Origin of the sequence: Paenibacillus ginsengihumi DSM 21568 (assembly GCF_000380965.1) — a bacterium.
Classification (GTDB): domain Bacteria; phylum Bacillota; class Bacilli; order Paenibacillales; family NBRC-103111; genus Paenibacillus_G; species Paenibacillus_G ginsengihumi.
Map to the genome: position 1 here is coordinate 1 of NZ_KB905579.1, position 56,225 is coordinate 56,225.

Sequence of the window (56,225 nt, forward strand, 5' to 3'; positions counted from 1 at the left end):
CAAAGAAAAGTCGAATCGATTCCACAGATTCTTTAATATGGGGGCTCCGGCGCATTCGCTGTGATTTAATGCTTTGAATCTCGGTTTCTGCAACGCTGACATTGGAAGACCACCTATAATCTAGAAGATATACCTTGGAAATAAAGGTATCCTTCGCGATTATGGGGTCGATTTCGAAAAGTCAAGGGATTTTTTCAATGCTTTTTGAACATTTTTCAACATTTATGACACGCTGAATGATTACCAGTTACTGGATTGAAGTGCATAGGTCATGTACTATATAAGAAAAAAATGTTTCCTTCGTTGCTGCCACCTGCGGCTATCCTTGAACCGGCGGAATGCAGACGGGGATAGCTTCGCGGCGGCTGCGGCGGGAATGTCAGGCAAAATCGGGTTTTGCAGATTGGCAGTAGGATAACACGCATGGGTTGTGGTATAATAGACAAGATGTGGTTTTACAGGGGGGACTAGCCGGTTCATGGGCAAAGTGTACATATGCGATCATCCGCTTATTCAGCATAAGCTGACGTTCATTAGGGATGAGAACACGACGACGAAAGATTTTCGCGAATTGGTAGATGAAGTAGCTACGCTGATGGCTTATGAAATAACGAGGGAAATTCCGCTTGAGACGGTGCAGGTGCGCACGCCCGTTACGACGGCGGAATGCCGGATCATTTCCGGGCGAATGCTCGGGTTGATTCCGATTTTGCGGGCGGGCCTCGGCATGGTCGACGGCATCTTGAAGCTGGTGCCGGCGGCGAAGGTCGGGCACATCGGCTTGTACCGCGATCCGGAGACGCTGAAGCCGGTCGAATATTACGCCAAGCTGCCGACGGATGTGCAGGAGCGGGAGCTGATCGTGATCGATCCGATGCTGGCTACGGGCGGATCGGCCAACGCGGCGATCACCGCACTGAAGCAGCGCGGCTGCCGGCAGATCAAGCTCATGTGCCTGATTGCCGCGCCGGAAGGGGTCGAAGCGGTGCAGAAGGAGCATCCCGATATCGATATTTATGTGGCGGCCGTTGACGAATGCCTGAACGATCACGGATACATCGTTCCGGGGCTCGGCGATGCAGGAGACCGTCTTTTCGGCACGAAATAATCATGGTCCAGGAATCCAGGGAGAGAGGGGAGAAGCAAGTCCGATGAGAAAAACAAAGGTGATTACGATTTTCGGGACGCGCCCGGAAGCGGTCAAGATGGCGCCGCTGGTTAAGGAGCTGGAGAAGCGGGCAGAGATCGAATCGCTCGTATGCGTGACGGCGCAGCATCGCGAAATGCTCGATCAGGTGCTGGATATATTCAAGATTCGGCCCGATTACGATCTGGACGTCATGAAGCAAGGGCAATCGCTGAGCGATGTCGCGATCCGTGTGCTGCAGGGCCTCGATCCTGTGCTCAGGGAGGCAAAGCCGGATCTGATCCTGGTGCACGGGGATACGTCGACCACCTTTTTGGCCAGCTACGCGGCCTTCATGCAGCAGATTCAGGTCGGCCACGTCGAGGCGGGGCTGCGTACCTGGAACAAGCTGTCGCCTTATCCCGAAGAGATGAACCGCCAGCTCACCGGCGTGCTCTCCGATCTGCATTTTGCGCCTACCAAGTGGTCGGCGGGCAATTTGCGCAAGGAGAACAAGCCCGAGGAGCGGATCTTTGTCACAGGCAACACCGTGACGGATGTCTTCCAATATACGGTGAAAAAGGATTTCCGTCACCCGGCGCTCGAGTGGGCTGAGGGGAAACGCCTCGTGCTGATGACCGCCCACCGCCGCGAATCGCAAGGGGAGCCGCACCGCAACATTTTCCGCGCCGTGCGCCGTCTGGCAGACGAGTTCGAGGATATCGCTATCGTATACCCGGTTCATTTGAGCCCTGCGGTGAAGGGACCGGCCTACGAAATGCTCGGCGGACACGACCGCATCAAGCTGATCGATCCGCTGGACGTTTCCGAGTTTCACAATTTTTATCCTCATACTTATATGATTTTGACCGATTCGGGAGGGCTGCAGGAAGAAGCGCCGTCCTTTGGCGTGCCGGTGCTGGTGCTGAGGGAGACGACGGAGCGGCCGGAAGGCATCGAGGCGGGAACGCTTGAGCTGGTGGGCACCGACGAGCAGCGCGTCTATGAAAGGGCGAAGGCGCTGCTGACCGACGAGGCGCTGTATGACAGGATGCACCGGTCTGCGAATCCTTACGGCGACGGGCAAGCCTCCAGACGGATCGTCGATGCGATTTTGTACCATTTTGGCCACAGGTCGGAAAGGCCGGAATCGTTCCGCTGAGAACGCGCCGTTTCCTGTCCGTGATACCGGTGCTGAGTCTGGGCCCCGGACAATCGGGAAAACAGGACAGTATACAGTTATACTGTATGGTAATGGAAACGAAAAAATCCAGTAATATCAAGGATTTTTGGCGAAACGTTCACTAAAAGTTTGATTTTATTTGAATTGACAAACCTTGCGTCGCTTCGGTAAAATATATGAGGATTGACAGGGGTTATGCGGTTATGAATAAAAGGGGCAATGGAGACAATCCATGGCGGGCCGCAGGACTTGTAGGCGTCATGGGAATCGACGTCGCGGTCTGTATGTATTTGGGCTACTTCATCGCAGACCGGCTTGCCGGGACGCGGGGGTGGCTCGTATTCGGGCTCATTGTCGGTTTGGCCGTCGGCATACTTACCTGCGTCATGCTGCTTAAGAGAATTATGGAGGATGCCGATGGATGATGTCTTGAATCGAGCCTTGCGCGTTGCCCTTTTCTTTGTAGCATCCTGTCTGCTCGTGTGGGCGCTATTCCCCGCTTGGAAGACGCTGGCGGCAGGCCTCATTCTGGGCACCTTGACCAGTGTGATGAATGCGCTTTTGCTGCGCCGCAGAGTCGACCTGATCAGCCGGGCTGTGGCCGAAGGGCAGGGAGCGAAACGGATGAGCCTAGGCCTGGGATCCCGGTTGGCGATGGTTTTGCTCGCTGTGATGGTGGCCTATCGGTTCCCTTGGCATTTCCATCTGATCGCTACACTCGCTGCATGTTTTTTGGTGCAGATGGTTTCATTAGTTATTGCTTTTATCCTTAACCTTAAGCGCTCTGACGGAAAGGGGTGAAATTACAGCATGCATATATTCCCCATCTTTGAGTTGGGAGGCTTGAAATTCGACCTTTCGTCGATCATTGCGATCTTGGTGTCTTGTGTCATTGTGTTCATTCTGGCCAGACTCGCCGTGAGAAATTTGTCGGTGGAGAATCCGTCGAAGCTGCAAAACTTCTTCGAATGGGTCATCGAATTCGTGCACAATACGATCGCAAGCACGATGCCTTTGCATCGCGCCAAGCATTTTGTCGTGCTCGGCACATCGCTGATAACGTTTATCTTCATCTCGAACCTTCTGGGCTTGCCTTTCGGTATCGTGTTCAATGCAAGCGAGGAAGTTAGGCTGTTCGGGCTGACGATCATCTCCCAGGAGACGATTGATGCTCACGGCGGCCATGCGCATGTGGCCTTCTGGAAATCGCCGACGGCGGATATCGCGGTTACGGCGGGGCTTGCGATTGTCGTGTTCCTGCTTACGCATATTCTTGGCTTGATCATGAACACGAAGCATTATTTGAAGCATTACTTCGAACCGTTCTGGTTCTTCCTTCCGCTCAACCTGCTTAAGGAAGTGGCAAAGCCGCTCACGCTGGCTCTTCGTCTGTATGCCAATATTTTCGCAGGGGAAGTTTTGATCGCGACGATCCTAATGCTGGGTTGGGTAGGAATTCCGCTCTTGGCGGTATGGCAAGGCTTCAGTATTTTCGTCGGTGCAATTCAGGCGTTCCTGTTCACTATCCTGACGATGGTGTATATCGGGCAAGCGACTGTGCACGAGGAGCATTAACCACCTTATGAACCCGATCGCCGGCACGGCCGTGCAGCGGGATGCATACACAACATCATTTACCATTCTGGGAGGAATAAAACAATGGATGTATTGGCAGCAGCAATTGCAATCGGTTTGGGTGCCATCGGCGCCGGTTTCGGTAACGGTATGATCGTAAGTAAGACAGTTGAAGGTATCGCTCGTCAGCCGGAAGCAAAATCCGCTCTGCAAACGACGATGTTTATCGGTGTAGGTATCGTCGAGGTCGTGCCGATCATCGGCGTCGTTCTCGGATTCCTGATCTTCTTCGGTGGCTAATAACTGAACATGAGCTCCACCCGTGAGGCGCGGATGACGTAAGTCTCCACGCCTTCGTTATGATTGGAACGGCTAGGGCACCGATCAGGAACCATTCGCAGAAAGGAGTGTAAGCTGTGGAGTTTGTATGGACATCGACGGTCATTGCGATTTTGGCCTTTGCATTATTATATTGGCTGTTGAGTAAGTATGCGTTCGGCCCGCTGATTGCGGTGATGGAGAAACGCAGAGAATTGATCAAAGAACAGATGAACACGGCTGAGAGCAGCCGTAAACAGGCGGAGCAGCAGCTGGAAGAGCAGAAGAAGGCGCTCCAGGCGGCCCGTCAGGAAGCTTACGAAATTATCGAGCAGGCAAGGACGACCAGCGCCAAGCAGGCCGACGATATTTTGGAGCAGGCCAAATCCGAAGCTTCGCGCATGAAAGAAGAAGCGCTCCGCGATATCGAGAACGAGAAGAACAAAGCGGTTACTGCGCTCAAGGCGCAGGTCAGCGCGATGTCCGTTATGATCGCTTCGAAGATTATCGAGAAGCAGATCGACGAGAAGTCGCAACAAGAGCTGGTTGACCAATACCTGAAAGAGGTAGGAGGCAACCGATGAGCGACGCCGTGGTAGCTAAAAGATACGCCAAAGCCTTATTCGAGATCGCCAGCGAGCAAGGCCGGATCTCCGAGGTAGAGGCGGAGCTGAAAGCCGTGGTCGAAGCGCTTAAGGCAAACCCTGATATATACAAGGTGATCAAGAACCCTACGGTCGAGGCGTCTGCCAAGAAGGACATCCTGAAGCAGTGCTTTGAGGCGGCCGTATCGGAGCCGGTGCTGAACATGCTGAATCTGCTGATCGACCGGCGCAGGGAAGAAGCGCTCGAATTCGTAGTTCTGGATTACGTGAAGATTGCGGGCGAAGCACTGGGACAAGCCGACGGAACCGTCTTTACTCCCGTCGAATTGTCCGAAGCGGAGCTCAGTTCGATCGCAGCAGCGTTCGGCGAATTGACAGGCAAACAAATCCGTGTGAAATCGGTTATCGATAAAAGCTTGCTGGGCGGCATTCAGGTTCGCATCGGCGACCGTCTGTACGACGGCAGTCTGGCGGGCAAGCTCAATCGTCTGCAAAAAATGTTGAATGAGTCTCAAGCACTGTAGATAGGGGTGAGGTCGTTGAGTATCAAACCTGAAGAAATCAGCACATTGATTAAACAACAGATCGAGAAATACAAGTCTGACATTCAAGTGGTTGACGTAGGTACGGTTATCACGGTCGGTGACGGTATCGCCCGCGCGCATGGCTTGGAGAATGTCATGGCAGGCGAGCTGCTGGAGTTCCCGAATGGCGTGCTCGGTTATGCGTTCAACCTGGAGGAAAGCAACGTCGGTATCGTTATTCTGGGACCTTACTCGGATATCCGCGAAGGTGACCAAGTGAAGCGTACGGGCCGCATCATGGAGGTGCCCGTAGGCGAAGAGCTGCTCGGCCGCGTCGTGAACCCGCTCGGCCAGCCGGTGGACGGCAAAGGCCCGATCAACACGACGCAATTCCGTGCGGTCGAATCTCCGGCTCCTGGCGTTATGGCTCGTAAATCGGTTCACGAGCCGATGCAGACCGGTATCAAGGCGATCGACGCGATGATCCCGATCGGCCGCGGACAGCGCGAGCTGATCATCGGCGACCGCCAGACCGGTAAAACGTCGATTGCGATCGATACGATCGTCAACCAGAAGGGCAACGGCGTAAAATGTATCTATGTTGCTATCGGCCAGAAGCAATCCACGGTCGTTAACGTAGTGGAAACGCTGCGTCGCCATGGTGCGCTCGATTATACGATCGTCGTCACCGCCAGCGCTTCCGAGCCGGCTCCGCTGTTGTGGCTGGCTCCATACGCCGGCTGTGCCATGGGCGAATACTTCATGTACAAAGGCGAGCATGTGCTGATCGTTTATGACGACCTGAGCAAGCAGGCGGCCGCTTACCGCGAGATGTCCTTGCTGCTTCGCCGTCCTCCGGGCCGCGAGGCTTATCCGGGTGACGTCTTCTATCTGCACTCCCGCCTGCTCGAGCGCGCGGCCAAGCTGAGCGACGCCCTCGGCGGGGGATCGATGACAGCCCTGCCGTTCATCGAGACGCAAGCTGGCGACGTATCGGCATACATCCCGACGAACGTCATCTCGATTACGGACGGTCAGATCTTCCTGGAGTCCGACCTGTTCTATTCCGGACAGCGTCCGGCGGTGAACGTCGGTATCTCCGTATCCCGGGTCGGCAGCTCCGCGCAAATCAAGGCGATGAAGAAGGTCGCCGGTACACTCAAAACCGACCTGGCGCAGTATCGCGAGCTGGCTGCATTCGCAGCGTTCGGCTCCGATCTGGACAAGGCGACCCAGTCTCGCCTGAACCGCGGCATTCGTACGCTCGAGCTGCTCAAGCAGGGCGTGAACCAGCCGATGCCTGTCGAGAAGCAGGTCGTTGCCATCTATGCGGTCGTCAGAGGCTTTGTCGACGACCTTCCGGTTCAAGACGTTCGCCGATTCGAAACCGAATTCCTCGCTTATGTCGAATCGAACCGTCCGGAAATTCTGCAAAGCATCCGTGATACGAACGACCTGACGTCCGAGAACGAAGAAGCGCTGAAAGAAGCGATCGGACAGTTCAAGAAGAGCTTCGCTCCTTCTGAATAAAGAATGAAGGCCTGAGCTTCTCGCTTTCGGGAAGCTCGGTGTTCCATTTGCAGCGGTTGTTCCATGCTTTCGCAGCAGGATGAGGGTCCCGAGTTAGGCTGCATTCCGTACATTCCGAATGACGGTAGCGAGAGAGAGGTGAACAGGCATGGCCAAAGGGATGCGCGAAATTAAGCGTCAGATCAAATCAACTCAAAGCACGAAGCAAATTACCCGGGCGATGGAAATGGTCGCGGCCGCTAACTTGAAGAGAGCGGAGCAGGCCGCCCAATCCGCCCGTCCGTATGCAGAGAAGATGAAGGAAGTTATCGCGAGCATTGCCGCAGGCACGAAGGGCGTGAAGCACCCGATGCTGCAAAGCCGCGAGATCAAGAAGACCGGGTATCTCGTCATCACCTCCGACCGCGGTTTGGCCGGCGGTTATAACGCCAACGTGCTCCGGAAGGTCATGAACGTGATCAAGGAAAAGCATCGTTCCACGGACGAGTATTCGATTTTTGTCGTCGGGCGCAAAGGCCGCGACTTCTTCAAGAAGCGCAACATTCCGATCGTTCAGGAAGTGACCGGGCTGCCCGACAAGCCGGCATTCTCGGACATCAAGAACATCGCGAATGCAGCGGTGAACAATTTCGAGAACGGATCTTATGACGAGCTGTACCTTGTTTATAACGAGTACAAAAATGCCATTTCGCAAATTCCGGTGATGAAGCGTCTTCTCCCGCTTGAAGAAGTATCCGGCGGCACTGTATCGAGTTACGAGTACGAGCCTTCTCCCGAAGGCGTCCTCGAAGCGCTCCTGCCGAGATATGCGGAAACGCTCATCTACAGCGCGGTGCTCGACGGCAAAGCCAGCGAATTCGGCGCGCGGATGACGGCAATGAACAATGCGACGAAGAACGCGACGAAGATGATCAGCACCTATACCCTGCAGTATAACCGTGCCCGTCAGGCAGCGATTACGCAGGAGATTTCGGAGATTGTCGCCGGTGCGAACGCACAGGCTTAAGATACGGATTTACTAGATGCTCTTAGGAGGGAAACCATGAAGAAAGGGCGCATTGTCAACATTACAGGGCCGGTTGTCGACATCGAGTTCGAACGCGGACACCTTCCTGAAATTATGAACGCCATCAAGATTGAAAGAAAAGCGCAAAATCCTGGCGAGCAGGATATCAATCTGACGGTGGAAACGGCGGTACACCTCGGCGACAATATGGTTCGTACGATCGCCATGTCCTCCACCGACGGCCTTGTCCGCGGCATGGAGGCAGTGGATACGGGCGCTCCGATTACGGTGCCGGTCGGCGCGGCGACGCTCGGACGCGTATTCAACGTTTTGGGCGATCCGATCGACCATGATCCGAACGTAGACCGTTCGTTAACGAGCCCGATTCACAAATCGGCGCCGCCGTTCGAAGAGTTGTCCACGCAAGCGGAAATTCTCGAAACAGGCATCAAGGTTATCGATCTGATGGCTCCGTACGCCAAGGGCGGCAAGATCGGCCTCTTCGGCGGTGCGGGCGTAGGCAAGACGGTTACGATGCAGGAGCTTATTCATAACATCGCGCAGGAGCACGGCGGTATTTCCGTATTCGCCGGCGTCGGCGAAAGAACGCGCGAAGGGAACGACCTTTATCACGAGATGTCGGATTCCGGCGTTATTTCCAAGACGGCGATGGTATTCGGCCAGATGAACGAGCCGCCGGGCGCCCGTCTCCGCGTTGCGCTGACAGGCCTCACCATGGCGGAATATTTCCGTGACGTAGAAGGTCGGGACGTGCTGCTGTTCATCGACAACATCTTCCGTTTCACGCAGGCGGGTTCCGAGGTTTCGGCGCTGCTCGGCCGGATGCCTTCCGCGGTTGGTTACCAGCCGACCCTCGCAACGGAAATGGGCCAATTGCAAGAGCGGATCACATCCACGAAGAAAGGCTCCGTTACGTCGATTCAAGCGATCTACGTTCCGGCGGACGACTATACGGACCCGGCTCCGGCAACGGCGTTCGCTCACTTGGACGCAACGACGAACCTGGAGCGGAACATCGCGGCCATGGGTATTTTCCCTGCGGTTGACCCGCTGGCTTCGTCTTCCCGGATTCTGACGCCGGAAGTATTGGGCGAAGAGCACTACAACGTCGCTCAAGGCGTCAAAAAGCTGCTGCAGCGCTACAAAGAGCTGCTTGATATCATCGCGATCCTCGGGATGGACGAATTGTCCGATGAGGATAAGCTGGTCGTACACCGCGCGCGCCGCGTTCAGCTGTTCCTGTCTCAGCCGCTGCACGTTGCCGAGGCGTTCAACGGCATTCCGGGCGTATACGTGCCGGTTAAAGAAACGGTGCGCAGCTTCAAGGAAATTCTCGAAGGCAAGCACGACGATCTTCCGGAACCGGCGTTCCACAACGTGGGGACGATCGAGGATGCGATCGAGAAGGCGAAGACGCTGTAATCCAGCAGTATAAGAAGGCCCGGCTTTCTGCGGAAAGCCCGGCTTCGATCGATACAGGGCTTTTTCCATAGGAAGCTCTCATCAAGGGGGGAATCCAAGTGAGCACATTTGTGCTGGAAGTGGTCACTCCGGAGCGCAAAGTGTACGCCGAAACGGTGAACATGATCATCGCCAAAGGTATCGAAGGAGAGCTTGGAATTCTGCCGAATCACATCCCGCTCGTTACTCCGCTCAAGATTGCACCGCTGAAGGTGAAGAAGCAAGGTCAACCCGATCAGTTGATCGCTGTGCACGGCGGCTTCATGGAAGTGCGGAAGGATAAAGTGGTTATTTTGGCGGAGAGCGCCGAATTGCCGGAGCAGATCGACGTGGAGCGTGCGAGATCGGCAAAACAGCGCGCCGAAGAACGGCTGAAGCAGGCCAAGCGGGACGACATCGATTTCAAGCGCGCCGAGCTGGCTCTGCAGCGGGCGATGAACCGGCTTGACGTTACCGGGAAATAATAACGAATCGCATATAGCGGGGGAACCGAGAGAGTGATCGGTTCCCTCGTTTTTTAGTTCGCGCTTGAGCTCATCAACCGGGCGAGAGGCGAGCTATTCGGCTGAGGGAAAAGCTCCGGGAGGACGGCGATTGACTTGTCCCGCGATCTATCCATGTATCCATGACGGCATGCGGCCATCCGGAACTAGCCTGGGCGAACTCCCTCGGACAATAAACCGCTCCAGCCGGGCGTCAGCCGAGCCCCACGCGCCGATCGGCGCCAATCCGACCATCCTTTTTAAGCATAGGCACGAAAAACTATCCTATTCCTCCCCAAATGGCCTAATGGACGCAAATAAGAGCGAAAAGGTTTCGCAGAAATGTTAGACACTGGGACTGGCAGTTTGCTATAATTGGAAGGGTGCTGCCAAATCGCATGCGGACTTCTTGCGTGAGATGTGTCCGGAATGTGAAATGAAGGCAAAACTTTTTAAAAGTGGGCCGCTTTGTCCGATAATAAACGTATACGCTTTCTGTTATGAGCAATTGTCAACGTATTGTCAAACATTTTTTTAGGTTCAATCAATACATTAATACAATCGAGCGACAGCGGCGTGCAAGCGAGAACCGGGGGTGTGCCGGCGGCCCGTCAACGGTTCCTTCATGTATATACCACTCTATACCACTCGAAGGGGGCGGTTCGTTCAGATGTACATGAACAATTACGTGGTTGTAACGATTTTTATTTTTCTGGGCGTCATGCTTCCGATTGCTGCGCTCACGATCGGGCGATGGCTTAGACCCCATAAGCCGGTCGACGAGAAGTACACCACCTATGAAAGCGGTAACGAACCGGTTGGCGAAGGGCAGGTTCGCTTTAACATCCGCTACTATCTGTTTGCGCTGATGTTTGTTATTTTTGACGTGGAGACGGTATTTCTGTATCCGTGGGCCGTCGCATACGGCCATCTGGGCCTGTTCGCCCTGGTGGAGATGTGCATCTTCGTCAGCCTGCTGGTGGTCGGTTTGATCTATGCCTGGAAGAAGAAGGTGCTGCAATGGTCCTCCATTTAGAATCCATAACACCAGAAGAACGGCAGGAGCTGGAGCGCAACGTCTTTATGACGACGCTGGAGCAGCTGAAGGCTTGGGCGCGCAGCAACTCCTTGTGGCCTTTGACCTTCGGTCTCGCCTGCTGTGCGATCGAGATGATGGGAACCGGGGCGTCGCATTACGATTTGGACCGTTTCGGAGTCATCTTCCGGACGTCCCCCCGCCAGTCCGATGTCATGATCGTTGCCGGGACGGTGACGAAGAAGATGGCGCCGCTGCTGCGCCGATTGTACGATCAAATGCCGGAGCCGAAATGGGTGATCGCCATGGGATCCTGTGCGACGGCCGGCGGCCCGTATGTGAAATCGTACGCGGTGGTCAAAGGCGTCGACCAGATCGTTCCCGTCGATGTATACATTCCCGGCTGTCCGCCGAATCCGGCGGCCTTGATCTACGGCATCAACAAACTGCAGGAAAAAATCCGCTACGAAGCGAAAACCGGTAAGCAGGTGACGAATCGATGAGCGAGGATCAGAAGAAGGAACGGCAAGAGGGGCAATCGCCGCCAGCCGAGAATAAGGAAGCGCCGGCGCAAGCGGGCGCTGAAGGTGCGGGCGCGGCGAAAGCGCCGACCGCTGCGGCGAAAGCGCCGCAGGATGGCGGCACGGCGCCCGCGGGCGAACGCGCGGCGGAGGCCGCCGCGGCGAAAGCGGCAGCCGCTGCGGGCGATGCCGATCGCAGCACGCCGGGCGCAGGCGAAGCGCCGCCGATGAGCGGCGAGCCGGCCGAAGTGCCGGGCGCGAGCGTCGCCAAGGCTGGCGGCGCGGGGGAGCCGCCGGGAGGCTACGCGGCCGCCGGCGGCGACGGCGCTGCGCCCGGCCGCAGCGCGGAGCCGGAGCGCGCCGATGCGGCGGCGAAGCCGGGCGCGGACGCAGGCCAGCCGGCAGAGGCCGCGCCGCCAGCCCGCGCCCGCGCGGCCGCGCAAGGCGCCGCAGCCGCGCAAGGCGCCGCGGCGGCGAAGCCCGCGCGGCCGGCGAAGCCCGCGGAGCCGGGCGATGCGCCGGCGGCTGAGCGAGCGGCGCCGAGCGACGCCGAGAAGGAGGCGAAGGCGAAAGCCGCCGCCGAAGCGAGAGCGGCCCGCGCAAGCGCGCGCGCAGCCGCCAAAGCCGGCGCCGACCCGGAGGCGCCGAAGGAGCCGTCGCCGAATCAGCCGCTGCTGGATCGGCTTGTCGAGCTGCTGAAGCAGAAGGTCGGGGAAGACGCGGTGGAGCAGGCGTTCATTAATGAAAGGGACGGGCATCGCCCCTGTGTTTACGTGAAGCCGGGGCGCTGGAAGGCGGCCGCTGCTCTGCTGAGAGACGATCCGGAGCTGAAGCTCAATTATTTGCGCAATGTGGCGGGAATCGATATGGAGACGCATATGGAGGTCGCTTACCATTTCATCTCGCTCGAGACGAAGCGCGAATACGGCGTCAAGGTCAAGACCGATCGCGACAACCCGTCCATTCCGTCGATTACGGAGCTGTATCCGACGGCCAACTGGAACGAAAGAGAGATATACGATCTGTTAGGCATCGACTTTCCCGGGCATCCCGATCTGCGCCGCATCATGATGGCCGACGATTGGGTCGGCCACCCGCTGCGCAAAGATTACGAACCGCTCGACCCGGAGGTGTAGGACGCTTTGATCAGAACGGAAGAACTGCTGCTGAACGTAGGGCCGCAGCACCCGAGCACGCACGGGGTGTTTCGGATTGTGGTTAAGCTGGACGGCGAGATCATCACGGAAGCCACTCCGGTGATGGGCTATCTGCATCGCGGCACGGAGAAGCTGGCCGAGAACTTAACGTATACGCAAATCATTCCTTATACCGACCGGATGGATTACGTCTCCGCCATGACGAACAATTATGTTCTCGTTCATGCCGTGGAGAAGCTGATGGGAATCGAGATTCCCGAGCGCGCCGAATTTCTTCGGCTGATCGTCATGGAGCTGCAGCGGGTGGCAAGCCACCTTGTCTGGTGGGGCACTTACCTGCTTGACATCGGGGCGATGAGCCCGTTCCTGTATGCGTTCCGCGACAGGGAGATCATCATCAACCTGTTCAACGAGCTGTGCGGCGCCCGCTTAACTTATAATTACATGCGCGTGGGCGGTGTCAAATGGGACGCCCCGGAAGGCTGGATCGAGAAGGTTCGGCAGTTCATCCCCTATATGCGGGATAAGCTGGACGAATACAACAACCTGGTCAGCGGCAACGAGATCTTTTTGGCGCGGATCAAGGGCATCGGCAAATACGACGCAGAGACGGCCATCGCCTACGGGCTAAGCGGGGCCAACCTGCGCTGTACCGGGGTTCCATGGGATTTAAGAAAAACGCAGCCGTACAGCCTGTACGACCGGTTCGAGTTCGACGTCCCGGTGACGACGAACGGGGATTGCTACGATCGCTATCTTATCCGCATAGCGGAAATTCGCGAGTCGCTGCGCATTCTCGAACAGGCCGTCGAGCAGTTCCCGGCCGAAGGCGAGATCATGGGGAAAGTGCCGAGAGTCATCCGCCCGCCGGAGGGCGAGGTATACGCCGCAATCGAATCGCCGCGCGGCGAGATCGGCTGCTATATCGTCTCCAAGGGCAAGGATAAGCCTTATCGCTTGAAATTCAGGCGTCCGTCCTTCGTCAACCTGCAAATCTTGCCGAAGCTGCTGGTCGGCGAGACGATGACGAACCTGATCACCATACTGGGCGGCGTCGATATCGTCGTCGGGGAGGTGGACTGCTGATGTTGGATTTGCTGCAGCAACAGCTGACCTGGACGAACGCGGCCATATTTTTGGCTTGGGGCGTCGTTCTGCTGCTCGTGATTCTCGGCTTTGTCACGTATGCGATCTATTTCGAACGGAAGGTTATCGGCTGGATGCAGCTTAGGATCGGTCCGAACCGGGTCGGTCCGCTCGGCCTGTTGCAGACGGTAGCCGACGTGACGAAGCTATTGATCAAAGAGGATACGATACCGAAAAAAGCGGACCGCGAGCTGTTCATTCTCGCTCCGGTCATCGCCTTCATCCCGTCGTTTGTCGTCGTCGCGGCCATTCCGTTCGCGCCGCAGCTGATGAGCGCTGACCTCAACATCGGCGTGTTGTATTATGTGGCGCTGTCGGGCATCTCGACGATCGGCATCGTGCTCGGCGGCTGGGCGTCCAACAACAAGTACGCGCTGCTGGGCGGCATGCGCTCCGCGGCGCAAATGATCAGCTACGAGATTCCGCTGGTCATCTCCGTCGTCGGCGTCGTCATGATGACGGGCAGCATGAATTTGCGGGTCATTGTGGAGCAGCAGGCCGGCGGATTTTGGCACTGGAACTTCCTGCCGCAAATCATCGGCTTTGCCGTCTTTATCGTCGCGGCCGTATCCGAGCTGAACCGGACGCCGTTCGACTTGCCGGAGGCGGAATCCGAGCTGGTCGCAGGGTATCACGTGGAGTACAGCGGCTTCCGGTTCGCCTTCTTCATGCTGGCCGAATACGTGTACGTCTTCGCCATTGCGGGATTGACCGCCTCGCTTTTCCTGGGCGGCTGGCAGGCGCCGTTCCCGTTCCTGAGCTTCATCCCGGGTATCGTCTGGTTCCTGCTGAAATTTTCGTTCGTCGTCTTCTTCTTGTTCTGGCTGCGCGCGACGATGCCGCGGATTCGCGTCGACCAGCTGATGGGACTCGGCTGGAAGGTGCTTTTGCCGCTGGCGCTGGCCAACATTTTCGTGACGGCGATTTATCTGGGCATCACAGGGTAAGCAGGATGTCAGAAGGAAAGGGTGAAACAAGCGAATGAAAGGGATCATCAAGGGTATGGGCGTCACGCTGAAAAGCATGACCAAGAAGAAGATCACTTACGCGTATCCCGATGTGCCGCTCGAGATGCCGGACCGCTTTCGCGGCATTCAGCACTTCGATCCCGAAAAATGCATCGTGTGCAACCAATGCGCGCGCATTTGCCCGACGGAGTGCATCAACTTGGTTGGCAAGCCGAATCCGGACCCGGAGAAAAAGGGGAAGGTTATCGATACGTACGACATCAATTTTGAAATATGCATCTTGTGCGATCTGTGCACCGAGGTGTGTCCGACGGAAGCGATCGTCATGACGAACAACTTCGAATTGAGCACCTACAGCCGTGACGACCTGTTCAAAAACTTGCAGTGGCTGAACGACAACAACACGAATATCCGCAAGGATACCAATTCGGCGCTGTCGAAAGGCGGGGCGAAGTGATGCTGGGAAATATCGTCGCTTTTCTGTCCAGCGGAGCCAATATCGCATTCTTCGTCTGCGCGCTGCTGGCCATCGGCGGGGCGGTCTTCATGATCAGCTTCACGAAGGTCGTGCATATGCTGTTGGCCATGGCCCTGACCTTCCTCAGCCTGGCCGGCCTGTACGTCCTGCTGGAGGCGGAATTCGTCGCCGTGGTGCAAGTGCTGATCTATGCCGGAGCGGTGTCGATCGTGATGATCTTCGGCATCATGATGACGAGGCACCGGGGGGATGAGGTTGAGCCGAAGCGGCCCCTGCACAGCTGGCTGCTCGGCATCGGCTGCCTCGCTTTGTTCGGGATCATCTTCTATGCGATTCAGCAGACCGCCCTGCCGACCGGGGAGTTTCAGGCGGCCGGAGACAACACGATGGAAATCGGCAAACAGCTGTTCACGCTGCATGTCATTCCGTTCGAGCTGATGTCGGTGCTGCTGACGGTGGCTTTCATCGGAGCCATTATCGTAGCCAAAAGAGAGGAGGACTGAGGGCATGAGCGGATTGGCAACGCCCTATTTGACGCTGGCGGCCATACTGTTCTGCATCGGGCTATATGGCGCGCTGTCCAAAAAAAATGCGGTCATCGTGCTCTTGTCCGTCGAACTGATGCTCAATGCGGTGAATTTGAACCTGGTGGCCTTCTCCAAGCTGGGGGTTCATCCGGGGCTGACCGGGCAAATCTTCTCCTTGTTTACGATTACGGTAGCGGCGGCAGAGGTTGCGGTAGGCATCGCGATCCTGATCGCGTATTACCGCAGCAGGGGAACGACGAATGTCAACGAGATGGATTCGATGAAGCGATAGGGGGATGGTCCAAACATGGTATCGGCTTACTCGCAATATGCCTGGCTCATCCCGTTGTTCCCGCTGCTGTCGTTCCTGATCTTAACGGCGGTAGGGCGGCAGCTGAGGGATGCGGGTGCCTATATCAGCATCGTGAGCGTATTCGTTTCGTTCGTCCTTTCGCTTCTTGTATTTTGGGAGCGGCTGGGCGGACAGGTCGAGGACTACACCTGGAATAACCTGCAGTGGCTCAGGCTGGGCGACGTCACGCTCACGATGGGCTTCGAAGTGACCAATCTCAATGCGCTCATGCTGGTGATCGTGACATTGGTCAGCCTGCTCGTCAATATTTACTCCAGCGGTTATATGCACGGCGACGAGCGGATTAACGTATTTTTTGCTTACATATCGCTGTTCACTTTCTCCATGCTCGGGCTCGTCATTTCGGCCAACTTGCTTGAGCTGTACATTTTCTGGGAACTGGTCGGCGTCTGTTCGTTCCTGCTCGTGGGCTTCTGGTATTTCAAGCCGGAGGCGCGGGCGGCGGCCAGGAAAGCATTTATTGTGACGCGCATCGGGGATGTCGGCTTGTTCATCGCCATCCTGCTGCTTTTCTGGTTTATGCCAAACCATGCGCTCGATTTCAGCTCGATTCATAACGCCTTCAGCGGCGGCGAAATGCCCGCAGGGCTGACCACGCTGATCGCCATCCTGATCTTCGTCGGCGCCATCGGCAAGTCCGGGCAATTCCCGCTGCATACATGGCTGCCCGACGCGATGGAAGGCCCGACGCCGATCAGCGCATTGATCCATGCCGCGACGATGGTTGCCGCCGGCGTTTATCTGGTGGCCCGCACCTTCGATATTTTTGCCGCTTCGCCTGCGGCGCTCGGGGTGGTCGCCTTCATCGGCGCTTTCACGGCGATCTTCGCGGCGACGATCGGCACGGCTCAAAACGATATCAAGCGCGTGCTGGCTTACTCTACGGTCAGCCAACTCGGATATATGATGATGGCACTCGGCATCGGCACCGCCGCCGCCATGACCGCCGGCATCTTTCATCTGTTCACGCATGCGTTCTTCAAAGCGCTGCTGTTCCTTGGGGCGGGCAGCGTCATTCATGCCGTACATACGCAGAACATTCATGAAATGGGCGGTCTCGGCGGCAGGATGAAAATAACGGCGTGGACGTTCGGCATCGGGGCGCTGGCTTTGTCCGGCATCTTCCCTCTGTCGGGGTTCTGGTCCAAGGATGCGATCTTGAGCGAAGCTTACCGGCATAATCAGGCGCTGTTCTGGATCGGCCTGATCGCCGCCTTCTTCACTGCGTTCTATATGTCGCGGCTGTTCTTCCTGGTATTTGCCGGCAAGCCGCGGAGTTCGGCAGAGGCGCACGAATCGCCCATGTCGATGACGCTGCCGCTCATCGTGCTTGCGGTGCTGGCGGTTGCGGCAGGCTTCGCCTTCACGCCGTTCAATCCGTGGCTCGGCGAATGGCTGGTCGGCCATACGGAGGGAGAGCATGCGAATTGGCTCGTCATCGTGCTGTCCAATCTCGTCGGACTGCTCGGGATCGGGCTTGGCTACCTGGTCTATGTCAAGCGCACCGTGCCGGCGGACGCCATTTCGTCCAGAGCCCCCTGGCTGTACCGGCTGCTGGAGCGGAAATTTTACATCGATGAATTGTACCAGACCGTCATTGTACGCCCGCTGCAGGGCCTTGGCCATCTCCTGACGCTGTTTGACGTATATGTCGTGGACGGAGCGGTGCGGCTTGCCAGCTATGCGGCGACGGGCCTCGGCCGGGCCGGGTCCAGGCTCCAGAACGGTCAAGTGCAGACCTATGGGCTGGCAACGCTGCTGGGGCTTGTTATCCTCGTGCTGGCGCTGGCGGGAAGGAGGTTCATCAATTTTGGATAATGTGCCGATTTTATCGCTTATCGCCTTGTCGCCGCTTCTGGGCGTGCTGATCATCCTGTGTCTTCCCGCGGCGCGGGGGAACTGGATTCGCACGACAGCTGTAGCGGTCACGCTCATTCCGCTGGCGCTGTCCGCCTGGCTGTACTACCGGTTCAACGATCAGCTGCCGGGGTCGCAGTTCACCGAGCAGCTGCCGTGGATCACGATTCCGCTTAACAAAGAAACGCTCGGGCAAGGGCAGGTTACGTCATTTTTCATCCAGTTTCAATACAAGCTGGCGGTTGACGGCCTATCGCTGCCGCTCGTCTTTCTGACGGCGCTGGTCGCCACGATGGCTGCCCTGGCCTCGGTCTATATCAAGAAGCGGTGGAAAACGTACTATCTTCTGTTCTTGCTGCTGGAGACCGGCATGCTCGGCGTGTTCATGGCGCAGGATCTGTTCCTGTTCTTCGTCTTCTTCGAGGTAACCTTGATCCCGATGTTCTTCCTGGTCGGTATCTGGGGGTATATGGAGCGGGAGCGCGCCGCGAGCAAGTTCCTGATCTATAACGGTCTCGGGTCGGCCATTATGCTGATCGCATTCCTGATTCTCGTCAGCACGGCGGGCTTCAGCGAGACGCAAGGGCAGAACGGAATATCGCTTATGTATACCGGCGACCTGAACGTTATCATAGACAATCTGTTTCATAATCCGCAGTCGTATGTGAGCCGGGGCGATCTGGAGGGGAACTTTTTCTTCTTGTCCGGGACGCTGCAGTGGGCGCTATTCATCATGCTGCTGGTGGCCTTTGGCATCAAGCTGCCCATCTTCCCGTTCCACACCTGGATGCTGAAGGTGCATACGGAGGCGCCGCCGTCCATCGTCATGATCCACTCCGGCATCCTGCTCAAAATGGGCGCATACGGGCTGATTCGCTTCGGCATTCTGCTGTTTCCGCAACAGGCGGTCGCTTGGTCGACGGTGCTGGCGCTTCTTGGCGTCGTGAATATTTTGTATGGGGCTGTGCTCGCCTTTGTGCAAAGGGAGTTCCGGCTCGTGCTCGCGTATTCCAGCATCAGCCATATGGGCATCGTGCTGCTCGGGATTGCGGCGTTCAATACGGTCGGGCTGGAAGGCGCCGTGTTCCAACTGGTATCGCACGGCTTGATCTCCGCGCTCATGTTCCTGCTCGTCGGAGCGATATACGAACGGACCCAGACGACGAGAGTGGACGAACTGGGGGGCATGGCGAAGTCGGTGCCGTTCATCTCCGGCATGCTGCTGGTCGCTGGGATGGCCTCGCTCGGCCTGCCGGGATTGTCCGGCTTCGTCAGCGAGTTTCTCGCCTTCCTCGGGCTGTTCGAGACGAAGCCGATCGTGACTGCGGCCGGAGCGCTGGGCATCATTTTAGCCGCGGTATACGTCCTGCGCGGGGTGCTGTCCATTACGTACGGGCCGCCGGCGAAGGGAATCAAGGAAATGCGGGATGCGAGACTGGTCGAGGCGATTCCGATGATTGCGCTCGTCGCTTTCATAGTCGTGCTGGGCATTTATCCTGCCGTACTGAGCGAGTCGTTGCATCATACGGTCAGCGGCTTTGACCAATTTATTCGAAGCTTTGCGAAGATAGGGGGTTAGACCGGTGGAACCGTTACGTCTTGGGCTTGGTGATTTGGGACTGCTGGCCCCGGAGCTGACTCTGGTCATTGCCGCTGTCGCGCTGTCCTTGATCGATCTGTTGATGCCGCGGCAAGCTAGCCGTTCGTGGCTCGGCTGGCTGTCGCTGGTCAGCATCGCCTTATCGGCGGCATTCGTGATTGCGGCGTTGAATCCGGCTGAACCGAAGCAGTTGCTGCAGTTCAGCTACCGGGTCGACGATTTCGCCAATATCCTTAAGCTGGTGTTGCTGACCGGAGCGGGGCTTATTACATTCATGAGCATCGGCACGATTCGGGAAGAGGAGACACCGCATGTCGGGGAATATTATTATCTGCTTCTGCCCGCGACGCTCGGCGGCATGATCATGGCATCCTCCGGCGATCTGATTACGCTGTTCGTCGGCTTGGAGCTGCTTGGCATCACTTCCTATATTTTGGCGGCGATGCGCAAGAAGCGTATCCAATCTAGCGAAGGGGCCTTCAAATATGTCGTGCTGGGCGGCGTTTCGTCGGCGATTCTGCTATACGGAATGTCGTTCCTGTACGGGATGACGGGATCGACCTCGATCCCTGTGATCAACCAGCAGCTGGGCCAAAATGCGGACACGATGCTGCCGTTTCTGTACCTGAGCTTTTTCCTGATGCTTGCGGGCTTTAGCTTCAAGATCGCGGCGACTCCGTTCCATATGTGGGCGCCTGACGTGTACCAAGGCGCACCGACGCCGGTGACGGCCTTCCTGGCGACCGTCTCGAAGGCGGCGGCGTTCGCGGCGATGTTCCGCGTGATGTACGGCGTATTCGGCGTCGGCCAGCTGATGGGCACCACCTTTCACGCCGACGTGCTCACGGCGATGATGGTCGTTGCCGCCGCGGCGATGATCGTCGGAAATACGGTCGCCTTGAAACAAACCCACACGAAGCGTCTGTTGGCCTATTCGGGCATCGCCAATTCCGGCTACTTGCTTGTGCCGATTGCGATACAATTCGGCTTCGTGCATTACGGCAATTTTTCGGAGTTCGTCTTTTATCTGATCGCCTACATGTTCATGAACATCGGCATGTTTGCGGTGCTGATGATCATTGAGCGGTCTACCGGCGACGAGGAGCTGAGCGGCTTTGCCGGACTGTACTACCGCGCGCCGTGGACGGCCGCTGCGGCGGTGCTGCTTATCCTGTCGCTGGCCGGCCTGCCGATCTCCGGAGGCTTCTTCGGAAAAGTGTATATTTTGCTCGGCACGATGCAGACGCAGCATTATTGGCTCGGGGCGGTGCTGATCGTGACCAGCGTCATTTCGTTTTACTATTATTTCGGGCTGATCCGCCAAATGTTCATGCGCAGCGATTTCGAGTCGCGGCCGGTGAAGGTCGCGCTGCCGCTCGGCATCGCGGTGTGGATCTGCGCCGGGGCGAGCTTCGTGCTCGGTCTCGTGCCGCACTGGGTGCTGGCCTGGATTGAAAGCATATTTACGCTCACCCAGGATTTGTTCATGTTCAGCTAATCAGCCAAGGCGGCGGGAGCTCGGCATGCGCGATCGCGATTCGTGCGTGCCGGGCTTTTCGCATTGCGTATCTGCGAGGCTGAGGCCGGTTTACCGGTTTCATAGACGGTATTATTACAATTTCACGAACAATCTACTTCATGGGAAGGGAGGGCGCGGATTCCAGTTGCGCATGTTCCGGTCCAACCTATAGAATGAGAGAAGATGTTAATTCACAAGCGAGGCGCAGGGGCTATGAAACTTCCAGGGACAACATATAGCAAAAGGATGGACAGCATGCTGGCGGCGCTGGCGGGCTTGCTTCTGCTGATAGCGTTTGCGGCGCCTGTTTATGCTGCGGTAGCCAATGACCCGTTTGCGGAAAAACAAGATTATCTTCGTACAATCCACGCCCAGGAGGCATGGGATATCGCCCGCGAGAATCGGGATATGATTATCGCTATCGTCGATACGGGTGTCGATCTGGATCATCCCGACCTGGAGCCGAATCTCGTTGCCGGCAAAAATCTGATTCAGGAAGGGGCGCCGCCGGAGGACGATAACGGCCACGGCACGAATGTCGCCGGAGTCATCGCCGCGGTCGGCAATAATGACCGGGGGGTCGCGGGGATTCTCTGGAAGGCCAAAATGATGCCGATCAAAGCGTTGGAAGCAGACGGCACGGGCGGCGAGCAGAAGCTCGGCGAAGGCATCCGCTATGCGATCGACAACGGTGCCAAGATCGTCGTATTGTCGCTGGGCTTGAACAAATATTCCGATTATATGCAGGAGATTGTCGATTACGCCGAAGCGAACGATGTGCTGCTTGTTGCCGCGACCGGCAACGACGGGAACAGCGTCCAGTATCCGGCCGCCTATCCGACCGTCCTCGGGGTCGGCGGCTTGTCTCGCGCGGGGGAAGCCGATCCGCGCTCCAATTCCGGCCCGGAGGTCGACGTGGTCGCTCCGTGGAACGTATTTACGACGGCCATGGGAGGCGACTACGAATACAAGGACGGCACGTCCATGGCGGCGCCTCAGGTAGCGGCTGTCGCCGCTCTGATCTGGAGCCAGAACCCTCAGCTGAAAGCGGGTGAAGTTCGCCAATTGATTCGCCAGTCGGCGCAACGTTTGGGCGAGGAGATTTGGAATCCGGCTACCGGCTTCGGTCTGCTGCAGGCGGACCGGGCCCTGAAGGAAACGTTTGTGCGGGATATGTATGAACCGAATGACCGCAAGGATTTGGCCAAAGCGCTGTCGATCAGCCAGAGGGTGAACGCCACGCTCGCGGGAAGTGCGGATACGGATTGGTTTTATATCGATGCGCCGTATGACGGCACCATTCGCGTCAAGCTGGATGCCTCTCCTGATGGGAGGTTCTCCTTGCAGCATACGGATGCCGCAGGTACGCTGACCAGCCACATCGTCGCCGGCGGACAAAGCGTAGCGCTTGCGGCGACGAAGGGGCGCGGCTACGTCCAGCTCAGGCTGGCCAACCACAACGTGCAGCGCGAAGTTCCTTACACGCTAACGACGTCCTTCAATATTTATGCCGACCCGTTCGAAAATAACGACAAGCAGTATAAAGCGTTCGTGCTGCCGTCCCGATCCGGGACGTATGTCGGAACATTCCATCAAAGCAATGACGCCGATTGGTTCGAATTTCCCGTCCCTCAATCGGGGTCGCTGCGGATTCGGCTCAGCGTGGATACGGCCCGGATCGATCCGGTGCTGACGATTCAAAAACAAGGGGGCAAAGCGATTGTCGTCGATTCGGTCGGCGATGGCAAGACGGAGACCTATTATTTGCCGGAAGTGTTCCCGGGAAGTTATTTTATCAAGGTCAGCAATGTGAAGGAATATGCGAACCCGATCGTCGGGGAATATACGCTGCAGATCGAATATGATGCCCGCCTGACCGATCCGAACGAGCCGAACGACCATTCGTATCAGGCGACGACGATGACGCTCGACACGTCGTACGAAGGGCTGATCGATCCGGCGGGAGATATCGATTGGTTCCAGTTCAGCCTCGAGGAAGAGAGTTTGGCGGAGGTACAGCTTAGCAATATTCCTTCACCGGTCCGGATGAACATGCAGCTGCTCAATCGAAGCATGGAGCCGATCGCTGCCGCGAAGAACGCTTCGGGCACAAGCTCGCAAAAGCTGTCCAACCGGCTGAGCCCCGGCACGTACTATATTCGTCTCGATGCCGATCGGGCGTTCGACAACCGGATGTACCAATTGAAGGTTAAGGCCAGGCCGCTTGTCGGCGGATATGCGGATATCAAGGGGCACTGGGCGGAGAAGGCGATCCTCGAACTGGGAGAGAGCAAGGTGCTTGAAGGATACGGCGATTATACGTTCCGGCCGGATCGCCCCATTACCCGGGCCGAGACGACGGCTGTGCTGTCGCGGGCATTCGGGCTGACGAACGAACGAGGAATCAGCTACCGGGACATTTCGGCCGGGCATTGGGCATATTCCTTTATCGCCAGAGCTTCGCATGCAGGAATTATTGATGGTTACCCGGACGGCACCTTTGCTCCGGATCAACCGGTGACCCGGATGGAGATGACCGCCATGCTGGCCCGCAGCCTGAATATGTCGGGCAAGAGCCGGGGGGCCGTGCCTTTTAACGATGTGGACAATGACTATTGGGGTACGCCGCTGCTCAAGCAGATGAAGGCGGAAGGCTGGATCGGGGGGTACCCGGACGGTTCGTACCGGCCGGATCAGCAGGCGACCCGAGCCGAATTGGTCGTGCTGCTCAGCAACATTCTTCGAAAGCGGTAATGCGGCTGACCGTCCGCCCATCGAAAGTGTTCCGTTCGCATTCGGATGAGGCGGATCCCGCCGTTTCCTTGAGCATGCTGCAGAAATGGCGAGCCGGGCGAATCAAGCTATTGCCGAAAACGGGGGGAAACGACCGAAATGGATTATTATGATCAAATGCAAAGCACTATGGGCTTAAACGGCTTGCTGAATATTGTCGTCTCATTGATATGCATCGGCTTCTCCTGGTGGGTGCTGCAGTCGCTCCGCCTGGAGGCCGCGCTCAAAAATCCAAGGAGCGCGCAGGCGAAGCTGCTGCAGGTTTTTTTGTCCGTTGCCCTCGGGTATCAGATTGCCAGGTTTATTATCGATTATTTCCAATGGTCCTCCTGGCTGCCGGGGATGTTTTAAGAAGAAACTCGAATAATGGCGGGGAATTTTGTCAACAATGGATAGTACAACCGCCGTTAAGGCAGCATATACTTCGAATAGTATATCTCGAACCGGCGGAACGATTGACGATTGTAAAGCCCCATGTTCAATGTTAAACTAGTAAAGTTACAGGACGAGAAAAGCGCGGAGGGGGACCATGATGAGCAAAATAATCGTCCGCGGCGGCAAACGACTATCCGGCAGAGTCAGGATTCACGGCGCCAAAAATGCCGTTTTGCCGATTATTGCAGCATCCCTTCTTGGAGCCGAGGGAACCAGCGTCATCCACGACGCTCCTCCGTTGGATGATGTGCTGGTGATGAATCAGGTATTGCAAAGTCTTGGTGTTGAGGTCGAATATAAAAACGAGACGGTGCGGGTGACGGCAGAGCGCATATCCACCTGCGAGGCGTCTTACGATTTGGTCCGCAAAATGAGGGCATCTTTTCTTGTAATGGGACCTTTACTGGCCCGGATGGGACATGCTCGCATTTCCTTGCCAGGCGGATGTGCGATCGGAACGAGGCCGATCGACCAGCATCTCAAAGGCTTCGAAGCGATGGGCGCGGAGATCGAGCTTGGGCAAGGTTATATCGAGGCCAAGGTTCGCGGAAAGCTTAAAGGCGCCAAAATCTACTTGGACGTGGCCAGTGTCGGAGCGACGGAAAATATCATGATGGCTGCGGCGCTGGCGGACGGAACGACGCTGATCGAGAACGCCGCCAAGGAACCGGAAATCGTCGATTTGGCCAACTATCTCAATGCGATGGGCGCGAAAATCCGCGGTGCGGGGACGGGACTGATCCGCATCGATGGCGTGGAGCGATTGAGCGGGGCCGTACATACTGTTATACCGGACCGCATTGAAGCGGGTACATACATGATTGCGGCGGCAATTACTCGGAGCGATTTGTATGTGGAAGGCGCTATCGCCGATCACTTAAGGCCGGTCATCTCCAAAATGCAGGAGATGGGCGTTCAGTTCGAGGAAGACGAGAACGGCCTGCGCGTGTATAGCGATAGCCCGCTCAAGGCGGTGGACGTGAAGACGCTGCCTTATCCGGGGTTTCCGACCGATATGCAGTCGCAAATGATGGCGCTATTGCTGCAGGCGGATGGAACCAGCGTCGTTACCGAGACGGTGTTTGAAAACCGCTTCATGCATGTGGAGCAATTCCTCAACATGAACGCGCAGATTAAAGTGGACGGGCGAACGGCGATCATCAGCGGCGGGAGCCGTCTTCGCGGCGCTAACGTGTGCGCGACCGATCTGCGGGCGGGAGCGGCCCTCATTCTGGCGGCTTTGGCCGCCGAAGGCGAGACCGTGATTACCGGCGTGCATCACATTGACCGCGGCTATGTCGGCATCGCCGACAAGCTTCAACTGCTCGGCGCGGATATTCGGCGCATTACGCCGGAGGTTGTGGAAGAGCAGGAGGAAGAAGCTCCGATGACATTGTTTGCCGTACAGCCAAGTCTGGCGTAACAGCCAAGTTATACGATCCGAAAGCTATCGTACCAGAGCGGACTTCTGGCACGATAGCTTTTTTTGGCATGAACGGGCAAAGCTCCGGCGGCTGCACCGCCCCTTGCCTGGGGAGCCTTCCATCGGTTCTATTCTATATGTCTAGCTCATAAGATAATGGTAGCTGCCGAACAGGCGGCCGGCGGAAGACCGCCCGCGGGAATAGGCTCCAGTTCCGAGGCTTTAATGAAGCGCCTGAACAGAAACGATGGAGGAACGCTGCATGAGGTATCGTTTGCCTTCGAAGCACAAGCCCTGGATCCGTTGGCTCGCCGTATGGTTTGCGAGCTTTGCCGCTGTCGTTGTGCTGGCGCCGATCCTGCTGGTTCAGACGAAGCCGGACTCTCCGGTTCCCGGCTATTCCGAAATGCCCTCGCCCCAAGGCGCGGAACGAAGCACCCCGCAGCAACGGATCGTGCCGGTGTATCTCGCTCAAGTGAAGCGGGTAGAAGAGGTGCCGTTGGAAGATTATGTGCGCGGGGTCGTCGCCGCGGAGATGCCGATCGAGTTTGAGCTGGAAGCGCTGAAGGCGCAGGCAATAGCTGCCCGCACGTATATTATCCGCCGCTCGCTGAACCCGGACGCAGGAGGTCAAGCGGCATCGAACGCCTGGGTGACGGATACGGTGGCGCACCAGGCGTATGTCACCGACAGCGAACTGAAGAATCGTTGGCCCGCCGCATCGTTCGAGCGCAATATGGACAAGCTGCGGCGTGTCGTCCGTGAAACAGAGGGGCTTATTCTGACGTACGAGGATCAGCCCATCGAAGCCGTTTTTTTCTCGACCAGCAACGGATATACGGAGAACTCGGAGGACTATTGGGGCACGTATTATCCGTATTTGCGCAGCGTTCCCAGCCCTTGGGATGCCGGATTGTCGCCGCGCTTTACGGAAAAGGTCGTCTTCTCCAACCGGGAGCTGCAGCGCCGGCTTGGACTCAGCGGCATCGTGCCGGTATCGTCCGGGGCATCCAAGGGGCTCAAGGTGCTGGGGTTTACGGCCAGCGGCCGGGTCAAGAGCGTTTCGGTTGGAGGAAAAACGTTCAGCGGCCGGGAGTTCCGCGAGAAGTTGGGACTGAATTCGGCTCATTTTCAATGGGAATGGCAGGGCGACGAGCTGCATATTACGACGACGGGCTACGGTCACGGAGTCGGCATGAGCCAATACGGAGCCAACGGAATGGCCAAGGAAGGGAGCAAGGCTGAGGACATCGTCAAGCATTATTACACCGGGGTGAAGATTTCGAAGTTATGACTCTACGGCTTGCAAAAAATCCCTAAAAAGTAGGTTTGCCCGCGTATAAATCTCGTTAACCTGGTAACAATGGTTAGCGAGGTGATAACAAATGGAAGAGCAAAAAAGAGATTTGCAGAAGGAACAGCAAGCTCCTCAATCGAACGAAGGAGCGAAAAATCCGCCGCAAAGCACATCGTTCACCTGGAAGAGACTCCTGGGCAAAAAATGGGTATTCCCGGCGATGTACATGGCAGCAGCGGCAATCATCTTAACGTTAATGTGGGTGTATCAGGATTATGGCACATCGACGAAAGATGATCTCGCCGTAAACAGCCAGGCAGTAACGGACAACGTGAGCGGTCCCGAGTCCTTGCCGACGAACGCCGCGCCGGAGAAGATGCAGTGGCCGTTTGCCGACAAGAACGAGCTGGATGTCGTCCTGCAGTATTTTGACAAAAACGCATCGAATGAAGCCAGACAAGCGGCGTTGGTCGAATACGGCGACGAGTTCACGCCTCACATGGGCATGGATTTCTCCCGCCCGGACAATGAGCCGTTCGATGTGTTGGCCGTGATGAGCGGCAAAGTAACGGCAGTCGAGAAGAACCATCCGCTGGTCGGCAATCTGGTGGAAATCACCCACAGCAACGGCCTGGTATCGGTCTATCAAAGCTTGGGCGAAGTCCATGTGGCCAAGGATGACGAGGTCAAGCAGGGCGATGTAATCGCCAAGGCCGGACGCAACGAGCTGGAGAAGGAGCAGGGCGTTCACCTTCACTTCGAGCTGCGTCAAGGACAAGACGGCCCCGCCGTCAACCCCGAACAGTATTTGGGGCAGGAGTAATATAAACATACAGATATAATTAGTCTAAATCTAGGCAGAGTCGAGGCATATGCTGAAGCTTCTGCCTTTTTTGTTGCTTTTCCTCCTTTTTAGGCAGCTCGTCCCGTGAAAATAAATCGTCCGTTTGGGCTTGTCAGGCTTGGTTACAGCGAATATAAGCAAAGCCCCCTCATATAATGTACCAAACTAACTCGAGTAGGGAGGCGAGGGGAGTGCACGATTACATCAAGGAGCGAACCATCAAGATCGGCCGCTGCCTGGTCGAGACCAAGCATACGGTTCGCACCATAGCTAAGGAATTCGGAGTTTCCAAAAGTACGGTGCACAAGGATCTGACGGAACGTCTGCCGGAAATCAACCCGGAGCTTGCGAATCAGGTAAAGCATATTTTGGAATATCACAAATCGATTCGTCACCTGCGCGGAGGAGAAGCGACGAAGATCAAGTACCGCAAGACACGGAATCCTAAACCGCAGGAGAAGCTGGTTACCGTAAAATAATTCAGCTTAGGACGAAATGACGAACGGATAGCGCTTTCCCGCTTATCGTACCGTGCGGCTGCCGGATGGAACGCCCGCGGTACGATCACCCCGCCGACCGAAACGGATGGACGAAACGATTCTTGTCGAATATATAGCAGAAAAAAGAGGAATTTTTATTTTTATGGCGAAATGTTTATAGCGATGGATATAATGGAAATAATCCGCTTCTAGCATAGCAGCCATGGACGGTAGGTTTAGGGAGGATGTATTCGAGATGTTGAGCAAGGACATTGGCATCGATCTCGGGACAGCGAACGTCCTTATCCATGTGAAGGGCCGCGGCGTTGTCTTGGATGAGCCGTCCGTCGTCGCGATTGAGAGCGAAACGAAGAAGGTGCTTGCGGTTGGCGAAGAGGCTCGCCGCATGGTGGGCCGAACCCCCGGCAATATCATTGCCATTCGCCCGTTGAGGGAAGGGGTTATCGCCGACTTCGATATTACCGAAATGATGTTGAAGTATTTCATAAACAAAGTGGGCGGGAAGAAGTGGTACAACCACCCGCGCGTGCTCATCTGCGCTCCGACGAACATTACCTCCGTCGAGCAAAAAGCGATTCGCGAAGCGGCGGAACGCTGCGGCGCCCGCGATGTCTACCTCCAGGAAGAGCCGAAGGCGGCGGCGATCGGCGCCGGTATGGATATTTTTCAGCCGAGCGGCAACATGGTCGTCGATATCGGCGGGGGGACGACCGATGTGGCGGTATTGTCGATGGGCGATATCGTAACTTCATCCTCCATCAAGATTGCGGGGGACAAGTTCGACTCCGCTATCATGAAGTATATCAAAAGCAAATATAAGCTGCTGATCGGCGAACGGACAAGCGAAAATATCAAAATTCAGATCGCAACGGTGTTTGACGACCGGAATGAGACGATGGATATTCGCGGGCGGGATATGGTCACCGGCCTGCCGCTCACGATTACGATTCACTCCCGCGAAATTCAGGAGGCGCTCGCCGAGCCGGTATCGGCGATCGTAGCCGCCGCCAAGAGTGTGCTCGAGCGGACTCCTCCGGAGCTGGCGGCCGATATTATCGATCGCGGCGTCATTTTGACGGGAGGCGGAGCGCTGCTGCACGGCATCGACCAGCTGTTGGCCGAAGAGCTCAAGGTTCCCGTCTTGATCGCGGAGGATCCGATGAGCTGCGTCGTCCGCGGGACAGGTATTATGTTGGACAACCTGGATAAAGTATCGAAGATCAAAATCTAGCCGGAATGGGAGGATAACCATGCTGAGAGGGCTGTACACGGCTGCATCCGGGATGATTGCCCAGCAGCGAAGGCACGATGTCGTCACGAACAATATTGCCAACATCAATACGCCGGGCTTCAAGCAGGGCAACGCAATCAACCGCTCGTTCCCCGAGATGCTCATCGCTCGTACGCGAGGGGGCGAACACGATCCCTTGTCCGTGCCGATCGGAGGGATCCATACCGGCGTGATGGCGGAGGAGAACGTGTCGCTGCATGCCCGCGGCGACATTGTGGAGACGAACAATCCGTTTGATTTTGCCATCCTCTCCGACATGGAGGTGCCTGGAGCCGTATTCGACGCATCCGGCCATTACGTGGGCGAGGACGGCCAGCGCATCGCTCGGCCGCAAGCGTTCTTTACGGTGCTCAATGCTCAGGGAGAGCAGCGATATTCGTTGAACGGCAAGTTTTCTGTCAACGCGCAAGGTCAGATGATCGATTCGGAAGGCAATCCGGTGCTTGGCCGGGACGGGCAGCCGATCGTTCTGCTTGAGCCGGGGACGGACCTGCCGATTGTCAATTTCCGCATTACGAATACGGGGCTATTTGTGGACGCTGACGGCGAACCGATCATTGGCGCCAGCGGCGAGCCGGTAAACCTGCTGCTTACCCGAATCGAGAATCCGAATCAATTGGTGCGCGAAGGCAACGGGCTGTATCGTCTGAATGACGGCGGGCAGGCCCGTCCGGTTGAAGCGGAAGACCGGGTGGAGGTTAGGCAGGGCTTTATGGAGCGCTCCAATGTCGATGCGGCGCAATCGATGGTCGATATGATGTCGGCGCTTCGCGCTTATGAGGCCAACCAGAAGGTCATTCAGTTCTACGACCGCAGCATGGACAAGGCGGTTAACGAAGTCGGCCGCGTCTGATTCGTATAGCTGCCGGTTTGACGTGGAAGTTAAAGCCAGGAGGATTCGTTCATGAACCATTCGATGATCAACGCGGCGGTTTCGATACAGGCGCTGCAGCAGAAGCTGGACCTCGTCTCCAATAATATCGCCAATACGAATACAACCGGCTATAAAAGGAAGGAAGCATCCTTTCAGGACGTGCTCACCAGCGTCAGGCAGCAGCCGCAGGGCTTCGCCCGGGAAGGCCGCATGACTCCGCTCGGATACAATTACGGTTGGGGCGCCAAGCTTGTGCAGGCTGAGCTGAACATGGCTCAAGGCACGCTGAAAGAGACGAATAATCCGCTTGATTTGGCCATTCACGGGGCAGGCCTGTTCGAGATTGCAGCCGTGATGCTCAACGAGAATGACGAGCCTGTTCAGCAGATCCGTTGGACTCGCGACGGCTCTTTCAAACTGGGAGTAGACCCGGAAGATCCGGAAAGTATGTTTTTGCTCACGAAGGACGGGCATTTCGTCCTCAACGACGGTTCCGAGCCGATGCGCATTCCGGCGAATCACCGAATACAGGTTCGGGAAGACGGGATGATTATGGCATACGACGATGCCGACGAGTTCGCGGAACCGGTCGAAGTCGGGCAGCTTAAGCTGGTTCGCGCCGTGCGGCCGCAATTGCTGGAGCAGCTGGGCGACAATTTATATACGCTTCCGGCCGACATTACTCCTGAAATTCGCGAAACTATTCTTCAGACGGTCAATGAGGATAACAACGCCATCGATCCCATTACGGTGCAGCAGGGCTATCTGGAGCAATCCAACGTCGTTCTGGCGGACGAGCTGACCGAGCTGTCCATGGTTCAGCGCGCCTATCAATTGAATTCCCGAGCGCTTGCTTCGGCGGACCAAATGCTGGGACTCGCCAACAGCTTGCGGGGCTAAGCGGAGCGATGAAGATTGTTAAGGAAGCCGAAGAGGTGAGCGGGATGGGCAGACAGCAGGGAAAGAAGCCGTCACCGAAAGGCGGCGCCGGTTGGAAGAGGATCGTTCGCGGCACATTCCGTTGGACGTGGTTTCCGTTCTCTTGTTTGCTGGCGCTGGCTCTGGGGCTGACGATCGGATACGTCCAATTCGGGAATGCCAGTGCGGGAGACTTGCTGCGGCTTGATACGTGGCGGCATCTGCTGGATTTGGTGTTCGCGGAATCATAAGCTGTTTTGCATGTAGAACAGAAGGACTCCCGGACAGGGAGTTTTATTTTTTTCCTTATAAAGGTATAATGTATGGATGAAACCCGCTCCTGGCAAGAACCGTTCCATGAGGTACGCTATAAGGGGGAAAAGACATGTGGAATGTGCCCAACATGCTGACCATGTGCCGATTTTTGCTAATTCCCGTGTACTGGTTCGTGTTCGCAGCCGGCTATATCAAAAGCGCTTTCTGCATCCTGCTGCTGGCAGGCTTGACGGATGTGCTGGACGGACATATCGCCAGAAAGCGGGGGCAGATGACTTCCCTCGGCAGCATGTTGGATCCGCTCGCAGATAAAATGATGATGATCACCGTCATCGTATCGCTCGTTATCTCTCGTCTGATTTCGTGGGAAGCGGCGGCGGCGATGTTTTTAAGGGATGCGGGGATGATCGTAGGTTCGGCGTTCTTTCATTTTCGCGGGAAAAAGACCGTACCGGCCAATGTGCTCGGGAAGCTCACGACCGTTCTTTATTATATCGCCGTGTGGATGCTTGTTTTTCAAATGCCTTATGCTCAGCATTATTTATGGTTCGTCATTACGGTTTCCTTTGTGGCCTCGGCCATATACATCTTGCAGTTTGCCCACTTGAACAGCAAGCAGATCGACTCGTGAAGGGAAAAGAGCTTATGCCCCAACCGGCATTGTTTTGGCGGCTGAGCCATAAGCTCCCTTATCTCAACCCTTCACTACTGCAGATCGTGAAGGGACATTCGTTATTGTAAGTTGATGGCTTCGTTTTTATACCATCCGGGAGGAGACAATTCTATGCTAAACGCTAGGCAGATTCAAGAGATCATTCCCCACCGCTATCCTTTCCTGCTGGTCGACCGCATTGAGGAGGTCGAAGCGGGCGTTCGCGCCAAAGGGATCAAGAATGTTACGATAAACGAGCCTTTTTTTGCCGGACATTTTCCGCAGTATCCCGTTATGCCGGGCGTCTTGATCATTGAAGCGCTGGCCCAGGTAGGCGCTGTGGCCATGCTGCAATCGGAAGCGCTCAGAGGCAAGCTCGCTTTGTTCGCCGGCATCGACAATGCCCGATTTAGGGGGCAAGTCTTCCCGGGGGATACGCTGACTTTAGAGGTTGAAATCACTCGTCTGAAGGGCATGATCGGGAAAGGACAGGCAACGGCCAAGATCGGGGACCGGGTCGTCGCGGAAGGAGAATTGATGTTCGCGATCACCGATCCGGATAAGTGAAAAGTTGATCCTTGCCGGCTATCCGCTGACGCGGAGCTTTTCCCCATTCAGGATCGTATATACGTATATTATAGACACAAAATGCAGGAGAAGGAGAGAGATGAGACGATGAATCGCGTGCAAGAGCATTACGAGCTGTGGTTAAACGATACGTCAGTCGATGAGGCGACGAAGGCCGAGCTTCGTTCCATTGCCGATCAGCCGAAAGAGATCGAAGACCGGTTTTACCGCGATTTGGAATTCGGAACCGGAGGCTTGCGCGGAGTCATCGGGGCCGGCACCAACCGGATGAACGTCTATACGGTCAGCCGGGCTACGCAGGGGTTGGCGCAATATTTGCTGAAGCTGGGCAAGCCGCAGGAGACGTTGTCGGTGGTCATCGCTTACGACTCCCGGAACCAGTCGCCGGAATTTGCGCTGGAGACGGCGAAAGTATTGGCTGGCAACGGGATCAAGGCTTACGTGTTCGAGACGCTGCGCCCGACACCCGAGCTGTCGTTTGCCGTCCGCTATTTGCAGGCCGACGCGGGGATCGTCATCACGGCCAGCCATAATCCTCCGGAATACAACGGCTACAAAGTGTACAACGCGACGGGCGGCCAGCTGGTCCCGGACGAAGCGGAGCGGGTTATCGGCGAAATTCGCGGGGTGCAGCGCTTTGCCGATGTCAAGAAGCTGTCCCGGGAAGAAGCCGAAGCGAAAGGGCTTCTAGAGTGGATCGGCGACAACGTGGACAAAGCTTACATTGAAGCCGTCACCGCTGTCAGCTTAAACCAAGAACTCGTCACCCGCATGAGCAGCGAAATGCGGATTGTGTATACTCCACTGCACGGAGCGGGCAATCTTCCGGTCAGAGCGGCTCTTGCCACGATCGGTTTCAGCCAGGTGAAGACCGTAGCGGCGCAGGAGAAGCCGGATGCCAATTTCTCTACCGTCAAGTCGCCCAATCCCGAAGAGAAGGACGCGTTCGCCCTGGCCATTCAGGAGGCGAAGGCGTGGGATGCCGATATAATTATCGGGACCGACCCGGACTGCGACCGGATGGGAGCTGTCGTGAAGGATGCGAGCGGCGAATATTTCGTCCTGACAGGGAACCAATCCGGTGCGATTATGGTCGATTATTTGCTGAACGGCCTCAAGGAGCGCGGACAGCTTCCGAACGACGGCGTCGTGGTCAAGACGATCGTGACCAGCGAGATGGGGGCCGTCATTGCTCAGCACTACGGTGCGCGGGTCGTCAATACCCTCACAGGCTTTAAATATATCGGCGAGAAAATGACGCAGTACGAGCGAGAAGGAGGAGGCTCCTTCCTGTTCGGCTACGAGGAGAGCTACGGTTACCTGGCGGGAACGTATGCCCGCGATAAGGACGCCGTCGTCGCCGCGATGCTCATTTGCGAAGCCGCCGCTTATTACAAGAGCCAGGGCAAGACGCTGTATGACGTGCTGCAGGAGCTGTATGAACGGCACGGCTACTTCCTGGAAAAGCTGGAATCCCGTACGATGAAAGGCAAGGACGGCCTGGAGAAAATTCAGTCGATCATGACGGCCTGGAGAAACGAGCCTCCTGCCGACCTGAATGGTCTTCGCGTTACGAAGGTCGAAGACTTCTCGCAAGGCTTGTACGGCTTGCCGAAGGAAAATGTGCTGAAATATACGCTGGAGGACGAATCCTGGTTCTGCTTGCGCCCTTCGGGTACCGAGCCGAAAATCAAAGTATACTTTGCCGTCCGCGCCCGTACCGGTCAAGAAGCTGCCGCAGCTCTCACCCGACTCGTCGAGACCGTCATGTCCCGGGTCGATCAATTTTAACGAAGCCTGGGAGTGACTTTATATCGTGTGGAACCGTTACTTGCGTTGGAATCAACGATCCATCAAATGGCTGTGGGGGCTGGTCATACTCGGTGTGCTGGCCTCCCTGCCCATTGCTTTCGAGCGGTACCAAATGGAAAGCGAGACTGCCCGCAAGGTGGAATTTGTTTTCGACTACCGCGATTTGATAGAAATTTCGGATACGCAGACCGATCCTCGGCAGTTTATATTGGATCACCTTAAGAAAATCAAAGACAACGGCGTGCGCTCCTTGGCCGTCTATGAATCGACGCTGAACGAGCTGAAGCAAAGCCGGCGCATCGAATTGTACACGAGCCATGAAGCGACAGCCTTGACGCAGGTTCCCGTTTCTCCGAACGAAAACTATACGTATCTGCTGTTTGCCGATGCAAGCACGGAGTCCAGGCTGCGGCCGCTGATTGAACAGACGTTCACTTCTTTGAATGTGAGCACCAGGCCATGGACGTACAAAAATCAGCCTGGCATGATCATCGAGATGGCCATGGACGAAGCGCTCATGAAGACGATGGATCCGGACCCGATCGCGATGCAGGAGTTAAAGGAGCTGGGCTTCCATCTCGTCGTCCGCATGTCCAACCGCCGTCCTTTCGACGAAGCGCAAATGGACCGCCTTCTCGGAGAATTCAAGCGGCTTGGCATCAAGCGGTTTATCATCGACGGCGAAACGGTGCCTGGCTTTGTCAGCGACAGCGAGCCGGAAAATATCGACAAGATGGCCGAGCTGATGAAAAAACACGGCATCGGGCTGGCGGCGATCGAGCTGCAGCGGGCGCCTCAGCGCGGCTTCAACCGGCTGGCGCAAAAAATCGATTATAATGTCGTGAGGTTGCATTCCTTCACGGAGGCAGACGGCCAGAAGCTGACCGAAAACCTGACCGAGGAAGAGCTGAAAGGGCGCATTCAAGGTGTGACGGACCGCCTGGTGCTGGCGGTGAAGGACCGCAATATCCGGATGGTTTTCTTGAACGCGCGGGCCGTGAAAAACACGGATAAAGCGATGATTCTCCATCCGCTCGATTCGATCTACGACGCGTTGAACGGGCCGGACGGTGCGCTGAACCGCATCCAGCATGCCGGCTATACGCTTGGCATTGCCGAGCGCTTCTACGATCTTTATTCCGGCTGGCAGCCGATCGCCAAAGGGTTCATTTGGCTCGGAGCCGTTGCTTTGATTGCGCTCGCGGTCGGATTCTTTGTTCCCGAATCGGTACTGGCGCTGTTTTTGCTCGGTATGGTCGGTTCCGCCGGGTTATATGCGATGAACGCGCATTTATTCGCGCAGGCGCTCGCCTTAGGCGCCGGTACCTGCGCGCCGACGATTGCGGTGATGATGGCGGTGCGAGTGGCAAGGCGGCGGAAGGAGGAGCAACGAGGCGGGTCCAATCTGTTTTTTGCGATCCTCCTGCTGCTGCGCGCAACGGTCGTCTCGGCTACCGGCATTTGCTTTATCGTCGGCCTGCTCAATCAAATTCAGTATTCGCTTGTGCTGGATCAGTTCCGGGGGGTCAGCGTGCTGCATTTGGCGCCGATCGTGCTGGTTGCTCTGTTCTGGCTTCTGTTCAGCGATCGGACGAACTATGCGGGCATCATCGGCAAAACGCGGCAGCTGCTCGCGATGAACATCAGCGTGCTGTGGGTCGTCGTCGCCGCTGTGCTGGCGGCAGTCGGCTACTATTATTTGTCCCGGACCGGCAACGAGGGCCAAGTTTCCGGTATCGAGCGAGTATTTCGGGCGTATTTGGAAAATACGATGGGAGTAAGGCCAAGAACCAAGGAGTTTTTGCTGGCGCATCCTTTGTTCCTGCTAGGAGCCTACCTCTGCGTGAAGTACCGCAGCGCCGTGCTGCTCATTCTGGCCGGCGTGATCGGGCAGGCGTCGATTGTCGATACGTTCGCCCATCTTCATACGCCTTTGGTCATTTCGTCGATCCGGGTTATGTACGGGCTGCTTCTGGGAACCGCGATCGGCCTCGTCCTGATCATTGCCTGGGAAATAGTCGATAGGAGCTGGCGACGATGGGTTCTCAAGTAAAGCGCATCGTCCTGTCCGGCTACTACGGCTTTCGCAACAGCGGCGACGAGGCGGTCCTGCAGTCCATACTCCTGGCTCTTAAGGAGCAGGGGGAGCGGCAGGGCGTCGAGTTCGTGCCGGTCGTCTTATCCGCCAATCCCGAGGAAACGAGCCGCACTTACGGGGTTGAAGCCGCTCACCGCATGCGGCCGGCCGAATTATGGAGGGCGATCAGCACCTCCGACGGTTTGATCAGTGGCGGCGGCAGCCTGCTTCAGGACGAGACGAGCGCGAAGACGATCCCTTACTATTTGGCTGTCATCAAGCTGGCCCAATGGATGGGCAAGCCGGTATTCATTTATTCGCAAGGAATCGGGCCGGTGCATCGCAAAATATTTTACCGCTGGATTCGTGCGGCATTTAACCGCTGTCCCTTGATCTCGGTTCGAGACCAAGAGTCGTCCGAACTGCTGCAGCGAATGGGGATCAGCGGGGCGAAGGTGCATGTCGTGCCCGATCCGGTCATGGGTCTTCCGCTGCGGAGCGGACAACCGTCGCAAAAGACCCCGGAAGCGCCGAACACTGTAGTAGGCGTTTCCGTCCGTTATTGGAACGAGGACCGCTCCGAGCTCAACGCCGTCGCCGACGGGCTGAAGGCGCTGCTGGAGCAGACGGACGCCAGCATCCGCTTCCTTCCGTTCCATCTGCCTTCCGATGAAGCGGCTTCAATGTATGTGAAGGAACGGCTGGGGGAAAGCTACAATCACCGGATTTCTGTTGCTGCCGGCGTCGTTCATCCGCAGGACATGCTGGCCGAGGTTGCTGCCTGCCGCATGCTGATCGGCATGCGCCTGCATTCCTTGATCTATGCTGCGGGACAGCTCGTGCCCATGGTCGGGGTGTCTTACGATCCGAAGATTGACCAGTTCCTGAACCGGCTTGGCATGAAGGCGTGCTTCCGCACAGCGTCGCCCGATGCCGCGGCGCTGGCCGCCGAGGCGCTGCGGCTGTACGATAAAGCGCCGGCTTGGCGAGACGAGAAGAGGTCTGTCATCGACCGTCTTAGAAGCGAAGCTCAGGCGCCGGCCGAGCGGATCGCGGCTTACTATGGCAAAGGACGGGATAGTTAGTGAACGAAAACGCAAGCAGCCTGCAGAAAGCACCGGTCGTCACGATTTTCGGGGTACCTGTTGCGAAATGGAATATGAGGCAAACGGTCGATTATTTATGCCGGGTTGTCGAGGATGGCACTGTACCTCATCAAGTCATTACGGCCAATCCGATCATGGTTATGGCGGCGCTCAGGGATCCGCAGTACATGCGCATGATGAAGGAAGCGGAGCTCATTGTACCTGACGGCGCCGGCGTTGTCTGGGCTTCAGGGTATGTGGGAAATCCGGTCGCCGAGCGCGTGCCGGGCATCGATCTGCTTCATGAGCTGATGCGCGAGGGAGAAGCGCGCGGCTGGCGGGTGTACATGGTCGGCGCCACTGACGAAGTCATCCAGGCGGCAGCCGATAAGCTCCGGCAGTCCTACCCGGGGATTGCGCTGGCCGGAGTCCGGAACGGTTATTTCGGCGATCAGGAAGACGCCGCCGTGATCGAGGAGATCCGCGCCGCGCGGCCGCATATTTTGCTCGTTGGGCGGTCGGCCGACAAGCAGGAGCCCTGGATCGGGAAATACAAGGCTCAGCTTGGCGTGCCGGTCATGATGGGAGTCGGCGGCAGCTTCGACGTGCTGGCCGGGAAACTGAAGCGGGCTCCAGTCCTGCTGCAGAAGCTTCGTCTGGAATGGTTTTATCGATTGCTGCAGGAGCCATGGCGGTACAAAAGAATGCTTGAGCTGCCGAAATTCGCCTTGAAAGTGATCCGTGAAAAAGAAAATGTACAGAAACCTTGACTATTACTATGAAAATTTCCGGATTCTCCTGTAAATCGCTTAAAATCGATGATGGTATTTCGATGGGCGACAGAGTATAATGTGAGTGTTTGGGTTTTCATAGAACAAAGGGGCTGGAACATACTATATGAGTCTACTTTACGGAATCGGCTTTGCTACAGCCATGCTAATTGCGCTTTTGCTCACGCCGCTCGTGAAGCGATTTGCTCATCTCGTCGGGGCGGTGGATGCGCCGAATCATCGCAAAGTACATACCCGCATTATGCCTCGTCTCGGTGGCCTGGCGATTTACGCTGCCTTTATTGCCGCTTATTTCGTTATTTCGCCGGCGCTTGATTCGCTGCAATCCGATGTCGTCTTCGGCCTTATCGTTGGCGGGTCCATTATTGTGCTGGTCGGCGCGTTAGACGACCGGTTCGACTTGTCGCCCAAGATCAAGCTGCTCGGGCAAATTATTGCCGCCGGAGTGGTCGTTCACGCGGGCGTTGTCATTGATTTTATCAGCGTGCCGTTCGGCGACTTGTCGATTTCGCTGACGTGGCTGTCGATCCCGCTCACGATCTTCTGGATCGTCGGCGTAACCAATGCGATTAACCTGATTGACGGATTGGACGGTTTGTCTGCCGGCGTCTCGGCGATTGCCATAGCCACCATGCTTGTGCTCGCCTTGATGATGGGCAATATCACCGTCGTTCTGCTCAGTGTCATTTTGCTTGGAAGCATCGTTGGATTTTTATTCTATAATTTTCATCCGGCCAAAATTTTCATGGGCGACTCCGGCGCGCTGTTTCTCGGCTTTAGCCTGGCTACGCTGTCCATTCTCGGCTTCAAGCAGGCGACGGTCGTATCGCTGCTTATTCCGATTATGATTCTTGGCGTGCCGCTGTCGGATACCTTTTTCGCGATCTTGCGCCGTTGGGTGAATCATTTGCCGATCTCTGCCGCAGACAAAAGCCATCTGCACCATTGCTTGCTGCAGCTTGGCTTCAGCCACCGGACGACCGTTCTCATTATATATGGCATCGCCTTAGTTTTCGGTTCTTCCGCTGTGCTTCTGTCGATTTTGTCTGAACGCGAAATTTTATGGGCAGCCGTCATTCTTATCATTTTACTCGTATGTACTCTCGTGATCGGCGCAGAGGCAATCGGCATCATCAGCCAGACGCGAAAGCCGGTCATCCGCTTCCTGAACAAAGTCAGAGACAAGACGCTGCAACTTGGCACACGCTCGCGCGTGTCGAAATAACGGTGCGGTTCGACCCCATCCCAGGTCCTTGACGGACTTGGGATTTTTTTATTGCCGAGTATAAACAATCATGTCGATCTTTCCGATAAAAAAGCATATGTGACTAAAAAACGGGCTGATGGTCACGGGAAGGTCTGTCGAAACGATGGGCCTATCCGTCCGGATCAGTTCCAAAGCAACAAATTCGCATAGGGAGGTAGTCCACTTGAAACGAATGTTTCGCCAATGGGTCAGTTTGGCGCTGATCGCCGCGCTGCTCGTGAGCTTGTTCCCGCCGAAGACGGCATTGGCGGCCAGCTTTGCGATCGAGGGATTCCAGTATACCGGCGACACTCCTCCGGGAGATGATGTGCCGGTCGATCAAATTACAACGAATCCGTTGTCGTTTACCGCATTGATCTCGGATGATTTCACGGATGCGGACCTGCGTTCGATGTATGTTCAAGTATACAACCATACGACAGGGCGCCTGCAGGACACGGATGCTTCGAACAATCCTGTGCGCAATCCGGACAATCCGAACCAGCTGTTGTTCAACAATATTCATTTGACGAGCGGTCTGAACAAGATCACCGTCAAAATGGGAAACAGCATGACGTTTCCTTCGGTCTGGGTGCGCTTCGTGGCTTCCACGAACATCTCTAACTTGAAGATCAACAACGAACCGTTGGAGGACGTAAGCTACCCATTCAATGGCACAGGCATGCTGCCGAAGCAGCAATCGAGCCAAGTGACGATCACCGGTAATGCAGCCAATGCCAACTATATCCGTTCGATGCTGCTCGGCAATCAGTATAATGCGGGCAACTATGTGAATGGACGCTTTACCTTCTTCGCCAATACAGGCCGGAGCAACGATATGACGTTTGTTCCCGGCGATAACGAAGTAACCTTTGTTTCGCACAATAATACGAACCGGACAGAGCTGACCAAGCATTTTGTCTATGATAACGGCAAAGCGTTCGCGTTCAATGCGAAGGTAGGCGTGCTTGGAGATACCAATGGCCAGGTGATGTATAGGGCGGATAAGCCGACGATTACCGCAGCGGACAAAAATATCACATTGACCGGCTATCTGAAATCGTCCAAATCGAACAACGGTACTACGCTGGATTATAGCTATGCCGATTTTACCGTGTCGGGAACGGGGCAGACGGTTCGTTATTCCTTTGCGGATAATGATTTCGTGTACAACCAAAGCGGCACCGTTACGTCCCCGGCATATCTTCACGGCGGCGGAACGGCGAATAACAGTCAAGTCAGCAAGTATGACTCGCCTGACAACCGTTATACCGTCCATGAGGTGAAGGTCGATCTGCCGATTAACGGCGGGGCGCGCGCTCAATCGATCGAAGTGAAGTTCATTCCTTCGGATGATTCGAGGGAACCGGAAATTTCCCGTTTTTCGTTTAACTATGTCAACACGAATGAGCCGTATATCCAGAAGGTAGAACGCGTCGTTACGACCGGTACCGGGGAAATTTTGATTCCGCTGAATGAGCGGGGAGCGACTCAAATTAATGAGATGCCAGCGCTGCTTCAAGTGACTGCTCCGAACGCTACCCACATTCGCGTGAAGGTGAACGGCACGGTGAAGGCCGATTATGCGGCTGGCAGCCGCATCGAGCTCTCCGGTTTGCCTGATGGCGATACCGATCTTGAGCTGATTCCGATCAGAGGAACGGATGTTTATCCCGGTACGATCTTCAAGCTGCTCATCTCGGGCTCGCCTTATTTGGTCGCCAACAACATTTACGATAATATGCAGGTGTGCGGTACGTATAACTGCGGAACCAATACGCTTCCGCAAGTTATTACCGGTTCGGTCTTCAATGTGCCGAGCGACTTCAATGCAAGCTTCGTCAGCTGGACCGTCAACGGCAAAGTGCCGGACGATCCTACGGTACTGAGCTTTACCGGCAAAAATTTCGAGCTTGATCCGGCTGCAGTCAGAGTCGACGGCAAGCAGGTATTCAATGAAGAAGGCCAGAAAACGTTAAGCTTTACGCTGCGAGTTGGCAGCATTGTGACGAAAACGGACTATGATATTTTCGTGTTCAAAACGAATCTGCCGGTTATTTCCGACTTTTCGTTAAGCTACCCTTCGAGAGATCCGAATTATAACAAAGTATCGGATACGGAATATGTAACGACTTCCAACCGGATTACGCTCAAAGGCTCGGTTGTGAATGCAAGCTCGGCGAACATCAAGCTGTATTACCAGGCACCCGGCGAAAGCACGGTGCGTGAGTTGTCGCCGTCCTTCTCGGGTTCCGATCCGGTGACGTTCACGCATGATTTTGATTTGCAGAATTACGGAGACTATATTTTCGAGCTTCGCGCTTCAGCGGGCGGCTCTACCGTCGTCAAGACGATCAAAGTCACCAAGGAAGAGCAGGCTTACCGGATTATTCGTCCGGCCGTCATCAAAAACACCAATGGCATCGATCAGGCGAATATTAACAAAAACTTCGAGAACGTCCAAATTGTCGCGGATCGCGCCAGCTATATTTTATACAACAAGGTGCAGTATACGGCGATCGGCAAAACGTCGGACAATCAGGATTTGTTCGAAATTCCGGTTACCGATCTGAAAACCGGCAATAACCGGGTGAAATTTACGATTGTTCGCGGCGATACGGAACTGGATGCCGAGATCATACTCAATAACGTGAATAACCCGATCGAAGGCGCGCAATTCAAGACTCCTTTCAAGAACAAGATGACCGCGTTCAATAAGGAAGTCGAGCTTTCCTTCCCTAAGGATACGAAGCTCATGCGCAACGATCGCGAAAACCAGAATCAGTATGTCTCGGATACGCGTTCGATCCTGTTCGGGATCGCAACCAATACGGATGGCATTGTCGATAAGAACGAAGAGGACGTCCGCTATGGAGGCCAACAGGAGCTGCTGGAGCCGACGGGACGCTTCCGTCCGGCCAGCAAGCGTTACTGGATCGATGCGGGGACGATCGCCGATATCAACAAATCTCCGAGCCATCCGGATTTTGAGAAGGAAATGAGGGATGCGTTGTTCGGTTCCGGCCGGCTGCCTTATGAACCGCCGAAATACGGCAACGCCGGGGGCGGAGAGTTCTTTACGCGCCAGCTCAAGGACATGGTGGTTCCGACCAAGCGGGGCAAGCTGACGCTGAAATATGATGACAGCATTCGCGCCGAGGCGTGGAAGTATTTGACCGTGTTCCACTACAGCATTTTCCCTGACAGCACGGGGGACCCGAATCGTCCGGGCGAGAGCGAGTGGCGCATTCTGGGCGGAGTAGTTAACACGAAGAACCACACGATTGAAGTGCCGTTCTATTCCTTTGGATATTATCAGGTTATGTACATGGACAACAGCTTCAACGACTTTGCTAACCATCCGCAGGAGAATGCGCTGAACATCGTGTATTCCAAAGGGATAATGCACAAGATGGACTCCGAAACGACGCTGTTTAGAGTGAATAATCCGGTGACGCGCGGGGAGTTCGTGTCTATGCTCGTTCGCATTTTCGACATTCCGCTTGAGAACGAGGACACCTTCGTCAACGACCCGGATAACCGCAACTATAACGGATCGTTCCTGGATGTCCAGCGCGGCGAAGAATTGTATAACAATAACGGTCTCTATGATTTTCAGCATATTGAGGCCGCTGCCAGGGTCGGCATCATTCGTGGCGAAGTAAACAGCTACTTCAATCATGATTCGCCGATCAAGCGGCAGGATGCCGCTGTAATGATCGCCCGTGCGGCGGAGCTCAAGACGAGCAGCGATCTGAGCAAGAGCACGGCTGCTCTGACGAAGCAGTTTACGGACGGCGCGAGCATCGACGATTACGCCAAGCCGGCGGTAGAAGCGGCTACCAAGGCAGGGTATATCAACGGCAAGCAGAACGTTCTGCTGCAGGGTCAGAAGAAAGCAACGTATCGCTTCGAGCCGCATGGCACGCTCAACCGGGCGGAAGCAGCGGAGATTGCACTGGCTTTGATGCAAAAGCTTGGAAAAGCGCAGAAATAACGGAAACCAGGCTGCCGGTTCGCTGGATCGGCAGCCTTTCCGCAACATGGCTCAATTGGTAAATAATTATAGATGACGATGGTAATGGAATCGATGTATACTTACCTTCGTGAGCAAATCGATACATCATTTGTTGATAGACGCCGATGACGGAAGAATCCAAATGTTCAAGATAGCAATGCGCACACCCCTGAGTTGATGTCCTCGAAAAAAACATACAAAAAGTTTTTTTCCTAGAGCGCAACTTTTTGAAGAACGCTGCGTTTAATACAGTGACAACAACGCAGTGAAGATGATAGCCGGGCAAAGAGCGGCGAGGATGGATAAATTTCTCAAATAAACTCTTTACCAGACTCAAGTGCCGGTGTATAATGTTAAATGGCATGCAAGTCTCTATCATCTAGTACTTAAGGTTTACTAGTTTCTGCAATTCTATCGTTGCAGACATTTTATAAAATTACCGCTCAACTCTGGGAAGGGGGTGAATCGGCTAATGAGGGAATCGAGCTTTTTTGATCCTAAACAAAACTCTCAACAACCGAAAGATATTCGAGGAGGAGAAAAAAAGGTTATGAAGAAAAGTTTATCTGCCATTCTGTCCCTTGCTATGGCATTCTCGATGTTTTCTTCCGTAGTATCGGCGGCAGAAGATAAGAAAACTTCTGATGACTTCAGCGATCTGAAAGATCTGACTGCTGAACAGAAAAAGATTTTCGATGAAATGATCGGCGCTGGCATTTTCGACGGCGTTGCAGACGGAGTATTCGGTCTGAAAGACAAAATGAACCGCGCTCAATTCGCAAAAGTTGCGGCTCTGATTTTCGACCTGGATGTTGATACTTCCCTGAAGACGTCCTCCTTCTCCGATGTGAAAGCAGACGATCCTGCGAACGGCTACGCTCTGCCGTACATCGAAGCGCTTGTGAAAGCAGGCATCACGGACGGCTACGCTCCTGGCGAATTCAATCCGGCTGGCGAAGTAACGAAAGAGCAGCTCGCTGCATTCTTGCTCCGCGGTCTTGGCCTTGATTCCCAAGCGAAAGCAACTCCGGGCGTAAGCGACAAAACGGTTTCCGACTGGGCTAAAGGCTACGTAGCGCTGGCTATCCAAAAAGGTATCCTGAGCTCCGGCGAAAACGGTGAGTTCGGCGGTACTTCCGCAGCGACTCGCGACCTGCTCGTTCTGTCTTCTTACGAAGCGAAGAAGCAATACGTTCCTCCGGTTGGCAAAGCTGTAGCTGTTCTTGGCGTTGAAGCTACGGACGCTAGCGAGCTGACGGTGAACTTCTCCGCTCCGGTATCCGGCGAAGTGAAAGCTAGCAACTTCGAAGTGAAGAGAGACGGCACGATCGTTGACATCGACAGCGTGAAGCTGAGCGACGACAAGAAGAAAGCGATCATCACGCTGAAGAGCAAGCTTGTTGACGCTAAGTATTCCGTAACGGTTAGCGATATTGAGAAGCTGGACAGCTCGAAAACTTCTGCAGAAGTGCAAGCTGAAGCAGAGAAAATTACGAAAATCGAGTTCTTGACGGCTAGCGACACGATCGCTCAAGCCAAGAAAGTGCCGATTGAATTCCAAGCGATCAACCAATACGGCAAAAAATCCAGCAAAACAAGCAACGACTTTGAAATTCGTATCTCCGACAGAGATATTGAAGATACGTACAAACCGAAAGCGAACGAGTCGGCATTTACGATCGATACCTTCATTCCGGATGAAGATTCGAGCAGCAAAAATGAAAGAAACCTTCTTCGTGCTGGTGATCGCTTTACGATCAACATTTACAGCGACGAGTTCCGTGTTCAAGCGACGAAGATCTTCACCATTGGTGATGAAGCTCGCGTAACAAAAATTGAGTTTGGCGATCTCGTAGACAAAAACGGCAAGAAAATCGATTACATTAAAGCTGAAGAGGGCGACAAAGCATACATTAAATACAATGCTTACGACCAATACGGTTTCAAAGTAATCACGGCTGAACAACTTAACGACAGTGTGAACATCAGCACGACGAACCGTGTTGTTGAAGCCCAAAACGATGAAGGCGACCGCAAAGCTCCTTTCGTTCCTGATGTAGATGGCGATGAAGCAGATGATCTTCAATTGGTTTATGTCGAGTCTGATGAAGAAAGACAAGTCGACACTACGGTTACTGTAACAGCATTTGCTGGCGGAAGCACCGTATCCAAAGACATTAAAGTTGCTGCTATCAAGCAACCGGCATCGATCGAATTTGCGTCGTTCACTGGCACGATTGCTGATGGTGACAAAGAAAAAGCGCTCAAACTGATCGTTAAAGACAGCAACGGCGACGAGCTGACTGCACAAGAAATTAAGGATGCGGCTAGCAAGTTCAGAGTTTACTCGACAGGCGCTATCGATATCCCGAGAGACAGCACCGACATTGAAAACGGTATTGCATTGACTGGCGAAGATGTCGGCAAGCTGATCATTGAAGGCCGTGGTACGGGTGCATCTAGCGTCGAAATCTCCCTTAGAGAGAAGCCGGAAGTAAAAGCTAAGATTAACCTGAGCGTTTCCAAGCAACGTTACCCGGATTCGGTGAAGATCTCCAGCGAACTCGCAAGCACGGTTTTGGTTGGCGGTTACGACGAGTTCAAAGTCAAAACTTACGACCAATACGGCGAAGTGTACGAATGGAACTACTCCGAAGACGATTACGAAGTTAAGATGTCCTTGGAGGCTATTGGATCGGCTCAAGCTGCTACCATTTCCCAAGGCGACACCACTGTGCTTTCTGTAGATTCCAGCAAGCGTACGGCTGAGAAAGTGTCTTTGTTCAAAACTTCCGGAGAGTATCAGGAGTCTTCCGACTATAAGTATGAATACTTCGATAAAACTCTGAAGTTTAACGGGTCTGCAGAAGGTATCTATCGTGTGAAATTCGAACTGTTGAAAGACGGTAAGACTACTGGTCAAACCTTGACTAAGAACGTTGAAGTCGTCAACGGTACGGATACGGGCAGCAAAGATCTGACTTACAGCATTACTCTGAATAAGTCCACGGAAGATAACAAAATTCTGGCATTCAGAGAGCTGTACAAAGATGGCGGTAGCGTAGGTGTGCTGGATGCTACTTATGCTGATGACCCCGCAAAAATTCAAGAGACTTATAAAGTTCTCACGAAGGAAATCAAGGTTAAAGCTAAGGACAAATCCGGTAACGACGTTGCAGTTGATGGATTTGCACTTGTACAAGACGTATCCTCTGACAACAATGCTGTTGCAACAGCAGTGAAGAGCGGTGACAAATACTATGTTGTCGGTCAAAACGAAGGTACTGCTAACCTCCTTGTAACTTTCCGTACTCCGGATGGTCAAAGATCGGCTAGCGTACAAGTGAAAACTGTTGCTGAAACTCCGAAAGTTGAAACTATTACTCTCAGCAAAACGTCCAAAGGTATCGCGTTTAGCGAGCTGAATGGCAAATTTGTATGGGATGATAAACTTGCTGACGAAATGAAGATCATCGATCAATTCGGTGGCGAGTATAAGAACGATGGCGACAGCGAAACGCTGAGAGACACTGGTGCTGATGCACTTGGACTTAAGTTCTATATCGGCGATGCTAAGTGGAATGGTTCGTCAACTGGCTTGAACGTTTCGGTTGACTCCGAAGGCCGTATCACCACTACTGGCGATAAAGGTAACCTGAAGAGCTTCAAGATTTACGTTCAAGCTCCGAACGGCAAAACCGCTTCGATCGACGTTGTCCTTAACTAATTTATCTTTCTTTAAAAAAGGGCCCCCAGGGGCCCTTTTTTATCAAATAAGAAAAGAAAACCTTGAGAAGGAGCATATCCATGAAAAAAGTTATATGTTCCATCTTCGTGCTTGCACTTGCAGGCAGCATTACCGTCAGTGCGGCAAGTAATAGCGATCAAACGTATAAAGGTTATTCCGTCATTCATGTTCAAGCCAATCAGAAAGCGATTCAATCGGACGTGCCCGGAATCAACATGGACGGGACGTCGATGGTGCCCCTGCGCGTCATCGCCGAAGCATTGGGCGCTGAGGTAGAATGGAACGGGGAAACGTCCACCGTACTCATATCAACAACTCAAGCTCCGCCCGCACAGCCTGCCCAACAAAAGCCGGACCCTTCCCAGGAACGAATCGAGCACATTTATCAATCGTTACATAATGAGTTGGAAGACATCGATCACCTGATCGAGCAAACGCAAATGGCCAAAGATTTATATATGGATCTTCAGGAAACAAGGCAATTGGATAACATCGAAAATATAAAGCTGAAAAAAGTGCAGTCGCAATATAAAGAAATTCACAGCAAAATCATCGATCTGCAGGACAAATATCCCGAGCAATCCAAGTCAGTCGAGCAATTTTTTGCTGATTTGAAGCAGCTGGACATCGTTATTGCCGATTATCAGACCGCTTTGGATCAGCTTATTCGATATACGGATGAATCTTCAGAACGTGCATACTTAAGGAATTATTATATGTATCTCATGCAAGCTTCAGATAAATTATATGAATTAAAAACCGATATTACGGGAAGAACCAATACTATACTTGAGAGGTTTGACTCATGAAACATAAGCTAACTGTCGCCCTCGCTGCGGTTGCAATAAGCTCCGGTCTCATCGTGGCATACGCAGATGCCCCGCAATCTAACGTTATGCCGGGCTCTGTCGATGATCCGATCATTACGAAAAGTTACTTTGATCAGCACATTTCTGAGAAAATAGCTGAAGAGCTGTCCAAGCTACAGGGAGGAGCGCCGGCTGCCACTCCAGATCAGTCTTCGCATCCAGAGAAGCCTTCCTCTTCGTCCTCAGCTTCCGAGCTGATTGTTATTCAGCTTGAAAATGGGCAAACCTTATATGGCGAAGCAGGTACTGAAATCATTGTCCGAAGCGGCCAAACCGTCGCCGTCAGCAAAGATGACGGACTGGCGGACGTAACGTCGGGTAAAGATATCGCTGCGGGAGGCAAAATTGAGCTTAACCATCTGCTTATCGTCCCCCGCGACGGCCGCGGCATCAAGCCCGATGCCAAAAACAAACAGGAGATCTTTGTTATGGTCAGGGGAAATTATAAAGTAGTCGACGCAGACGGGACTACAGTCGCACCATAAATTTTAACCGAATATCCAGCAGTTTATACGTCTGAATCTTGCCTGAGCGGCAAACAATATGGCTACATCGACACGCCAAGGAGGATTTGGACATGCCGAAAAAAAGCAATAAGAAAGTCGTTCCGGGAAGTGAGCAAGCGCTGAATGCCATGAAATACGAAATTGCGGCAGAGCTTGGTCTGCCTGTCGGCCAAGCTTACGGGAACAGCAATGTTGAATTTGCCGCGGAGCTTGGCGCCATGCCTGCCGGTTCGGTGAAAGAGGATTACTGGGGACATATCGCCTCCCGCGATGCCGGGGCAGTAGGGGGACATATTACCGCGCGGCTCATTCGAAAAGCCGAGGAAATGATGTTAAACCTGTAGGCGACAGCCAATTTAAAAGGGCAATCATCAATCATCATTGACAGTCATCGACAAATCCAGTAATATGAACAAAAGAAGGTAGCGATCAAACCTTTTCCAAGTGGAAAAGGTTGATTTTTTGTATGTGTACTTAATTGCCGACTTTGAAATACTAGTTATAGGAGGTCGTTATTATGTCCAATCATTCAAGGCGCCGATTGTTTACTTCCGAATCGGTTACGGAAGGCCATCCGGATAAAATTTGTGACCAAATTTCCGATGCGGTATTGGATGCATTTTTGCAAAACGATCCGAATGCCCGCGTTGCTTGCGAAGTATCGGTAGCGACCGGTCTCGTGCTCGTTATCGGCGAAATTTCCAGCCGTTCGGAATATGTCGATATTCAAGCGATTGCGCGCCAAACGATTAAAGATATCGGGTATACCCGTGCAAAATACGGTTTCGATTACCAAACTTGCGCCGTCCTTGTATCGCTTAACGAACAATCTCCGGATATCGCTCAAGGGGTTAACCAAGCTTTGGAAGCGAGAGAAGGCCAAATGACGGAAGAGGAGATCGAAGCCATCGGCGCGGGCGACCAAGGTCTTATGTTTGGTTTTGCTACCAACGAAACGCCGGAGCTCATGCCGCTTCCGATCTCGATGGCTCACCAGCTTGCGCGCCGCCTGACCGAAGTGCGGAAGAACGGCACACTGCCGTATTTGCGTCCTGACGGCAAGACACAGGTGACGGTGGAATACGACGGCGATACGCCTGTTCGTGTCGATGCCATCGTCGTATCGACGCAGCACAGCGAGGACGTATCGCAAGAGCAAATTCATGCAGACATCAAGGAACACGTCATCAAGCCGATCGTTCCGGCCAAATTTTTGGACGACAAGACGAACTTCTTCATTAACCCGACAGGCCGTTTCGTCATCGGCGGACCTCACGGCGATGCCGGCTTGACGGGACGCAAAATCATCGTCGATACGTACGGCGGCTATGCGCGTCATGGCGGCGGGGCATTCTCCGGCAAAGACCCGACCAAGGTAGACCGTTCGGCAGCCTACGCGGCCCGTTATGTCGCCAAGAACATCGTCGCGGCAGGCCTGGCGGACAAATGCGAGGTGCAGCTTGCCTATGCGATTGGCGTCGCTCGTCCGGTGTCGATTTCCGTCGACACGTTCGGTACCGGCAAAGTGAGCGAAGATCGGCTCGTTGAGTTGATCCGCAAGCATTTCGACCTTCGTCCTGCCGGTATCATCAAATCGCTCGATTTGCGCCGTCCGATTTACAAGCAGACGGCTGCCTACGGCCATTTCGGCCGCAACGATCTGGACGTTCCGTGGGAGCGTACGGACAAGGCGGAAGTGCTGAAAGCCGAGGCTTTGGGCTAATGCCCGTTCTCATCTAATATCCAATTCGCCAAAATTTGACGACTTTCCCGCTTAAGGGAGGGTCGTCTATTTTTTTGTCATATATTGCGGTGTCGTTTATTTTTCCTCTATGAATATCGTAACTTTTCTACATGTTTTTGAGTCTAAATACTAGGGAGAGTGGAAATCGAGAGGAGAGAACGACAGCGTGTTTTTTGCGAAAAAATGGAGAAAATGGTCGGCTGCGGCGTTAACGGGCATGCTGCTAGTAACCCAGTGGGCTGCTGCGGCCGCAGCGACGCAGGCGCCTGCGGAGCCTACCCTGCAGCTTGTCAGCGAGGAGCCGTTGACTGCGGGGGCCGTCTTGAAGAAGTACGTCTGGCAGTCGACACGAAACGGCAAAGCGTATAAGACGAACGGCAACGTCATCGAGGTCGACTTGACGAATCCGTATGTGAAGCTAGATGTCATGACAGGTACAGAGAACCAGTTTACGCGCAGGCAGACCGTTCTGGGAATGGCGACAGAGACGAAAGCCGTTGCCGGGGTAAACGGGGACTTTTACAATACGAAGGCGGAAGGCGTACCGATGGGGCCGCAAATTTCCGACGGCAAGCTGATGGCGACGCCGCCTTACTTGCCGGGCTTCTATTCGTTTGCCCTCGATAAAGATAATAAGCCCATCGTGGATTTATTTACGTTTACCGGTACGGTACAGGCAGCGGACGGGGCTACTTTTCCGCTCGGCGGCATCAATAAAACCTATTATTGGTCCGAGCCCGATCTGGTGCACAGCCATATCGATTCGATCTTTATGTATACGAACGCCTGGGGCCAGGTTGACCGCTCCAACGACGGCGTTACCGTCCCTACGGAAGTGCTGGTGCAGAACAATGTCATTACCCAAATCGCGGACAATGGCATTATTAAAATGATAGCGCCTGAGGACGGATACATATTGCGGGCGGCCGGCACAGGAGCCGACTTCGTCCGCCAGCATCTGAAGGTGGGCGATCCGCTGGTCGTCGATTATAAGGTGCTGCCTCAGGACCCGAGCAAGACGTACGATGTCGACAGCTTCAAAATGATGATCGGCGGCCATACGATTTTGGTCGATGGAGGCCAGCCGGCAGCATTTTCCCGTGAAGTTGCCAGCCTTTGCTGTACGAGAGCCCGGACGGCGATCGGGTATAACCAGGATCAGACCAAGGTCTATCTCATTACCGTCGATCATGCCGGAGACAGCAAGGGTCTCACGATGACCGAGCTGCAGCAGTTCATGATCAAGGTCGGCGTATGGAAGGGATTGAACCTGGACGGAGGCGGCTCGACGCAGATGGTGGCCCGTCCGCTAGGCGAATTTACCCCGCAGCTGATCAACAAGCCGGAGAACGGCTCGCAGCGCAGAGTCGTCAATGGCGTCGGTGTCTACTCGACCGCGCCGCAAGGCGAAGTGAAGGCGCTGTTCATTCAGGCGCCGAGCGTGCTGTTCCTGAACGAGCAATCGCCGCTGACCGTCAAGGGATACGACGTTTTTTACAATCCGATCGAGATGGACAAGGTGAACGCCCAGTGGTCTGTCGCCGACGGGATGGGAACGTTCAAGGACAATATTTTCACACCGACGAAGGCAGGCAAAGCGCGCATTACGGCGGTTTCCGGGCAAGGAACGCATTCGACGGACGTGGAGGTAATCGGCGGCAAAGATCTGGAGTCGCTGCGCATCGAGGCCGACTCGTTGGCGCTGGTCGAGGGTCAATCGTACACATTGCCGGTAACGGCGACGACCATATCGGGCAAAACGCGGCAGGTGCCGCCTGAGGTGCTGCAGTGGGAGGTTCTCGGCATCGAGGGTGAAGTGAAGGACGGCGTTCTTACCGTAAATCAACTGAACGGAACGACACCGGCGCAAATTATCGCCCGCTATGACGGCTTCAGCACAATGACGGCGATTCCGGTGGCGGTGGATAAAGTGTTTTACGATCTGGACAACACCGCAGTGATGACCATGACCGACAAGAAGCCGGACGATGTGCAGGTTTCGGTCAGCATCGTTCCAGCCGAAGACGGGAACAAATATTTGGAAATGAAATACGACTTCACGGAAAGCATTAACCGTTCGGAGACGGTACCGGCAGAAGCGGACGATACCGGCAACAAATGGGCGTTCGCTACATTGGATACGAATGTGTTGGTTGAAGGCGAGCCGCAGTTTATGAAGCTCAGGATCAAGGGAGACGAGAGCTTGAACTGGCTTCGCGCCGAAATCAAAGACAACGCCGGAACGGTGCATCGGGTCGATCTTGCGCGCAATATTAACTGGAGCGGCTGGAAGTCGTTCACCGTCGATTTGTCGGAATATAAGATCCAATATCCGATTCGTCTGCAAAGCATCTACGTCGTTAACGAGAAGATCAAGCGGGACGAGCTGAGTCCGTCCGGCACCATCGGCATCGACGACATCATCTTTACTTACAAAGGCACGTTGGAGCAGACGTCCCGGAATTCCGTCGAGCTGACCATCAATAAGAAGAACGTGAAAGTAAACGGCAAAACGATGACGCTTGAGCAGGCCCCGGTCATCACGGAAGGCAATACGCTGATTCCGATCCGTTTTGTCACGGATGCGCTTGGCGGAGAAGTGCGGTGGGACGATGCGGAGCGAAAAGTCACCGTCGTTCGCGGCGACAAAATGATCGAACTGTGGATTGGGAGCAAAGAGCTCAATGTGAATGGGACAAGAGTCACCGCGGAGGTACCTCCGGTCATAATGCAGGACTTGACGATGGTTCCTTTAAGGATATTATCCGAGAATTTGGGATGGAAAGTAACATGGGATGAAAAAAACCAGAAAATTACACTTCAATAAATAGGCCTATATACTCTCACAAACTCTCATAATTGTGGTACTATATTGCTAGAAATGTTGAAAATTTGAGAATTTGTAGAGGGAGCCCGTTCGGATGGAAGTGGATGCCTTAGATCGCGTCATAAAAAATGCTATTGACGTCATGGAGAGCAGCAAGTATCAAATATTTGAGATCTGCGAAAGCGTCCGGTCCGAGCGGGAGGCTCTCTATCATGAGCTTCAACAGGTGATTGAAGAGACCACGAAGACCATTGACCAAGTGGACCAATACGAAGTGGAATACCGCAAATCCCGGATTCGTCTGACGGAAGTCAGCCGTGATTTCAAGCGGTATAACGAAGAGGACATTCGACTGGCCTATGAAGCCGCGACGCAGATGCAGACGCAGCTGGCGATGTACCGGGAGAAGGAAATACATCTCAAGCACCGCCGCGACGATCTGCAGAAGAGGCTGAAAAATGTCGATAGACAATTGGAACGAGCCGAAACGCTGGTGTCCCAGTTAAATGTGGTGCTCGAGTACTTGTCGGGCGATTTGAACCAGGTGACCCGGCTGCTGGAGTCTGCCAAAAATCGACAGCTTATGGGGCTGAAGATCATCTTGGCGCAGGAAGAGGAGCGCAAGCGGATTGCCCGCGAGATTCATGACGGTCTGGCCCAGACGATGGCCAATGTCGTGCTGCGGACCGAAATTGCTGAACGGATGCTTACGAAGCAGCAAGCCATCAGCGCCGTCAAGGAAGAGCTGTCCGATCTCAAGAGTCAGGTGCGCGACGGCATTGAAGAGGTTCGCAAAATTATTTTCAACCTTCGTCCGATGGCTCTTGACGATCTGGGGCTCGTCCCCACCTTGCGCAAGTTTGTGCAGGATTATGAAGAGAAGACGAAAATTCTCACCAAGTTCGAAATGGTCGGCAAAGAATTCAGGCTGCCCTCCGGCATGGAGGCGGCGGTATATCGGCTTGTCCAAGAAGCGTTCTCCAATGTGATGAAGCATGCGCAAGCGACGCATGTCGTGCTTGAACTCACTTTTCAGAAATCCATGGTCAAAATTACCGTAACCGATAACGGTACAGGCTTTTTGAAGGAACGAATCGATCGGAAAATCGAGAGCGGAAGCCACTTCGGTCTGGTTGGTATGAGGGAGCGTGTAGAGCTGTTGGAAGGAAGAATGGACATTCAGTCAACGATCGGCGTCGGCACGAAGCTATCGATGGTCATCCCAATCAAATCGGAGACTAAGGAGGACTGAATAATGGAAATGATTAGCACTGCGAAACGAACCATCAAGCTGGTATTGGCAGATGACCATCAATTATTTCGCGAAGGAGTCAAACGGATATTAAATATGGAGAACGATCTGGAGGTGGTCGGCGAATGCGGCGACGGCATTCAAGTGCTGGAGCTGTGCAATACGCTGCATCCGGACATCGTTCTGATGGATATTAATATGCCGGTTGAGAACGGCGTCGTCGCAACGGAGAAGCTGAAAGAAATATTTCCCGATATCAAGGTCGTCATCCTCTCTATCCATGATGACGAGAGCTATGTCTTCGAGACGCTGCGCAAAGGGGCTTCCGGGTACTTGCTGAAGGATATGGAGGCTGAGTCGCTGATCAATGCGATCCGTTCTGTCGTGGCCGGACATGCTTATATTCATCCGAAGGTGACAGGCAAGCTGATCAATCAGCTTCGGCGGATGACCTATTTGGACGAGGCGGGAGTAGCTGGGGGAGGCACGGTTTCCAAGGAAGCCGGCGTGAAATATGTGCATATGGACAACAGCCCGCTGACCCGCCGCGAAGCCGAGGTGCTGAGGCTGATGGCCGAGGGCAAGAGCAACAAGATGATCGGAGAGTTTCTGTATATTAGCGAGAAAACGGTGAAAAACCACGTCAGCAGCATCCTTCAAAAAATGGAGGTCGACGACCGGACGCAGGCGGTCATTATTGCCATCAAAAACGGCTGGGTTACGCTGTAGAGGCGGCAGCGCCTTCCCGCGCGGATGCCGGTCGGACCGGCATTTTCCGCGTGAGTCGCCGCGGGCAGGAGCCCGGTAACCATTACCTCTTCCCGAGCATATATTGCTCGTAGAGGAGGGAGACGCAATGATGATAGGCTTGCTTTATATACTCGGCATTTATGCCGCGGGACTGGCGATCATTCATTGGCTGCACGGCCGCTGGAGCAAGGAAGAGGGCGTGCGCAGACCTCATTACATTCTCATAACCCGCAACAATCAACTGCAGATTGAATGGTATATTCGCTCTTTGTTTTTCTTTTCCCGGGTCAAGGGGCGCAACATGATCGTCACCATTGTAGATGAAGGCTCGACAGACGATACGTTGGATATCGTCATGCGGCTGGCGAAAGTGTACGCGCTGAATGTTGTTTCCGAAGCGCAATGGAGCGCCGAAGCTCTTGAGACCTTGTTAGGGGATGAGAACGCTATTGTCGTCCGTCTTAACTATAACGAGGCTTTGGAAACCGCATTCAAATCTTTATAGACGCCTATGACGAGCGATTCCTGTCGCCATCGGTCGTCACCTTCGGTGTTGAAATTTTGTCGGCGTATACCGCCAAATTTTCAAGATAGAC

General features: G+C 54.7%; 50 protein-coding genes. All 50 read left to right on the top strand.

From position 1 onward, the window contains the following. Positions 1–478 precede the first annotated feature (478 nt). On the top strand, positions 479–1,108 hold the full coding sequence (gene upp, locus F591_RS0116000) for a uracil phosphoribosyltransferase (protein WP_019535632.1): 630 nt from the start codon (positions 479–481) through the stop codon (positions 1,106–1,108). Between the two features lie 43 nt (positions 1,109–1,151). After that, positions 1,152–2,288, top strand: a complete 1,137-nt coding sequence (gene wecB, locus F591_RS0116005; protein WP_019535633.1) for a non-hydrolyzing UDP-N-acetylglucosamine 2-epimerase — start codon at positions 1,152–1,154, stop codon at positions 2,286–2,288. 224 nt (positions 2,289–2,512) lie between these two features. Next, a complete protein-coding gene (locus F591_RS0116010; protein ID WP_019535634.1) occupies positions 2,513–2,734 on the top strand; it encodes a hypothetical protein in 222 nt (73 codons plus the stop codon). Next, positions 2,727–3,110, top strand: a complete 384-nt coding sequence (locus F591_RS0116015; RefSeq protein ID WP_019535635.1) for an ATP synthase subunit I — start codon at positions 2,727–2,729, stop codon at positions 3,108–3,110. Before F591_RS0116010 ends, F591_RS0116015 begins: the two co-directional genes overlap by 8 nt. Before the next feature lie 9 nt (positions 3,111–3,119). After that, positions 3,120–3,884 carry a F0F1 ATP synthase subunit A gene (gene atpB, locus F591_RS0116020; RefSeq protein ID WP_019535636.1) on the top strand — a complete coding sequence of 255 codons (765 nt, stop codon included), beginning with the start codon at positions 3,120–3,122 and terminating at the stop codon, positions 3,882–3,884. An 84-nt stretch (positions 3,885–3,968) separates the two neighbouring features. After that, positions 3,969–4,184, top strand: coding sequence for a F0F1 ATP synthase subunit C (gene atpE, locus F591_RS0116025; RefSeq protein WP_019535637.1), 216 nt, complete (start codon positions 3,969–3,971; stop codon positions 4,182–4,184). A gap of 116 nt (positions 4,185–4,300) precedes the next feature. Continuing rightward, positions 4,301–4,786 carry a F0F1 ATP synthase subunit B gene (gene atpF, locus F591_RS0116030; RefSeq protein WP_019535638.1) on the top strand — a complete coding sequence of 162 codons (486 nt, stop codon included), beginning with the start codon at positions 4,301–4,303 and terminating at the stop codon, positions 4,784–4,786. Continuing rightward, complete coding sequence (locus F591_RS0116035) at positions 4,783–5,331, top strand: F0F1 ATP synthase subunit delta (protein WP_019535639.1); 549 nt, start codon at positions 4,783–4,785, stop codon at positions 5,329–5,331. Before atpF ends, F591_RS0116035 begins: the two co-directional genes overlap by 4 nt. Positions 5,332–5,346: 15 nt before the next feature. Beyond that, the gene (atpA, locus tag F591_RS0116040; protein WP_019535640.1) at positions 5,347–6,861 is read left to right on the top strand and encodes a F0F1 ATP synthase subunit alpha; all 1,515 of its coding nucleotides are present in this window, start codon (positions 5,347–5,349) and stop codon (positions 6,859–6,861) included. A gap of 148 nt (positions 6,862–7,009) precedes the next feature. Continuing rightward, positions 7,010–7,867: an ATP synthase F1 subunit gamma gene (gene atpG, locus F591_RS0116045; RefSeq protein ID WP_019535641.1), complete on the top strand. Its 858-nt coding sequence runs from the start codon at positions 7,010–7,012 to the stop codon at positions 7,865–7,867. A 36-nt stretch (positions 7,868–7,903) separates the two neighbouring features. Next, positions 7,904–9,310 (top strand): F0F1 ATP synthase subunit beta, encoded by a 1,407-nt coding sequence (atpD, locus tag F591_RS0116050; RefSeq protein ID WP_019535642.1) that lies wholly within the window; start codon positions 7,904–7,906, stop codon positions 9,308–9,310. Positions 9,311–9,408: 98 nt separating this feature from the next. Then, positions 9,409–9,813: a F0F1 ATP synthase subunit epsilon gene (locus F591_RS0116055; RefSeq protein WP_019535643.1), complete on the top strand. Its 405-nt coding sequence runs from the start codon at positions 9,409–9,411 to the stop codon at positions 9,811–9,813. Between the two features lie 688 nt (positions 9,814–10,501). Continuing rightward, positions 10,502–10,867, top strand: a complete 366-nt coding sequence (locus tag F591_RS0116060; protein WP_019535644.1) for an NADH-quinone oxidoreductase subunit A — start codon at positions 10,502–10,504, stop codon at positions 10,865–10,867. Further along, positions 10,852–11,370: a NuoB/complex I 20 kDa subunit family protein gene (locus tag F591_RS0116065; protein ID WP_019535645.1), complete on the top strand. Its 519-nt coding sequence runs from the start codon at positions 10,852–10,854 to the stop codon at positions 11,368–11,370. Before F591_RS0116060 ends, F591_RS0116065 begins: the two co-directional genes overlap by 16 nt. After that, on the top strand, positions 11,367–12,524 hold the full coding sequence (locus tag F591_RS0116070; RefSeq protein ID WP_019535646.1) for an NADH-quinone oxidoreductase subunit C: 1,158 nt from the start codon (positions 11,367–11,369) through the stop codon (positions 12,522–12,524). Before F591_RS0116065 ends, F591_RS0116070 begins: the two co-directional genes overlap by 4 nt. Positions 12,525–12,530: 6 nt before the next feature. Beyond that, a complete protein-coding gene (locus F591_RS0116075) occupies positions 12,531–13,631 on the top strand; it encodes an NADH-quinone oxidoreductase subunit D (RefSeq protein WP_019535647.1) in 1,101 nt (366 codons plus the stop codon). Then, positions 13,631–14,638, top strand: a complete 1,008-nt coding sequence (gene nuoH, locus F591_RS0116080; protein ID WP_019535648.1) for an NADH-quinone oxidoreductase subunit NuoH — start codon at positions 13,631–13,633, stop codon at positions 14,636–14,638. Before F591_RS0116075 ends, nuoH begins: the two co-directional genes overlap by 1 nt. Before the next feature lie 34 nt (positions 14,639–14,672). Further along, the gene (gene nuoI, locus F591_RS0116085) at positions 14,673–15,116 is read left to right on the top strand and encodes an NADH-quinone oxidoreductase subunit NuoI (RefSeq protein ID WP_019535649.1); all 444 of its coding nucleotides are present in this window, start codon (positions 14,673–14,675) and stop codon (positions 15,114–15,116) included. Next, a complete protein-coding gene (locus tag F591_RS0116090; RefSeq protein ID WP_019535650.1) occupies positions 15,116–15,640 on the top strand; it encodes an NADH-quinone oxidoreductase subunit J in 525 nt (174 codons plus the stop codon). The genes nuoI and F591_RS0116090 overlap by 1 nt, the downstream gene beginning before the upstream one ends. Before the next feature lie 4 nt (positions 15,641–15,644). Further along, on the top strand, positions 15,645–15,956 hold the full coding sequence (gene nuoK / locus F591_RS0116095; protein WP_019535651.1) for an NADH-quinone oxidoreductase subunit NuoK: 312 nt from the start codon (positions 15,645–15,647) through the stop codon (positions 15,954–15,956). Positions 15,957–15,971: 15 nt separating this feature from the next. Further along, a complete protein-coding gene (gene nuoL, locus F591_RS0116100; RefSeq protein ID WP_019535652.1) occupies positions 15,972–17,855 on the top strand; it encodes an NADH-quinone oxidoreductase subunit L in 1,884 nt (627 codons plus the stop codon). Then, on the top strand, positions 17,845–19,473 hold the full coding sequence (locus tag F591_RS0116105; protein WP_026326666.1) for a complex I subunit 4 family protein: 1,629 nt from the start codon (positions 17,845–17,847) through the stop codon (positions 19,471–19,473). The genes nuoL and F591_RS0116105 overlap by 11 nt, the downstream gene beginning before the upstream one ends. Before the next feature lie 4 nt (positions 19,474–19,477). After that, positions 19,478–20,992 carry an NADH-quinone oxidoreductase subunit N gene (locus F591_RS0116110; protein WP_026326667.1) on the top strand — a complete coding sequence of 505 codons (1,515 nt, stop codon included), beginning with the start codon at positions 19,478–19,480 and terminating at the stop codon, positions 20,990–20,992. A 276-nt stretch (positions 20,993–21,268) separates the two neighbouring features. Continuing rightward, the gene (locus F591_RS0116115) at positions 21,269–23,767 is read left to right on the top strand and encodes a S8 family serine peptidase (RefSeq protein WP_019535655.1); all 2,499 of its coding nucleotides are present in this window, start codon (positions 21,269–21,271) and stop codon (positions 23,765–23,767) included. A gap of 138 nt (positions 23,768–23,905) precedes the next feature. Continuing rightward, positions 23,906–24,157, top strand: coding sequence for a DUF1146 family protein (locus F591_RS0116120; protein WP_019535656.1), 252 nt, complete (start codon positions 23,906–23,908; stop codon positions 24,155–24,157). Positions 24,158–24,338: 181 nt separating this feature from the next. After that, entirely contained in the window at positions 24,339–25,664 is a 1,326-nt protein-coding gene (gene murA / locus F591_RS0116125; RefSeq protein WP_019535657.1) for a UDP-N-acetylglucosamine 1-carboxyvinyltransferase, read from the top strand. A 262-nt stretch (positions 25,665–25,926) separates the two neighbouring features. Then, positions 25,927–26,958 carry a stage II sporulation protein D gene (spoIID, locus tag F591_RS0116130; RefSeq protein WP_019535658.1) on the top strand — a complete coding sequence of 344 codons (1,032 nt, stop codon included), beginning with the start codon at positions 25,927–25,929 and terminating at the stop codon, positions 26,956–26,958. Positions 26,959–27,049: 91 nt separating this feature from the next. Continuing rightward, positions 27,050–27,784, top strand: coding sequence for a M23 family metallopeptidase (locus F591_RS0116135; protein WP_019535659.1), 735 nt, complete (start codon positions 27,050–27,052; stop codon positions 27,782–27,784). Between the two features lie 212 nt (positions 27,785–27,996). Next, positions 27,997–28,284, top strand: a complete 288-nt coding sequence (spoIIID, locus tag F591_RS0116140) for a sporulation transcriptional regulator SpoIIID (protein ID WP_019535660.1) — start codon at positions 27,997–27,999, stop codon at positions 28,282–28,284. Positions 28,285–28,540: 256 nt separating this feature from the next. Further along, positions 28,541–29,536 (top strand): rod shape-determining protein, encoded by a 996-nt coding sequence (gene mreB, locus F591_RS0116145; protein ID WP_019535661.1) that lies wholly within the window; start codon positions 28,541–28,543, stop codon positions 29,534–29,536. 19 nt (positions 29,537–29,555) lie between these two features. Beyond that, entirely contained in the window at positions 29,556–30,449 is an 894-nt protein-coding gene (locus F591_RS0116150; RefSeq protein WP_019535662.1) for a flagellar hook-basal body protein, read from the top strand. A gap of 51 nt (positions 30,450–30,500) precedes the next feature. After that, positions 30,501–31,370, top strand: a complete 870-nt coding sequence (locus F591_RS0116155) for a flagellar hook-basal body protein (protein ID WP_019535663.1) — start codon at positions 30,501–30,503, stop codon at positions 31,368–31,370. 8 nt (positions 31,371–31,378) lie between these two features. Beyond that, the gene (locus F591_RS0116160) at positions 31,379–31,639 is read left to right on the top strand and encodes a DNA-directed RNA polymerase subunit beta (protein WP_019535664.1); all 261 of its coding nucleotides are present in this window, start codon (positions 31,379–31,381) and stop codon (positions 31,637–31,639) included. A gap of 134 nt (positions 31,640–31,773) precedes the next feature. Next, the gene (locus tag F591_RS0116165) at positions 31,774–32,295 is read left to right on the top strand and encodes a CDP-alcohol phosphatidyltransferase family protein (RefSeq protein WP_019535665.1); all 522 of its coding nucleotides are present in this window, start codon (positions 31,774–31,776) and stop codon (positions 32,293–32,295) included. A 153-nt stretch (positions 32,296–32,448) separates the two neighbouring features. Continuing rightward, complete coding sequence (gene fabZ, locus F591_RS0116170) at positions 32,449–32,883, top strand: 3-hydroxyacyl-ACP dehydratase FabZ (RefSeq protein ID WP_019535666.1); 435 nt, start codon at positions 32,449–32,451, stop codon at positions 32,881–32,883. A 108-nt stretch (positions 32,884–32,991) separates the two neighbouring features. Beyond that, entirely contained in the window at positions 32,992–34,695 is a 1,704-nt protein-coding gene (locus F591_RS0116175; RefSeq protein WP_019535667.1) for a phospho-sugar mutase, read from the top strand. Positions 34,696–34,720: 25 nt separating this feature from the next. Further along, on the top strand, positions 34,721–36,769 hold the full coding sequence (locus tag F591_RS0116180) for a DUF5693 family protein (RefSeq protein ID WP_019535668.1): 2,049 nt from the start codon (positions 34,721–34,723) through the stop codon (positions 36,767–36,769). Then, the gene (gene csaB, locus F591_RS0116185) at positions 36,754–37,878 is read left to right on the top strand and encodes a polysaccharide pyruvyl transferase CsaB (RefSeq protein WP_019535669.1); all 1,125 of its coding nucleotides are present in this window, start codon (positions 36,754–36,756) and stop codon (positions 37,876–37,878) included. Before F591_RS0116180 ends, csaB begins: the two co-directional genes overlap by 16 nt. Before the next feature lie 74 nt (positions 37,879–37,952). Next, positions 37,953–38,648 carry a WecB/TagA/CpsF family glycosyltransferase gene (locus tag F591_RS0116190; protein ID WP_083935506.1) on the top strand — a complete coding sequence of 232 codons (696 nt, stop codon included), beginning with the start codon at positions 37,953–37,955 and terminating at the stop codon, positions 38,646–38,648. 127 nt (positions 38,649–38,775) lie between these two features. After that, positions 38,776–39,894, top strand: coding sequence for a glycosyltransferase family 4 protein (locus F591_RS0116195; RefSeq protein ID WP_019535671.1), 1,119 nt, complete (start codon positions 38,776–38,778; stop codon positions 39,892–39,894). 214 nt (positions 39,895–40,108) lie between these two features. Continuing rightward, positions 40,109–43,912 carry an S-layer homology domain-containing protein gene (locus F591_RS0116200; protein ID WP_019535672.1) on the top strand — a complete coding sequence of 1,268 codons (3,804 nt, stop codon included), beginning with the start codon at positions 40,109–40,111 and terminating at the stop codon, positions 43,910–43,912. A 493-nt stretch (positions 43,913–44,405) separates the two neighbouring features. Beyond that, positions 44,406–47,660 (top strand): S-layer homology domain-containing protein, encoded by a 3,255-nt coding sequence (locus tag F591_RS29635; RefSeq protein WP_083935505.1) that lies wholly within the window; start codon positions 44,406–44,408, stop codon positions 47,658–47,660. A gap of 80 nt (positions 47,661–47,740) precedes the next feature. Further along, the gene (locus F591_RS29640) at positions 47,741–48,490 is read left to right on the top strand and encodes a stalk domain-containing protein (protein ID WP_019535674.1); all 750 of its coding nucleotides are present in this window, start codon (positions 47,741–47,743) and stop codon (positions 48,488–48,490) included. Then, the gene (locus F591_RS0116215; RefSeq protein ID WP_019535675.1) at positions 48,487–49,035 is read left to right on the top strand and encodes a hypothetical protein; all 549 of its coding nucleotides are present in this window, start codon (positions 48,487–48,489) and stop codon (positions 49,033–49,035) included. The genes F591_RS29640 and F591_RS0116215 overlap by 4 nt, the downstream gene beginning before the upstream one ends. A gap of 92 nt (positions 49,036–49,127) precedes the next feature. Continuing rightward, the gene (locus tag F591_RS0116220) at positions 49,128–49,400 is read left to right on the top strand and encodes an alpha/beta-type small acid-soluble spore protein (RefSeq protein ID WP_019535676.1); all 273 of its coding nucleotides are present in this window, start codon (positions 49,128–49,130) and stop codon (positions 49,398–49,400) included. Between the two features lie 173 nt (positions 49,401–49,573). Then, positions 49,574–50,779 carry a methionine adenosyltransferase gene (metK, locus tag F591_RS0116225; protein ID WP_019535677.1) on the top strand — a complete coding sequence of 402 codons (1,206 nt, stop codon included), beginning with the start codon at positions 49,574–49,576 and terminating at the stop codon, positions 50,777–50,779. Positions 50,780–50,966: 187 nt separating this feature from the next. Further along, positions 50,967–53,627, top strand: coding sequence for a stalk domain-containing protein (locus F591_RS0116230; protein ID WP_019535678.1), 2,661 nt, complete (start codon positions 50,967–50,969; stop codon positions 53,625–53,627). Positions 53,628–53,721: 94 nt separating this feature from the next. Beyond that, on the top strand, positions 53,722–54,879 hold the full coding sequence (locus tag F591_RS0116235; RefSeq protein WP_019535679.1) for a sensor histidine kinase: 1,158 nt from the start codon (positions 53,722–53,724) through the stop codon (positions 54,877–54,879). A 3-nt stretch (positions 54,880–54,882) separates the two neighbouring features. Further along, complete coding sequence (locus F591_RS0116240) at positions 54,883–55,608, top strand: response regulator (protein WP_019535680.1); 726 nt, start codon at positions 54,883–54,885, stop codon at positions 55,606–55,608. Between the two features lie 127 nt (positions 55,609–55,735). Then, positions 55,736–56,134, top strand: a complete 399-nt coding sequence (locus F591_RS0116245) for a hypothetical protein (RefSeq protein WP_019535681.1) — start codon at positions 55,736–55,738, stop codon at positions 56,132–56,134. Positions 56,135–56,225: the final 91 nt, after the last annotated feature.

Coding starts and splice junctions, on each gene's coding strand:
- upp (WP_019535632.1), top strand. CDS start 479: ATGGGCAAAGTGTACATATGCGATCATCCGCTTATTCAGCATAAGCTG.
- wecB (WP_019535633.1), top strand. CDS start 1,152: ATGAGAAAAACAAAGGTGATTACGATTTTCGGGACGCGCCCGGAAGCG.
- F591_RS0116010 (WP_019535634.1), top strand. CDS start 2,513: ATGAATAAAAGGGGCAATGGAGACAATCCATGGCGGGCCGCAGGACTT.
- F591_RS0116015 (WP_019535635.1), top strand. CDS start 2,727: ATGGATGATGTCTTGAATCGAGCCTTGCGCGTTGCCCTTTTCTTTGTA.
- atpB (WP_019535636.1), top strand. CDS start 3,120: ATGCATATATTCCCCATCTTTGAGTTGGGAGGCTTGAAATTCGACCTT.
- atpE (WP_019535637.1), top strand. CDS start 3,969: ATGGATGTATTGGCAGCAGCAATTGCAATCGGTTTGGGTGCCATCGGC.
- F591_RS0116035 (WP_019535639.1), top strand. CDS start 4,783: ATGAGCGACGCCGTGGTAGCTAAAAGATACGCCAAAGCCTTATTCGAG.
- atpG (WP_019535641.1), top strand. CDS start 7,010: ATGGCCAAAGGGATGCGCGAAATTAAGCGTCAGATCAAATCAACTCAA.
- atpD (WP_019535642.1), top strand. CDS start 7,904: ATGAAGAAAGGGCGCATTGTCAACATTACAGGGCCGGTTGTCGACATC.
- F591_RS0116060 (WP_019535644.1), top strand. CDS start 10,502: ATGTACATGAACAATTACGTGGTTGTAACGATTTTTATTTTTCTGGGC.
- F591_RS0116065 (WP_019535645.1), top strand. CDS start 10,852: ATGGTCCTCCATTTAGAATCCATAACACCAGAAGAACGGCAGGAGCTG.
- F591_RS0116070 (WP_019535646.1), top strand. CDS start 11,367: ATGAGCGAGGATCAGAAGAAGGAACGGCAAGAGGGGCAATCGCCGCCA.
- nuoH (WP_019535648.1), top strand. CDS start 13,631: ATGTTGGATTTGCTGCAGCAACAGCTGACCTGGACGAACGCGGCCATA.
- nuoI (WP_019535649.1), top strand. CDS start 14,673: ATGAAAGGGATCATCAAGGGTATGGGCGTCACGCTGAAAAGCATGACC.
- F591_RS0116090 (WP_019535650.1), top strand. CDS start 15,116: ATGCTGGGAAATATCGTCGCTTTTCTGTCCAGCGGAGCCAATATCGCA.
- nuoK (WP_019535651.1), top strand. CDS start 15,645: ATGAGCGGATTGGCAACGCCCTATTTGACGCTGGCGGCCATACTGTTC.
- nuoL (WP_019535652.1), top strand. CDS start 15,972: ATGGTATCGGCTTACTCGCAATATGCCTGGCTCATCCCGTTGTTCCCG.
- F591_RS0116115 (WP_019535655.1), top strand. CDS start 21,269: ATGCTGGCGGCGCTGGCGGGCTTGCTTCTGCTGATAGCGTTTGCGGCG.
- F591_RS0116120 (WP_019535656.1), top strand. CDS start 23,906: ATGGATTATTATGATCAAATGCAAAGCACTATGGGCTTAAACGGCTTG.
- murA (WP_019535657.1), top strand. CDS start 24,339: ATGAGCAAAATAATCGTCCGCGGCGGCAAACGACTATCCGGCAGAGTC.
- spoIID (WP_019535658.1), top strand. CDS start 25,927: ATGAGGTATCGTTTGCCTTCGAAGCACAAGCCCTGGATCCGTTGGCTC.
- F591_RS0116135 (WP_019535659.1), top strand. CDS start 27,050: ATGGAAGAGCAAAAAAGAGATTTGCAGAAGGAACAGCAAGCTCCTCAA.
- mreB (WP_019535661.1), top strand. CDS start 28,541: ATGTTGAGCAAGGACATTGGCATCGATCTCGGGACAGCGAACGTCCTT.
- F591_RS0116150 (WP_019535662.1), top strand. CDS start 29,556: ATGCTGAGAGGGCTGTACACGGCTGCATCCGGGATGATTGCCCAGCAG.
- F591_RS0116155 (WP_019535663.1), top strand. CDS start 30,501: ATGAACCATTCGATGATCAACGCGGCGGTTTCGATACAGGCGCTGCAG.
- F591_RS0116160 (WP_019535664.1), top strand. CDS start 31,379: ATGAAGATTGTTAAGGAAGCCGAAGAGGTGAGCGGGATGGGCAGACAG.
- F591_RS0116165 (WP_019535665.1), top strand. CDS start 31,774: ATGTGGAATGTGCCCAACATGCTGACCATGTGCCGATTTTTGCTAATT.
- fabZ (WP_019535666.1), top strand. CDS start 32,449: ATGCTAAACGCTAGGCAGATTCAAGAGATCATTCCCCACCGCTATCCT.
- F591_RS0116175 (WP_019535667.1), top strand. CDS start 32,992: ATGAATCGCGTGCAAGAGCATTACGAGCTGTGGTTAAACGATACGTCA.
- csaB (WP_019535669.1), top strand. CDS start 36,754: ATGGGTTCTCAAGTAAAGCGCATCGTCCTGTCCGGCTACTACGGCTTT.
- F591_RS0116190 (WP_083935506.1), top strand. CDS start 37,953: ATGAGGCAAACGGTCGATTATTTATGCCGGGTTGTCGAGGATGGCACT.
- F591_RS0116195 (WP_019535671.1), top strand. CDS start 38,776: ATGAGTCTACTTTACGGAATCGGCTTTGCTACAGCCATGCTAATTGCG.
- F591_RS0116200 (WP_019535672.1), top strand. CDS start 40,109: ATGTTTCGCCAATGGGTCAGTTTGGCGCTGATCGCCGCGCTGCTCGTG.
- F591_RS29635 (WP_083935505.1), top strand. CDS start 44,406: ATGAGGGAATCGAGCTTTTTTGATCCTAAACAAAACTCTCAACAACCG.
- F591_RS29640 (WP_019535674.1), top strand. CDS start 47,741: ATGAAAAAAGTTATATGTTCCATCTTCGTGCTTGCACTTGCAGGCAGC.
- F591_RS0116215 (WP_019535675.1), top strand. CDS start 48,487: ATGAAACATAAGCTAACTGTCGCCCTCGCTGCGGTTGCAATAAGCTCC.
- F591_RS0116220 (WP_019535676.1), top strand. CDS start 49,128: ATGCCGAAAAAAAGCAATAAGAAAGTCGTTCCGGGAAGTGAGCAAGCG.
- metK (WP_019535677.1), top strand. CDS start 49,574: ATGTCCAATCATTCAAGGCGCCGATTGTTTACTTCCGAATCGGTTACG.
- F591_RS0116235 (WP_019535679.1), top strand. CDS start 53,722: ATGGAAGTGGATGCCTTAGATCGCGTCATAAAAAATGCTATTGACGTC.
- F591_RS0116240 (WP_019535680.1), top strand. CDS start 54,883: ATGGAAATGATTAGCACTGCGAAACGAACCATCAAGCTGGTATTGGCA.
- F591_RS0116245 (WP_019535681.1), top strand. CDS start 55,736: ATGATGATAGGCTTGCTTTATATACTCGGCATTTATGCCGCGGGACTG.